Here is a 51,458-nt window from a genome sequence, read left to right on the forward strand (position 1 = left end):
TCAGCAGCGTCGACTTGCCGCAACCGGAGGCCCCGAGCAGGCACACGAACTCGCCCGGGGCCACGGTCAGGTCGATGCCGTCCAGGACCGGGGCGCCACCATCGCGGAACGTCTTGGTGACGCCCGCCAGACGCACCGCGGCGTCGGCACGGACGGTGGTGTCCCCCGGTTCGATCTCGATGGTGGCGGTCACGGTCCCTCCCCTTACTTCTTGCTCAGACCCGCGTCGGACACGGCCGGCTGGCCGTTCTTGGCGAGTTCGGCGTTGAGGATCGACAGGTCGAAGATCCCGTGCAGGTCGGTGTTCTTCAGCAGCCCGGTGGCCACGGCGTGGTCCAGCGAGGTCTGCAGGGTGGCGGCCAGCGGGTCGTCGGTCGCGGTCTGCTCGCCGAACGCACGCTTGATCGCCTCGGCGGTCAGCGCCTTGCCGGTGAGCTTCTTCAGCTGGTCGTTGACCAGCTGCTGGGCGTCGGCCGGGGAAGATGTGATCCACTGGTTGGCGGCGATCTGGCCGTCGATCAGAGCCCGGACGCTGTCCGGGTGCTTCTTCAAAAAGTCGGAGGAGACGACCAGCGTGGTGGTGGAGAACCGTCCGTTCGGCCACAGGTCCTTCTCATCGACCAGCACCTTGGCCCCGGCCTCCAGCACCAGGCGCGAGGCCCACGGCTCCGGAAGCCACGCGCCGTCGATGTGCCCGGCCTTGAACTGGTCCAGGGTGGTGGCGTTGTCCTGCGGGTCCACCGACACGTCGCCGGTGCCGTCGGCGTTCGCGGTCAGCCCCTGCTGCTTGAGCCAGAACCGCAACGCGACGTCCTGGGTGTTGCCCTTCTGCGGCGTGGCCAGGGTCTTGCCCTTCAGATCCGCCGCGGAGCCGATGCCCGGCTTCACCACCAGCTCGGCGCCGCCGGTGGTGGCTCCCGCGACGATCTTGAGCGCCTCGCCGTGTGACTGCACGAACGCCGACAGGGCCGCCGACGGGCCGACGTACGCGGCGTCCAGCTGGCCGCCCAGCAGCGCGGTCATCTCCGCGGGGCCGGCGTTGTAGATCTGCGTCGACAGCTTCGTCGTGCCCAGCGCCTTGGCGAAGTCCCCGTGCGCGACGCCGACCACCGGGGTGGCGTGGGTGACGTTGGCGAAGTAGCCGAGCCGCAGCTCCGAGGCCGCCGTCCCGCCGCCGGCCGAGGAAGTCGCCGCGGCGGGCTCGGCGTCGGTGCCCGCACTCTTCGTGCTCTTCGACGAACTGCACGCCGCGGCGGCTCCGGCAAGGCCGATGACGGCGCCGAAGGCCACGGCCGCACGAGCGGCAGACTTGATGCGTATCACGGGGAGGCTCCAGAAAAGGATCGCCGGACACACCGGCGAGCAGCGGCGAGGCCGCTGCGTGGTCAGGGAAGGAAGACGTCGAGGTGGGTCAGCGCGCCGACGGACAGCAGGCGCTGAAGACCCGTCCGAAGTCGACGTGCCGCCGACTGACGAGAGCTATTCCTTCGCGAGACATGAGGAGAGCGTGACACGAACGCGATTCCGCGTCTATTTCCCGTCCGATATATGGACTCTTCGAAAGCCTTCGTATTCCGCGAATTTCGGAGGCCATTCATATCGGCCTCCGAAACTTCCCCGGACCGAGGTGCCGGCTAGGCCGAACGCCTGCGCACCCGCACCAGCAGCAGGTACATCTCGCAGCCGAGGCAGAACCCGAACGCCGCGTTCAGGAAGGCCGCGGCGAGGGCCAGCGCGGTGGCCGCGACGCCGAGGGCGGGCACCCCGGCGAGGTAGCCGACGGCGCCGACCACGGCGAACAGCAGACCCACGCCCTGGGCGAAGCGCGGCGGCGCCTCGTCCTCGAAGGCGGTGGCCGGGCCGAGGCGGGGGCGGACCAGGCGCGCGAAGAGCAGACCATAGGGGGCACGGCGCAGACCGCCCGCAGCACCGGCGGCGAAGACGACCGCCTGGGCGGCGAGGAGCCACCCGCTGCCGGTGGCGAGCACCACGAGGAGCACGACGGTGGTCACCGTCGCTCCGAACCGCGGGCCGCGGACGTCCACACGCCCGGCGGGCGGCGTGACCTGGGTTTCCGTCATCGGGCCAGAGTAGGTCGCGGGATCCGCGGTGGATATCCGCGTCTCAAGCACCGGACATGATGTGGAATAACCAGTGAGACGGCTGCACTCTGTCCGACATGGATCTCACCGGTTTGCTGGCGGCCGCCGGCGTGCTGATCGCCGCCTCCGCCTTCGGCCTGTGGCGCCGGCGGACCGACGGCACCGTGCGCGCCACCGCTGCCGCCGCCACCCCCGACCGGCTGGCCGCGGCCGACCTCGGCATCGACCTCGACGCCCGCGCCACCCTGGTCCAGTTCTCCTCGAAGGTCTGCCGGTACTGCGCCCCGACCCGCCGTCTCCTCACCGAGATCGCCGACCGGCACGCGGTCTCCTACCTGGACATCGACGCCGAGGAGCGCCTCGACCTGACGCGCCGCCTGACCGTGCTCCGCACGCCGACGGTGCTGGTCCTGGACCCCGACGGGCACGTCACGCACCGGGTCTCGGGGCCGCCCCGCCGCGCCGAACTCACCGCGGCGGTCGGCCGGCTGGTCGGCGCCGACAATTGAGAATGCTTTTCGGGGGCCATGCGATTCGGCCCCCGAAATTTTCTCAGCCCGACACGCCGCGCGAAATCACACAGCCATTCGCCCCCGCAGTTCCCCGCACAATCCGACCAGCGCCCGGGCCCGCGCGAACTCCGTCGGCGTGAAGTCCAGCCCCTCCCGGCTCAGCATCAGCGTGCCGCCGCTCGGATCGGGCAGCGTCATCAACGTCCCCACGCACGACGCCTCCTCCGCCTCCCGCGGATCCCACGCCACCGCGCACTGCCCGAACAGATCATGCAGCGCCACGGGCAGACCCGCGTCCCCGGACGCCATCCGCGCCGCCAGCGCCAGAACCCGCGCCGGCGCGTCGGTCAGATCATCCCTGGCGGCCCGGTCCACGTGCGGCACCTCCGCACCGGCCGCGGCGACAGCGGCTCTGATGGCGTCCCCACCCACCTCCGGCGGCACGTCCACCAGGAACTCGTCCAGCACGCCCTCCCCGAGCGGATGCACCTGGAGCCCGACGATGTTCGCCCCGAGCCCCGCCAACCGCTCGCACACCGCCGCGAGGCTTCCGGGCCGATCCCGCACCACGGCGCGGATCCGCCACAGGTTCAGCGCCTCCTCGCGCCACTCCCCCAGGTCCTCCTCGAAGCCACCAGCCGGCCGCACCGAAGCGAAGGGCTTGTGCGCCCGTAACCGCCCCGGCCCGTGAGCCCGCCACCACCACTGCAACACCGATGCCGCCAACAACGCCGCCCCGAGCACGATCAGCAACATCCACCCGTAATGCCGCCGCCCCAGCATCTCGGTGAACAACCCCGCGGTCCCCACCGCGAGGAAGAGCACGGACAGTTCAACCAGCTCCCGCCGCCAGCTCCACTCGGAGCGGCGGCGCTCGCCACCGGATTCGCGCCGAAGAGTCTTCATGGACCCACTGTGGCCTGCGGTTGTTGCATGATCAGGTCCGCTTTGTCACCACCGTGTGAACCGGATCGCGACCGGGCGCTAACGATCAGGACACGGGCCCGCGGGCGCGACGATCACACCTCTAGGCTTGCCCGGACTTCACCCATCACTCAATGTCAGGACCGTGATGCTCGGGCTCGTCATCCGCAAACTCCCACCGCCGCTGCGCGCGCTGGTCCTCACCGCCCTCGGCGGCTATCTGCTCTGGGGCGGCATCCGCGCCTGGACCGGCCCTGCCGAGTGCAACGACCGGGAGATGCCCGCCGGGGCACTGTGCGTCCACTCCGACGGCTCGACCTCGACCGTCGCGGACATGCTGCACCAGCAGCACGTGCACGGCTGGGCCCCGTTCCTCACCGGCATGCTGTTCCTGGGCGTGGCCGTGTACACGATCCTGCGTCCGCGGCGGCTCCGGGGCTGACCGGGCAACAGATCACGGCGTCGGCGACGGAGCTCAGCACCGAGGACTGGCCGGCCGGGGACCTTCGGAACGGCGGCCTCGACGGCTGGGCCTGGTTCGCCGCCGCGGACGACCGGCGACACCGAGAAGCCCAGTAGCCCAGTAGCCCAGTAGCCCAGTAGCCCAGTAGCCCAGTAGGGCCTGCCAGGCCGAGCCCGGCCATGACGCGCCGAGCCCGGCCACGCCGCGTCGGGCCCGGCCACGACGCGCCGGGCCCCACCACGCCGCGCCGGGCCCGTCAGCCCCCCAACTCTCCAGCGAGCATCGCCTTCACCCGCCGCACCGTGACCTCCGCATCGGCGCCGCCCTCGATAGCCGCCATCGCCGCCGAGAGCAGCCCGCCGAGCAGACGAGCCGTCAGGTCCGGGTCCGGCACCCCGAGCTCGCGCACCGCCCGGGACAGCGGCTCGGTCGTCGCACGGTGCAGCTCCGCCAGCCGGCGCCGGACCTCCGGCGGCAGGTCCGCGTTCAGCAGCGCGCCCGCCGCCCGGTGGCGGCCCTCGGCCGTGAGGCGCAGCGTGGCCTCGACGTAGGCGTCGATCCGCGCGGCGGGTGCTTCGACCCCGTCGAGGGCGGCGGCCAGCGCGGTGTCCCACGGGGGGAACGCCTCCTCGATCACCGCCGCCACCAGCGCGGCCGTCGACGGGAAGTACTGATACACGCTGGAGCGTGCCAGTCCCGCGCGACGGCCCACCGCGGCCGGGGTGATCGCGGCCGCGCCGTCGGCGAGCAGCGTCTCCATCGCCGCGGCGACCAGCGCCCGGCGCTGGGCCGCCTGGTGCTCGGCGAGGGTGGCGGCCGCGATCTTGGGCATTCGGCGCTCCGGTCCTGGGGGTGCGTCAGGTCAGTCGGCCGTCCCGCAGTTCGTGGACGCGGTCGGCGTATCCCAGTATGTCGTGGTCGTGGGTGACGATCAGCGTGGCGCACCCCGCGGCCCGGGTCCGCGCGGCGATCAGCTCGGCGATCCGCACCGAACCGGCCCGGTCCAGCGCCGACGTCGGCTCGTCGACGAGCAGCACCGCCGGCCGGGCCATCAGCGCCCGGGCCAGGGCCGCACGCTGCCGTTCGCCGCCGGACAACTGGTGGGGGCGGTGCCCGGCACGGTGCTCCAGGCCGACGGCGGCGAGGAGTTCGTCGGCGCGGGTCCGGTCCTCCGCGCCGATCCGGCCGCTGACGTGGCGCGGGATCAGAAGCTGCTCGCGGACGGTGAGCGCGGCGAACAGGTTCGCCTGTTGGAACACGTAGCCGACGTGGTCACGGCGCACCGCGGTCAGAGCCCGGTCGGAGAGTGCCGACGTCACCAGGCCGTTGATGCGGACGGACCCCGAGGTCGGCCGGCGCAACGCCCCGGCCACCGCGAGCAGGCTCGACTTGCCCGACCCGCTCGGGCCGACGACGGCGACCGTCTCCCCCGGCGCGACGGCGAGGTCCACCTCGGCGATCGCGGTCACGGCCGTGTCACCGGCACCGAGCCTCAGTCCCACCTCGGCCAGCTGAAGGCTCATCGGTCGGCTCCCAACGCGGTGAGTGGATCGACGGACATGATGCGCCGAACAGCGACCGAAGCACCGATCAGCCCGAGCACGACCAGGGACAGAGCGGCCGTCGCGACCGGCGCGGGACGCAAGGAGAACGGCGCGGAGCCCATGAGCGTGCGGCCGACGGCCAATCCGATCGCGGTTCCCCCCGCCGTGGCCAGCAGCAGCACGGCCGCGGCCTGAGCCAGCGCATCGCGGACGACATAGCCCCCGGACGCGCCGATGGCCTTGAGCAACGCGATCTCAGGCTTGCGCTGCACGGTCCAGACCGTGAAGAAGGACCCGACCACGAGCGCCGAGATGACGTACAGGAACCAGCTGATCAGCTTCATCGTTCCGGACTCGGCGCTGTAGCCGGGAGACGCGGAGTACGACGCGGGCTTGGTCACCCAGTGCGTGCCGGCGGCATGGTCGGCCGCAGCGGCGTGGAAGCCGGCGCCGGTCTTGGCCGCGACGGCGGTCGCGACATCACGTGCGGCGGCGGGCAGTTCGCCGGGCAGCCCATAGTGGATCTTCTGCCATGTGGCCAGAGGCGCGTAGGCGACGGCGACGTGGCCGTAGGACTGGGTGTCGACCGTCCCGACGACCGTCAGCACGACACCGCTCCGATCGATGCCGAGGTGGTCACCGACGCGGACGCCCTCGTCGAGGACCTGCCGGCTGACGAGGACGCCGTCGGTCCCCGCGGGAAGTGTGGCCAGGGCGCGGCCGGAGGCGGGCGCCGGGTCGAGGAAGCTGCCCGGCACGACGCCGAACACGGCCACATCCACCTGCGTGCCGGGAACCGCTCCGGCGGTGACCGTCGCGTGCGCGAGCGCGTCACCGAACGGAGCGGCGTCCTGAACACCTGGTGAACGGCTCCACTGTTCCCACTGCGAGCGGGTCACCGTACTGCGGGAGAACAGCTCGCCGGAAGCGTCGGCGGAGAACGCGAACCCGTTGACAGGCAGGGCCCGGAGGCCGGAGACCCCCGAGTCCGTGAGGCCGGTCGACATCCCGGACAGGAGGACGCCGAGGAGTGCGATGAGCGCCACGACGGCGCCCATCAGGAGGAATCGACCGCGAGCGAAGCGCAGGTCGCGAAGAGCTAGGTACATGCCGGAGGACTCCCGAGGAGGGCGGACATCTTCCCGACACAGGCGTCGGGAACCTCCGGCAGCCTAGCGCACTTCCCGACAGCGGTGTCGGGAAGGGTGGAGGATGGGGAAAGCCGAGCTCAGAGCGCCCCGAGCCACTCCGCCAGCACCGCGAAGTCCGCGTCGGTGAGCCCCTTCGCCGGATCGACATGGTGGAACAGCATGGGCGCCTCACAGCGGGCCTCGGCGTACAGGCGGTCCGCGTCGGTGATGTCGTCGTCGATGAAGGCGAAGGGGCGGCCGGCCGCGTACTCCAGCAAGGTCGGCGTCTTCCAGCACAGATCGGCCGGCGCGTGGGCGTTGAGGTCCTCCGGCCAGCCCACCACCGGCAGTTCCGGCAGTCCGAGCCGCGGCGCTATCCAGGAGTTGGCGTCGTGTTCCCACGACGTGGCCCAGACCAGTTCGGCCGGGAGGGCCAGCAGGCGCGCGCCGTGGGCCGGGTTCAGGCACACGCGCAGCGGCTGGAGCATCGGATCCGCCCACAGATCGGGGCGCATCTCATGGACCTGATACTCCGCGGGAAGGGCCTCCAGGTGGATGGCGAAGGGGTTCAGCGGACCGTCGACATCCAGGAACAGCAACGGGCGGCATGCTGCGGAACTCGTCATACCTCCAGCGTAGGCCGGGTGCCGCCGGTGAGGACGACTCAGGCCAGGGCCCAGTCCAGGGCGGCCTTCACGTGGAGCAGCGTGGTGTCGTACACCGGCAGGGGGCAGTTGCCGGCGTCGAGGAGCATGCCGATCTCCGTGCAGCCCAGGATGACGGCTTGGGCGCCGGCGGTCCGCAGGTCCTCGACGACGGCCAGGAAGGCTCGGCGGGACTCCTCGCGCACCACGCCGAGGCACAGTTCGTCGTAGATGGTGTCGTGGACGGTGGTCCGGGCGGGTTCGGACGGCGTCAGGACCTTGAGACCACGGTCGCGGAGGACGGAGGTGTAGAAGTCCTGCTCCATGGTGTACCGGGTGCCGAGAAGACCGACGGTGTGGACGTGGTCGGCGAGGAGGGCGTCGGCGGTCGCGTCGGCGATGTGGAGCACGGGGACGGTCACCGCGTCGGCGATCGGGGCGATGACGCGGTGCATGGTGTTGGTGCACAGGAGCAGGGCCTCGGCGCCGCCGGCTTGGAGGCTGCGCGCCCAGGCCGCGAGATGGCTGCCGGCGTCGTCCCACCGATCGGCGGACTGCATGGCCTCGATGTCGGCGAAGTCCACGGAGGCCAGCAGCAGGCGTGCGGAGTGCAGGCCGCCGAGGCGTTCGCGGACACCGCGGTTGAGGTGCTGATAGTAGATCGCGGTGGACTCCCAGCTCATGCCACCCAGCAAACCCAGGGTCCGCATCATCGATCCTTTCGCGCGGTGAACCGGAACACCATCGCAGACCAGCCGTCGTCCGTCACGTCGTGGTCCAGCGCCCGGCCGATCGTGCGCTCCTCGTAGCCGAAGTGAGACTCCATGATCGCCGCCAGGCCGTCCAGTTCGGCGGCGATCAGGTCCAGCGTCCGGACCTCGGACCGGGCTCCGGCGGCTTCGTCGGCGAGTTCCGCCACCCGGGCCAGGATCGTGGCGATCAGGCCGTGGTCCTCGACGAGCTTGGCCACCGTCGGCGCGAGGTCGGGACGGGCCCGGACCAGTCGCGCGAACAGGGCCTCGTCCTCGCCCCGGTGATGCGTGGCCAGGGCGTCGCAGAAGGCGAGGCAGTGGGTGACGAGTGTGGCGTCTGTGGCGTTCTCGATGCGGCGGCGACCGAGATCGGCTCTGATCGCGGCGACCTGGCGGCGCAGCTCCTGGTGGGCCCGGGCGAGTTGGATGCTCAGCGCGGCGGTGCGGTCGTCGTTCGGCGAAGGCATGATGGCTCAGCCGATCACGCCGCTCGCCGCGGCGGCAAGCCCGGGCCGTTCAGATGGCTCAGCGGTCTGACCTCAGTGATGGTGTCCCCCACCCCCGCCACCGTCATGACTATGACTATGACTCGTCGCAGCGTCGACAGAAGCGCTGACCGCCGCGTCGATCGACGCACTGACCGCGGCGTCGATCGAGGCGTTGACCGCCGCGTCGATCGAAGCCGCGATCGCAGCATCCGTAGCCGCCTGGACCGACGCATCGATCGCCGCGGCTGTGGCGGCGTCGACCGAAGCCTGGATCGCCGCGTCGCCGGCGGCGGAGACCGCGGAGTCGGTCGAGGCCCGGATGGCGCCGTCGATCGCCGAACGGACCGGAGCCGTGGTGCGCTTCTTGGCGACCGCCTTCAGCCGCTCCCGCATCGGCTTGCCCGGGCGCCCCGGATACAGCACCGTGTGCAGTCCGACCGCGTAGACCAGCCCGCCGAGGGCCGCCTGCGCGGAGTCGACCGGCCCGCCGGAGAAGGCGATCGCGTCCAGCCGGGCCCGGACCTCGGCCTGCCGGGCCACGTCCAGGACCGTCCACCGGGTGATCGTGACCAGGCCCAGGAAGCCCCGGCTGCGGTCGGCGTGGATCACGCCGGCCGCCTCCATCTGGGCCCGGTACGCCTCGACGATGCGACGGCGCGGTGACCCGACCCAGGACTTCGCGCCGGGCGGACGGGGCTTGCCCACGATGCTGCCCAGCGCGGCGTCCAGATTCGGGTCGCCGGTCGGCGTCGGGTCCAGGACGTGGATCCGATCCTTGACGACGTCGACCCGGCGGCGGACCGCCAGGCGGACGAGCTCGGAGCCGGCCAGCGCGTAACCGAGGTCCGTGGAGACGAACCTGCCGTCCGGTTTGATCGCCAGCAATAGGATGTCTTCCCCCAGAGTATCCATGGGCAAGACGATACGCTGCAGCGTCCTTTCCACGCCGCGAACGGTTCACCACGGGAGGCGGAGCGTGCAGCGGACGCGACCGAGGTATGTGCGACCGGAGCGGATCGCAGACTATTGAGAGATGTCTCCGACGGCGGGACACATTCGGCGGCCGCCCCCGGCGTGATCTCTGTCAGCCGGCGGATCTAGGCTGGTGCGGCTGAAAGGAGCCGCCGCATGTCCGCATCTGCACCCGCACCCACCGTGCGCCTGTACCGCCCCGAAGATCGCGACGCGGTCTACGACATATGCATCCGCACCGGCAACGCCGGCGGCGACGCCCGCGGCGTGTACCGCGACCACGACCTGCTCCCCGACATGTTCGCGGGACCCTACACAGTGCTCGAACCGGACCTCGCCTTCGTCCTGGACGACGGCGGCCGCGCCGTCGGGTACGTCCTCGGCACCAGCGACACGCCGCGCTTCGTCCGCGACTTCCGCGAGAAGTGGCTCCCCACCGTCGCCGCACGCCACCCGAAGCCGGCCGGCGAGCCCACCACGCTCGAGGAGTCGATGGCGGCACTGCTGCACATGCCGGAGCACATGCTCGCGCCCGAAGCCACCGACTACCCGGCGCATCTGCACATCGACCTGCTGCCCGAGTACCAGGGCCGGGGTTTCGGCCGGATCCTGCTCACCACGCTGTTCGCCGCGCTCCACAAGGCCGGGGCCGAGCGGATCCACCTCGTGATGCCGACCCCGAACACCGGCGCCCGCGCCTTCTACGACCGGATGGGCTTCCACGAGATCCCGGTGGCCGACACCAGCGTGGTGACATATCTCGGGCGATCCACGCAGTGAAACGAGAACCCGTCCTAGTCTGTGCGCTGCTCCGGGAGCCGGCGGGCTAGGCGGCTTCCAGAACGAAGAACAGGAAGCTCAAGAACGTCCCCGTCGGCGAGTTGTCGATCTTTTCCATGACCTCGGGGAACATCTCGCGAGCCCCCGGCGCGGCAGGCGGCTCACTCACGACGGCGATCCGGAACCCCGCCTCGGTGAAGGCGGAGGTCATCGCGCTCAGCGGCCGGTGCCAGTACGTCAGGACAGCGGGCCGGCCGTCGAACGTGTAGTCCTCGGAGAACTCGGTGACCCCGAAGTAGTCGGCGTCGCGATACAACAGCTTGTAGACGAACGGATGGTAGACGACCACGATCAGCCGGCCTCCGGGCACCAGCACCCGCCGCAGCTCGGCGAGGGGCGCCCGCCAGTCCTCCAGGTAGTGCAGCACCAGGCACGCGACCACGTCGTCGAACGCGTCGTCGGGATACGGCAGCGGCCCGGCCAGGTCGGCGCGGACCAGGGGCACGCCGTCCCCCAGCCGCCGCGCGGCCAGTTCCAGCATCTTCGCGCTGGCGTCGAACCCGGACACGATCGCGCCGCGTTCACGCAGGGCTTCGAGCAGCGGACCGGCCCCGCAGCCCGCGTCGAGGATCCGCCGGCCGGCTACGTCCCCGGCCAGATCGAGAACCGCCGGCCGCGTGTAGTAGCCGTTGAGGAGGTTGGACTCGGTCTCCGCGGCGTACGCCTCGGCGAAGTCGTCGTAGTCGTTGGTGACGGTCGGAGCGGCGGGTTCCCCGGCTACTGAAGACATGCGCTCCATCTTGGCAGAACCCTGATCGCTGTTCCCGATCAGTGAACTGGGGGCCACGTGTACGGGTCCGCACATCCCCGGCCTCGCCCGGTTCCGAGGTATGGACACGGCCGCGAGCGTAGGCGAAACTCAGTTCCAAGTCGTGATCAGACTACTGACATGACGACATCCGGACATCCTGACAACCGAGGGCACAGCGCAGCGTGGCGCCGGTGTCGAACGGCGCCACGGAAATGGCAGCCACCGCCAACTCCTAGGAGCCGTACGTGCACAGACCGCTTTCTCCTCCCTTGGGACGGGTCGTCGCCTTCGCCGCCGCACTGGCGTTGACGACCGGGATCGGGATCGGCAACGCGACCGCCGGATCCGCCGCCACCGCCGAACCCGCCAAGGCCGCGATCCCCGCCGCCGCGCCTCACGCCGCGAGCGGCACCGGGGCCAAGCCCGACGCCCGCGCGGTGTGCCCGCCGGCCGCCAAGGGTGCCTTCACCTGCTTCGCGTTGCAGCGCACGGACATCGCCGGCTCCACCGGGCTGACGCGTGCCGCGGCCACACCCGCCGGCTTCGGGCCGGCCGACCTGCTCAGCGCCTACAACCTGCCGGCCGACGGCGGGGCGGGCGCGACGGTCGCGATCGTCGACGCCTACGACGATCCGAACGCCGAGGCCGACCTGGCGCTGTACCGGTCCCAGTTCGGGCTGCCGGCCTGCACCACGGCCGACGGCTGCTTCAAGAAGGTCGACCAGACCGGCGGCACCTCCTACCCGGCGCCCAACGCCGGCTGGGCCGGTGAGATATCGCTGGACCTGGACATGGTCAGCGCGGTCGCGCCGCGGGCGCACATCATCCTGGTCGAGGCCACCAGCGCGAACTTCACCGACCTCGGTGCGGCCGTGGACGAAGCCGTCGCGCTGGGTGCCGGATACGTTTCCAACTCCTACGGCACGGACTACACCTCGACCGCCGGCAGCGGCGAGGACCCGTCCGAGCTCACGGCGATGGACCCGTACTACAACCACCCGGGCGTGGCGGTCGTCGCCAGCTCCGGTGACGGCGACTACGGCGTCTCCTACCCGGCGGCCTCGCAGTACGTCACCTCGGTCGGCGGCACCGCGCTGGTGAAGGACACCAGCGCGCGCGGCTGGTCCGAGTCGGTGTGGTCGAACTCCTACGGCGGCCCGGGCTCCGGCTGCTCGCTGTACGAGCCCAAGCCGAGTTTCCAGACGGACACCGGCTGCGGCAAGCGCGCCGTCGCCGACGTGTCCGCCGTCGCCGACCCGGCCACCGGCGTGTCGGTCTACGACAGCTACCAGGCCAGCGGCTGGCAGGTCTACGGCGGCACCAGCGTCTCGGCACCGCTGGTCACCGGGGTCTACGCCGCCGCGGGCACCCCGGCGGCCGGGACCTACCCGAACGCGTACCCGTACGCCAAGCCCTCGGCGCTCAACGACGTGACGCAGGGTTCGAACGGCACCTGCTCTCCGGCGTACCTGTGCACCGCGACGACCGGCTACGACGGCCCGACCGGCCTGGGCACGCCCAACGGTCTGGCGGCGTTCACCAGCGGACCCCACGGCGTCGTGTCCGGCAAGGTCACCGACGGCACCAGCCCGGTGGCCGGCGCCAAGGTGTCGGCCGGGACCACGAGCGCGACGACCGCCGCGGACGGCAGCTACTCGCTGTCCGTGCTGCCCGGCACCTACACCGTCACCGCCAGCGCCTTCGGCTACGCCGACCAGACGGTCGACGGCGTCGTGGTCGCCGACGGCGCCACCGTCGCGGAGAACTTCGCCCTGGCCGCCGTGGCCCGCGTCGCGGTCACCGGCAAGGTGACCGACGGCTCCGGTCAGGGCTACCCGCTGTACGCCACGATCACGGTGGACGGCATGCCGGGCGGACCGGTGTACACGAACCCGAAGACCGGCGCCTACTCGATCCAGCTGCCGGTGAACAAGACCTACCAGCTGCACACCACGGCCGCCTACCCGGGGTATCAGACCACGGACACGTCGGTCCCGGTGGGCGTCACCACCGTGACCCAGCCGATCTCGGTCAAGGTGGACGCGGCGAACTGCACGGCCGCCGGGTACGCCCCCGGCCACGTCGGCCAGTACCAGACCTTCGACGGCACCTCGACGCCGGCCGGCTGGACGATCACGAACAACACCGCCTCCGGCGGCTGGGAGTTCGACGACCCGGGCGCGCGCGGGAACCGGACCACCGGCACCGGCGGGTTCGCGATCGTCGACAGCGACTTCCTGGGCACCGGCAAGTCGCAGGACACGTACCTGACCTCGCCGGTCGCGGACCTGTCCGCGGTCGCCGCGCCGGAGCTCGACTTCGCCACGTACTACAAGCCGTACGGCAGCTCCACGGCGACCGTCGAGGTCAGCGTGGACGGCGGCGCCACCTGGACGTCGGTCTGGGCCCAGACCTCGTCCCCGGTCGACGGCTCCAAGGTGCGGATCCCGCTGCCGCAGGCGGCGGGCAAGACGCAGGTGCAGGCCCGGTTCCACTACACCGGCACCTGGGCCTACTTCTGGCAGGTCGACGACGTCCTGCTGGGCGCGCCGACCTGTGACGTGGTGCCCGGCGGCCTGGTGATCGGCCAGGTCACCGACGCCAACACCAAGGGCCCGCTGGCCGGCGTGAGCGTGGCGGAGACCGCCGCGCCGACCGTCGGCGGCACCTCGGCGGCCACCTCGGACCCGGCGCTGAAGGGTGCGTTCTACTGGTTCTTCTCGCCGGCCACCGGCTCGGTGCCGCTGACCGCGACCAAGGCGCACTACACCACGGGCACCGCGACCCCGGCCGTGGCGGCGGGCAAGGTCGTCGAGGCGGACTTCGCGCTGAAGGCGGGGCGGCTGACCGTCGCGCCGGGCTCCGTCGCCAAGACCGTGGCGTGGGGCGGGACCGCGACGCAGACGGTCACCGTGAAGAACACCGGCACCGCCCCGGCGACGCTGAACGTCGGGGAGCAGCCGGGCGGGTTCGTGATGCAGAACGTGCCGGCGGCACCGACGCAGATCGTGCCGGCGAACGTGACCACCGGCAGCGCACTGCTGGCCTCGAAGAAGCTGGGCGCCGCGGCGGTGCGCCACACCGCCCCGACGGCCGGTGACAGCTGGCAGCCGATCGCGAACTTCCCGAGCCTGATCCAGGACGACATCGCCGACTTCGCCGGCGGGAAGCTCTACTCAGGGTTCGGGTTCGACGGCAGCAACGACTCGAACAAGCTGTACTCCTACGACCCGGCGGGCGGCTCCTGGACGGCGCTGGCCTCGGCGAGCGACACCCGCGAGTCGCCTGCGCACGGGTTCATCAACGGGAAGCTGTACGTCGTCGGCGGGTGGGCCACCTCCGGCGACACCGACTCGAAGATGGAGATCTACGACCCGGCGGCGAACTCCTGGAGCACCGGACCGGCGGCGCCGGTGGCGTACGCCGGCTCGGGCAGCGCGGTGATCGGCTCGAAGCTGTACATCGTGGGCGGCTGCACCAGCTCGTGCGGCACCACCGACGTGTACGTGTTCGACGCCGCGGCCGGGTCGTGGACCAAGCTGGCCGCGTACCCGGAGTCGACGTCCTGGCTGGCCTGCGCCGATGCGCAGAACAAGCTGGTCTGCGCCGGCGGCACCAGTGCCAGCGCGCCGAGTCAGAACACGTACGTCTACGACGCGACGGCCGACTCCTGGACCAAGGCCGCGTCCGCGCCGGCCGCGGTCTGGGCGGCGGGCGCCGCCGGCGCCAACGGCAAGCTGGTGGTGACCGGCGGCGTGGTCGACGGCGGCCTGACCAACCAGGCGTGGGCGTACGACCCGGCGGCCGACGCGTGGGCGACGCTGCCGAACTCCAACGTCAGCGCCTACCGCTTCGCCGGCGCACTGGGCTTCTACACGGTCGGCGGCGGCCAGGGGACACTGACCCCGCCGCTGGCGACCGCGCAGGTGCTGCCCGGCTACACCGGCGGGCCGTCGACCGACGTGCCGTGGCTGACCGAGAGTGCCACGACCCTGACGCTCGCCCCCGGGGCCTCCGGGACGTTCACCGTCACGGTGAACGCCGGTGACGCGACGGTGACCCAGCCGGGCGCGTACACGGCGAGCCTGGGCCTGAGCTCGGACACCCCGTACCCGCTGACCCCGGTCGGGGTGACGATGACGGTGAAGCCCCCGGCGACGTGGGGCAAGATCGCCGGCAGCGTCTCGTCCACCGACGCGAGCGGTGCCGGCGTTCCGTTGGCCGGCGCCACCGTCCAGATCGACACCTGGGCCACTCATTACACCCTGCACACCGACATCAACGGCAACTACGCCCTGTGGCTCGACTACCGCAACAACCCGTTGACGGTGATCGCGGCCAAGGACGGCTACCAGCCGCAGGTGAAGACCGTGAAGATCAAGAAGGGGGCGACCAGCACGGTGGTGTTCGTGCTGCTGAAGGACTGATCCGGTGACCCGGGTGAACTCCCCGCATGCCGTGGGAGTTCACCCGGATGACCCCGGCAGAGAGGACACGCCGGACCCGGTGATGAGTAGCTGGATCGGGGGTCCGCTAGACCTGAAGGAGGTCCAGGCGATGTCCAAGTCCGGAAAGAAGAACGAAACGGAAAGCACCCACGTCGCGAAGTCGGACGTGCGGCACAAGTTCCAGGTCGTCGAGCTCGACGACTTCACGCGGCGCGAGACCCGGCCCGATGGAACCGAGAAGATGATGCCGCGAATCGCGGTCCTGAACCCTGTCGGTGGTGGTAAACACGTGCGGGCCTACGTGCCCGGCAACCTGGACGGGCCGCTGGAGCCCGGCTCGGTGGTCATGTGCCGCCCGCACGACAAGCAGCAGGGCGACGGTCCTCCGGTGAAGTTCCGGATCACCAACGTCGTGGAGGGCCACGCGTCCGAGACGATGACGCCGACTCAGAACGCCGAGTTCGGTGAGCGTGCCGCCGCCCGCCCGCAGACGCAGGCGACGCAACGGCAGCAGCACGCGATGGAGCGGCAGCAGCAGCCGATGGACCGGCAGCAGCAGCACCAGCAGCCGATGGAGCGGCAGCAGGCCGCGGGCGTCGGCGCGGGTGCTCCCGCGAAGCCGAAGCCGAAGGCGAAGCAGCCGCGGCACGAGCGGCAGCAGGCCGGCGTGCAGAAGTGAGGTGATCCGCCCGTAGCCGCCGCGTGACGGCGGTCGACAGCGGGTGACCGCGGTCCGGAGCGTCTTCACGGCGCTTCGGACCGCACTCCTGTCTTGGCGCCCAGCCCCTCGATGAGGCGCAGTGCATCGTCGACGGACGCCGCCGGATCGGGCACGGGGTAGAGCGCGCCGCGGATGGTCCGGGCGGCGTCGACGATGAGCGTGGCGCGCTTGAGGCGGTCCGCGCCGGCCGCGCGGAAGGACGGCAGCCGCAGGGCGGTGGTGAGTTCCAGGGCCTGGTCGGAGAGCAGGGGGAAGGGCAGGTTCTCCGACGCCGCGAACTGGGCCAGCTGCTCGGGACGCTGCGTGCAGACGCCGATGACGGCGGCGCCGGCCCGCGTGAACTCGGGGAGGCGGTCACGGAAGGTGCGGGCTTCCAGGGTGCAGCCGGGGCCGCCGGGGACGGTGTCCCAGCCCGGTGCGAGGCCGGGCTCGACGGTGGGTGAACCGGGGAAGGTGTAGAGGACGGTCCAGGCCGCTTCGGCCGCTTCGGCCGCTTCGGCCGCTTCGGCCGCTTCGGCGCTGACAGAAGCGGCTTCGGCCACAGGGTCGGTGAGCCTCCCATCGGCGCCGGGCAGCATCAGATGCGGGATCCGGATGCCGATCAGCGCGTGGACGCGCCGGGCTTCGGCGGAGGCGGGTTCCGATGTGGCGGTCAGCGTGCCGTCGCCCATCACGTGGCGTGCGCCCCAGTTCTGGAGCGCCACCAGGACCGGGAGCAGCCCGCGTCCGGCGTCGGTGAGGTGGTACTCGAAGCGCGGGGGCCGGTCAGTGTACTGACGCCGTTCCAGTACCCCGCGTTCCACGAGCAGCGCGAGGCGCTCGGTCAGGATCCTGCGGCTGACGCCCAGTTCCGCGGCGAGGTCCGAGAAGCGGGTGGAGCCGCCGGCGATATCGCGGACGACCAGCAGGGTCCACCAGTCGCCGACCACGTCGAGCGCCTGCGCGATCGAGCAGTCGCTGTCGCCGATGCGGGTGTACTTCACGGGGCCAGTATAGTCAGTTCACAATGGGAACCGACTCATGGACCCGACTCGGGAGGACTCGACCTTGACCACCACCACGCCGAAGTCCGAAGCAGAGGTCGAAGGGCGGGCCGCACAGGCCCCTCCCGCCTCCGTCCACTCCTGGTTCTGGCGCTACTGGGCCGGCTCCTCGATCAGCCGTGTGGGGAGCGCCGTGACCACGGTCGCGCTTCCGCTCGCCGCCCTGGGGCTGGCTCACGCGTCGAGCTTCGCGGTGGGAGCGGTCACGGCGGCCTCGTTCGCGGCGTGGGCGCTGATCGGATTGCCGGCGGGGGTGCTGGTGGGACGGCTGCCGTTGCGGGAGACGCAGATCGCGATGGATCTGGTGCGGGCGGCGGCGCTGGCGTCGGTGCCGGTCGCGTGGTGGGTGGCGTCGGTGACGGTCACGCAGTTGGTCGTGGTGGCCCTGGTGGTGGGACTGGCGTCGGTGGTGTTCGACGTCGGCAACTCGACCATGCTGCCGTTCCTGGTCGGCAAGGAGGAACTGACGGCCCGGAACAGCCTCACGTCCGCGACCGAGGCGGTGACCACGCTCGCCGGGCCGTCGCTCGGCGGCGCGCTGGTGCAGGCGGTCGGGGCGGCGGTCAGCATCGTGGTGGACGTCTTCAGCTACCTGATATCAGCGTTCTTGCTGCGCGACGTGCCGCGGCCGCCGCGTGTCGCACCGGCGGACGGGCCGGACCGCCGCACCATCCGCGCCTCGATCCGCGAGGGGTGGCAGTACCTGATGCGGGAGCCGATCCAGCGGGCGAACCTCTGGTACGCGACCGCGATCAACTTCGTCTGCGGCGCCCTGACCGCCCTCACGCCGCTGTTCCTGGTGCGCACCCTGAGCCTGACCCCGGCCGCGGTGGGCGCGGTGATGGCCACCGAGGGCGTCGGCAGCCTGCTCGGCGCGTCCCTCACACCCCGCCTGACGCGCCGCGTCGGCACCGGCCGCGCCGTTGTCGGCGCCGCCCTCGCGCTGCCGCTGTCCTGCGCGCTGCTGCCGATCGCCGGCCACGGCTGGGGCGTTGCGGCGTTCATCCTCGGCAACGCGGCGTTCGCGGCCACGGTCGTCGTGGCGAGCATCGTGGCCCGCACCTACCGCCAGGTCGCCACCCCGACCGAACTGCTGCCGCGGGTCATGGCCACGGTGCGGTTCGTGTCGTGGGGCGTCATCCCGCTCGGCGCCCTCGCCGCCGGGGCGGTCGCGTCCTGGGACGGCCCGCGCGTCGCACTGTGGGGAAGCGCGGTCGCGGCGCTCGCCGTCCCCGTCGCGGTGCTCGCCAGCCCGATCCGGACGCGCCGGGACCTCGCCGAGGCCTGATTCCCGCCGCGGACGGTGCGACGGGTGCAGCGGGTACGACGAGTGGGACGACTCAGGGTTCTGACCGAAAAGGTCAGAACCCTGACAGCTCTTTCAGAGCGCGACTCCCAACAGCGCGTCCACGACCCGGCTGATCTGCCCCGGCGCCGCCGTGTTCCGTTCCACGGCCTCGCCGGCGGCCTCGTCCGCGGCCTCCTGCCGCGCCGCCCACGCGTCGATCACGGCCAGGGCGCCGGGCGTGTCGAGGTCCTCGGCCATCCGGGCGCGGACCGCGGCCAGCACGTCGTCGGCGGGGACGCCGTCCGGGCGGGAGACCGCGGCGCGCCAGCGGGCCAGGCGGGCCTGGGCGGACTCCAGGTCGGCGTCGGTCCACTCCCAGTCGGTGCGGTAGTGGTGGGCGAGCAGGGCCAGGCGGATGGCCATCGGGTCGACGCCGGCGTGGCGGAGCTTGGAGACCAGGACCAGGTTGCCCTTGGACTTCGACATCTTCTCGCCGTCCAGGCCGACCATGCCGGAGTGGACGTAGCTGCGGGCGTAGGGCCGCTCGCCGGTCACCACCTGGGCCTCGGAGGCGCCCATCTCGTGGTGCGGGAACACCAGGTCGCTGCCGCCGCCCTGCAGGTCCAGGCCCATGCCCAGGTGCTCCAGCGCGATCGCGGCGCACTCGATGTGCCAGCCGGGGCGGCCCGGGCGCAGGCCGGCCGCGCGGCCCGCCGCACCGGGGTCCCACGCCGGCTCGCCATCGCGCTCGGACTGCCACAGCAGGCAGTCCAGCTGGTGCTTCTTGCCCGGGCGCTCCGGGTCGCCCCCGCGCTCGGCGAAGGTGGTGAGCATCTCGGCCGGGTCCAGATGCGACACCGAGCCGAAGGCCGGGTCGGCGTGCACCGAGAAGTAGACGTCGCCGTCCACGTCGTAGGCCGCGCCCAGCGCCAGCAGCTTCACCACCAGGTCCACGACCAGCGGGATCGACTCCACGGCGCCGACATAGTGGGCCGGCGGCAGGATCCGCAGCGCGGTCATGTCCTCGCGGAACAGCGCCGTCTCCTGCTCGGCCAGCGCCTCCCAGTCCTGGCCGGTGGCCGCGGCGCGCTCCAGCAGTGGGTCGTCGACGTCGGTGACGTTCTGCACGTACCGCACCGGGTGCCCGGCGTCCCGCCACGCCCGCTGGACCAGATCGAACGCCAGGTACGTGTTGGCGTGCCCGAGATGCGTCGCGTCGTACGGCGTGATGCCGCACACGTAGATGCGGGCCGGCTCGCCGGGTCCGGCCGCCGGAGTGGGCACCAGGGCCCGCGCGGCGGAGTCGTGGAGCCGGACGGCGGGGCCGTGACCGGGCAGTTCGGGGACCTCGGGGGCGGGCCATGCGTGCATGCGGATGATCCTATCGGGGTCGGCCTGGACAGTGCCCGGGACGGGGTGGCGGAGGACGGCGCGGGGCCGCCGCCAGGCGCAACAGTGCCATGGGCCTGGTTTGTTCCGATGGCACGCGCCCCTCAGCCCACCGTGCCGCGCCCCCACACCGTCTGCAACGGCCGGTATCCGCACCGGCTCCAGAACGGCCCCGACAGCGGGTTCGCCGCGGTGTAGTGCAGCAGCGTCGCGCCGATCCCGGCGGCGTCCAGATCGGTGTGCACGCACCGCGCCAACGCCGCCCCGACCCCGGCGCCCCGCTCCCCCACCGCCACGACCCCGCACGTCAGATACGCCGCCGGCGCCACCCGGACGGTGTGCGCGGCCCAGTCCGAGTAGCCCGGCGGCTGCACCACGACCAAGCCCACGACCACGCCGTCCCGCTCGGCGACCCAGCCCCACTTCTCCTCGCCGGCCACGGCGAGCGCCACCTGCTCCTCGATCCGGGGACGGGTGGAGGGCCGGACCGCCGCGACCCCGAACCGGGCGTCCCACAGCACCTGCTCGATCCAGAGGTCGACGACGGCTTCGACATCCCGTTGCTCGAAACGGCGCACCGTCACCCCGGGGTCGTCGGCACCGGTCACGGGGCGCCCGGCGAGCCGCACCGCGAACACGGTCTGCGGCGCGAACCCGCGCTCCACCAGGGCGCGCGTCACCTCGGTGTCCCGGGACGGCCAGGTGATCGTGGCGACGCTGTCCGGCCCCGGCCGGTAGCACCGCTCGGCGGCCCACAGGTCCAGCAGCCGGGCGAACGCCTTCGGGCCTTCCACCTTCGGCGCCAGCCGCGATTCATACGCCGCGCCGAAGCTGAACAGGAACGCTTCCGGGTCGGTCTCGGTGTTGCGCACCAGCGCCACCCCGCCCGGGCAGGACAGCACCACGTCGGATGCCTGGGGCCCGGGCAGCGGCGCCGACGGTGCCAGCAGGCGGTCGCAGGCGTCGCGCCGGGCCTGATGGGCCGCGAGCAGCTCCGGACTCTGATCCATGACAGTGCCCCTCCCCATGGTGTTCGCGCCCGTCTTCAGGCACGGGAGCCGGAAACGGCGCGTCCTAGAACGGCGGCCACGGCACCGGCCGCCGGCGCCCCTCGGGCCCCGGGATCCGGTCGGTCCGCAACAGCTCCCTGATCCGCTCGCGCGTGGCCGCGACCTCCCCGGCGTCGAGCAGCTCGGCCAGGCGGCCGCCCAGCTCGCCGGAGGCGATGGCGCCGTCGAGGCGCTCCAGGACCTCGCGGACCTCGTCGCCCAGCGGCTCGTCGCTGAAGCCCCACAGCAGGGTCCGCAGTTTGTCGTCGACGTTGAAGGTCAGGCCGTGGTCGATCCCGTACACGTGGCCGGGGTCGGCGGTCCCGACCAGGAGGTGCCCGCCCTTGCGGTCGGCGTTGTTCACCACCGCGTCGAAGGCCGCGATCCGGCGGAGGCGCTCGTCGGCCTTGTGCGCCAGCACCGCCGGGCGGCCGTCGCCGAGCTCCACGGACAGCACCGGGCGCCAGCGCGCGGCGGCGTCGTCGGGGTCCTGGTCGAAGTCCTCCGGCAGCAGGGCCAGCAGCTCGTGGTCGTCGTCATCAGGGGTGTCGATCCACAACTGGCACATCCCCGGCCCCCAGGGCCCCTCCCGCATCACCGTCGGCGGCACGATCCGCCAGCCGGTGGCCTGGGACAGCTCGTAGGCGGCGACCTCGCGGGCGGCCAGCGTGCCGTTCGGGAAGTCCCACAGCGGCCGCTCCCCCGCGACCGGCTTGTGCACGCACTCCAGCGTCACGCCGTCCAGCGTCACCGTGCCGTAGAGGGTGGCGTTGGAGGCGTTGGTGAGCCGGCCGGTGATGGCCATCTCACCGGTCGTCAGCACCCGCGTGACGTGGGCCAAGTCCACCTCCTGCGCGACGGATTCCCCGGACTCCACGGGCTCGGCCCCGGGCGTGCTCAAGCCGCGCGCCGCCGGTAGCCGTTGGCCCGGGGGCAGACGTGTCCCTCGGGGTCCAGCGGCAGCGAGCAGAACGGGCACGGCGGCCGGCCGGCCGAGACCACGGCCTTGGCCCGCGTGGTGAACGCCCGGGCCTGGGCGCCGGTCAGCCGCACCACCATGGTCGGCGGCCCGTCGGCCTCCATGTCGCCCAGCGGCGGCTCGCCCCCGCCCTCCATCGGCGCCATCGCCTCGATCACCACGCGCTGGGTCTCGCCGTCCCAGGCCAGCGCCAGCGCCGCCACCCGGAACTCCTCGAACACCGGCTGCTCCAGCGGCTTGTCGTCGGCCAGTTCCAGCGGCGCGATGGCGGGCACCGGGGCCGCGCCTCCGGAGCGCCGCACCACCTCGTCGAGCAGGTCGTCCAGCCGTTCGGCCAGCGCCTCGACCTGCTCCTTCTCCAGCGCCACCGAGGTGATCCGGCCGCCGTCGGCCGCCTGCAGGTAGAAGGTGCGGTGCCCGGGGAGTCCGACGGTGCCGGCGACGAACCGCTCCGGGGGGTCGTAGACGAAGAGTTCCCGTGACACCGTATTCCTCCTACAAGCTCCGGTCAGGCCCTCGTGTGGGCCCCCGCAATCAAGCCTATGCGTTCACGTGTTGTCGGCGCCTGCGCCGCCCCCCACCGCGGCGTCGCCGTCCGCTGAGGGCGAACGCTCGGTGGCCGGCTTGTAGGGCGCCGGATCCCCGCCGACGTCGTTCAGGCGCAGCACGAACGGCCGCAGTTCGGTGTAGCGGACCGCGGTGACCGAGCACGGGTCGCAGGTGATGCGCTGGAACTGGTCCAGGTGCAGGCCCAGGGCGTCGGCGGCGAGCGCCTTGATGATGTCGCCGTGCGAGAACAGCGCCCACACCGCCTCCGGTCCGTGCTCGGCGGCTATCAGGGTGTTCCATTCCCGCACCGCGGCCACCGCACGCGCGGACATGTCGGCCATCGACTCGCCGTCGGGGCCGGGGAAGCGCGCGGCCGACGGGTGCGCCTGCACCGTGCGCCACAGCGGTTCCTGGGCCAGCTCGGCCAGCGTGCGCCCGGTCCAGTCGCCGTAGCGGCACTCGCCGATCCGCTCGTCGAGGTGCACCGGCAGGCCGTCGCGGCCGGCCAGCACGAGGTCGGCGGTCTGGCGGCAGCGTTCCAGCGGCGAGACGACGGCCGCGGCCAGCGGCACCTCGGCCAGCCGTTTGGCCAGCTCGCCGGCCTGCTGCTCGCCGCGCTCGTCCAGCCGCACGCCCGGAGTCCAGCCGGCCAGCACGCCGGAGCTGTTGGCCGTGCTGCGGCCGTGGCGGATCAGGAGTACCAGGGTCACAGGATCACCCTACGGCTTGTGCGCGGCCCGCGATGAACGCAGTGGCGCGGAGCACGGCGGTGACGGACCGCGCGCACCGCGTCGCGCCTCGGGATTCGGCCCTCGCGGGCACCTGCGGGATAATCGCACCCATGATCGTGAACTGCGCGACCTATCGGGGTGGCCGCCGCGTCTCGGCACCCGCCGACCTCTCGGACGCGCTGGATCAGGCGCGCAGTTGCGGGGACCCTTCGGCGTTCCTGTGGCTGGGCCTCTACGAACCCGAGCCGGACGAGCTGGACCTGGTGGCGAGCGAGTTCGGGTTGCACCCGCTGGCGGTGGAGGACGCGATGAGCGCCCACCAGCGGCCCAAGCTGGAGCACTACAAGGGATCGACGTTCCTGGTGTTCAAGACGCTGCTGGAGCACGACCCGCACCATCCGCTGCGACTCGGCGAGATCTCGGTGTTCCTCGGCGACAACTTCATCGTCACGGTGCGGCACGGCGACGCCAACCCGCTGTCGGGAGTGCGCAAGCGCATAGAGAACGAGCCGGAGCTGCTGGAGCACGGGCCCAGCGCGGTGCTGTACGCGGTCGCCGACCAGATCGTCGATTCCTACACCCGGTACGCCGGCCTGATGCAGGACTCCATCGACCAGTTGGAGACCGAGGTCTTCTCGCCCGTGCGCGGTGACTACGGTGGTCCGATCTACGCGCTCAAGCGCAACGCCATCGTGTTCGCGCGCGCGGTGATCCCGCTGGTGATGCCGGCGAAGGCGCTGGTCGAGGGGTTCGAGGAGCGGGTCGCGAAGGAGACGTACCCGTACTTCCGGGACGTGGCCGACCACGTCCTGCGCTCCACCGAGGCCGCGAGGGAGTGGAACGAGCTGCTGGACCACATGCTCGACGCCGACCGGTCGAGGGTGTCGGTGCAGCAGAACAACGACATGCGGCGGATCTCCGCGTGGGCGGCGATCCTGGCGGTGCCGACGGCGATCGCGGGGATCTACGGCATGAACTTCGACGACATGCCCGAGCTGCACTACCACTACTCGTACTACATCGTGCTCGGCGTCATGGCCGTGTCGTGCGTGTTCATCTACATCCTTCTGAAGCGGGCGAAGTGGCTCTGACCGGGGCGCCGCCCCTGCCCGGCGAGCTGGAGCTGACGCGGTTCCCGGAGGATCCGCGGGAGCGGCTGCGGGCCTGGGACGCCTCGGACGAGTACCTGCTGCGCCACCTGGAGGGCTTGTCCGGCTCCTCCGGCTCCTCCGGCCTGCCCGCCCCGTCCGGCCGCACGGTGGTCTTCGGCGACCGATGGGGTGCGCTGACGACCTCGCTCCTGGCCGCCGGGGCGGCGGTCACTCAGATCTCTGATTCGTTCCTCACTCAGCAGGCGACTCTCCTGAACGTCTCCAGAAACGGGATGACGGATCCCGACCTGGAACTGCTGTCGACGGTCGATGATTTCTCGGGACGCCCCGCCTCGCTCCTGGTGCGGGTGCCCAAGTCGTTGGCGCTGCTGGAGGACCGGCTTCGCCGGTTGCGTCCGTTTCTGGGGACGGGGACGAGGATCGTGGGCACCGGGATGGTGACCGAGATCCACACCTCGACGCTCCAGGCCTTCGAGCGGATCCTCGGCCCGACGCGGACGTCGCTGGCGGTGCGCAAGGCGCGGCTGATCTTCTGCGAGATCGATCCGGCGCTGGCGCCCGCCCCCAGCCCGTGGCCGCTGGCGTACCGGCTGCCGGAGGACGCCGGGCTCGTGGCCGGCCGCACCGTCGTGAACCACGCGGGCACGTTCTCCGCCGACCACCTGGACATCGGCACGCGGTTCTTCCTCCAGCACCTGCCGCGGCGCTCCGATGCCGCGCACATCGTGGACCTGGGCTGCGGCAACGGAGTCGTGGGGCTGGCGGCGGCGCTCGGGAGCCCGGAGGCGTCGGTGACGTTCGTCGACGAGTCGTACCAGGCGGTGGCCTCGGCGCGCGCCACGTTCGAGGCGACGTTCGCGGCGGGGACGCGGGACGCGGCGTTCCGGGTCGGGGACGGCCTGGCGGGGTTCGAGCGCGAGAGCGTGGACCTGGTGCTGAACAACCCGCCGTTCCACGCGCACCAGGCGACGACCGACGCGGTGGCGTGGCGGATGTTCACCGGTTCGCGGGCGGCGTTGCGGCCGGGCGGGGAGCTGTGGGTGGTGGGGAACCGGCACCTGGGATACCACGCGAAACTGAAGCGGCTGTTCGGGAACTGCGATGTGGTGGCCGGCAATCCGAAGTTCGTGGTGCTGCGCGCGAGACGGCGATCACGCCTCTGATAGCTTTCCTCCGTATGGTGGGGATTTTCGCGTATCCGGGGTATGCGCGGTTCTGGACGGCGGACGCGGTGTCGACGTTCGGAACCTACGTCACGACCGTGGCCCTGCCGACTCTGGCCGTGCTGACCCTGAAGGCCAGCGACGCGCAGGTGGGGCTGCTCAACGGGGCGCGGTGGACGCCGTATCTGCTGTTCGGGTTGCTGGCGGGCGTGATCGCCGACCGGTACCGGCGGCGTCCGATCCTGGTGGCGACGGATCTGGTGCGCGGCGGGCTGCTGATGCTCGTCGCGGGCCTGGCCGCCGCGAAGATGCTGACCGTCTACGAGCTGGCGGCGTTCGTCGCCGCGTTCGGTGCGCTGTCGCTGTTGTATGACGCGGCGCACCAGTCGTATCTGCCGCAGCTGATCCCGCCGTCCGGCCTGACGTCCGCGAACGCGCGGTTGCAGCAGACGTCGGCGATGGCGCAGTCGACGGGGCCGTTCCTCGGCGGGTCGCTGGTCGCGCTCGTCGGGGCGCCGGTGTCGATGGTGGTGGACGCGGTGTCGTACCTGGCGTCGGGAGCGGTGCTGGCGACGATCCGGCGTCCGGAGCCGGCGCCGGACCACGAGACCCGCGATCTGCGGGCGGAACTGCGGGAGGGCGTGCGGTTCGTCTACCGGCACCCGGTCCTGAAGAGCACGGCGCTGACGCTGCACGCCCGGTTCCTGTTCGCGAGTGTGATCTCGACCGTGTTCCCGCTGTTCGTCCTGCACGGCCTGGGTCACGACGCCGAGCGCGCGCCGTTCGGCCTGGGCCTGGTGATGGCCGCCGGCGGGCTCGGGGCGCTGGTCGGCAACACGCTGTCCGGCCGCCTGGGCCGTTTCGGCGCCGGCCGTGTGGTGGTCGGCGAGCGGCTGGCCGAACCGTGCGCGTGGGCGCTGGCGGCCCTCGCGGCCGCCGGCACCGCGGGCTGGGTGATGGCCGCCGGGGCGCAGTTCCTGGTGTGGGTGGCGCTGGGCGTCAGCGGCCCGAGCGAGATGGCCTACCGCCAGTCGGTGACGCCGGACCGCCTCCAGGGCCGCACCAACGCCACGATCCGTTCGCTGAACTGGGGCATGTTCACGATCGGCGCCCCGGTCGGCGGCCTGCTGGCCACCCACTTCGGCTACCGCGCAGCCATGTGGGTCGCGATCGCCGGGATGGCGGTCGCGGCCGTGGTGGCGGCGCTGTCGCCGGCGCGGACGGCGCGGATAGCGGAGGACGGGCCGGCTGCGGAAGGTGGGCCGGTTGCGGCAGCCGCGGCTATCGGGTGAGCGGGAGCCGACGCCCATCCGCTCAGTCCGGCGACCGGTCAGTCCACCAGCACCATCTGCTCGGCCTCGGCGATGATCTCCTCCGGAGCCGGCGGGCGCAGCAGCAGGTCGGCGATGCGCAGGCGGCCCGGGTCACCGGCGGCTTCGATGGCCGCGACCGATTCGCGGACGTCGTACCGGGTGTGGCGGAGTCGGACGTCGGGGCCGAGCAGGGCCCAGTAGGCCACGCCCGGGTCGCCGCCGTGGTACGGGAGGCCGACGCTGCCGGGGTTGACGCTGCGGATGCCGGCGACGCGGCGGTCGAACTGGAGGTGGGTGTGCCCGGTGACCAGGACTTGTTCGGTGATGCCGGCGGTGAGTTCCCGGAAGCGTTCCTCGGAGGTGCTGGGCGTCACCGCCTCGTTGTCGCTGCGGGGTGAGCCGTGGCAGAAGCGGACCTCGCCCAGGCCCTTGACGTCCACCACGACGCTGAAGGGGAACGAGCCGACGAAGGCCAGGGCGCCGGTGCCGTGGCGGGCCGGGACCCATTGCTGGCGCGGGTTGGCCGGGGTGTAGGCGCCGGTGGCGATGTGCCGGACGAAGCGCTCGCTGTTGCCGCGCACGCACACCGCGCGCAGCCCCAGGCCCTGCACGATCCGCACCGTCTGGTCCGGGTCCACGCCCCACGTCAGGTCGCCGTTGAAGACCACCAGGTCGGCGGCGGCCACCTCGGGCTCGGCCAGCACCGCACGCAGCGCCGGCACGTTGGCGTGCACGTCCGACAGCACCGCCACGCTGGCCACCGGCCCGTAATGCTTGGCCGGACCCTCCCACGGCGCGGGACCGAAGTACTGGGCGCTCATCGCGGACCTCCCCGGGACGGCGAATCGTCGGTTTCCGGGATTGAAGCCTAATCGCGTCCCTGATGGTGGGCGAGGTGTGACCGAGCACTGAGACCCGGTGTGCTCACAAGGCTGGTCAGCTCAGTGAACGAGCCGATCTCCGGACCGCCCCAGTCCTCCTCGCGATCGTGGGCGCTGTTGCTGTGCCAGTCCTGCGCCCGCAACAGCAACGCCGTCATCCCGACCCCGGCGGCGCCGGTCAGCTCGTGCGAACCGCCGTCGCCCACGTACAGGCAGTCGGCGGGCCGCACGCCGAGCCGCTCGCAGACCAGATGGAAGAACGCCGGATCGGGCTTCTTGATCCCTTCCACGCACGAGAAGACCGCCGTGTCGAAGTACGGTGCGACCTCCAGGTCCGGCCAGGCGGCCGGCAGTTCCGGCGTGCAGTCGCTGAGCAGACCCAGCCGGAACCCACGACCGGACAACGTCTCCAGCGCCCCGCGCGCGTCCGGCCGGAACCGGAACAGCGCGTTCTGCGCCCGCACCCGGGCCGAGCACGCTTCGGCGAGGGCCTCCTCCGACGGCGAGACGCCGCACCGCCGCGCCAGTTCGCGGAACGTCTCCGTCAGGTCGCCGAGGGCGCCGGTCGCCCGCTCGACGAACGAAGCGTCCAGCGCCTCGCGCCAGCGGTCGGTCGAGAGCCCGAGCGGCGCGGCGCTGGCGGCCGCGGCCTCCGTCCAGGCGTCGTTCGGGGTGCTGAGGGTCAGAGTGCCGTAGAAGTCGATGACGACGGCGGTGACGGCACTCACGATTCCAGCACCGCTGCGGGAACGAGGGGCGAGTCGTTCTCTTCGGCGTCCCCGGATTCGGGCACGGGCGTTTCCCGGCGCGGCATGAGCGGCGCCACCAGCAGCGGCAGCCCCAGCGAGACGACGATCCACATCGGCACCAGCATCCGGGCCCAGTCGCCCGGATGCAACAGGAGCGAGGCCGGGCCGACCGCCGCCACCCCCAGGAACACCGCGGCGGCCCATCCGCGCACCCAGCGCGCCACGCCCCACAGCCCGAGCGCGGCCAGCACGACCAGGTAGGCGCCGCCGGCGATCAAAGGCAGGAACGCCCGCCAGAACCGGAATTCGGCGTGCAGGAAGCGGATGTACATGTCGGGCTTCACCGGCTGGGTGAAGTGGTCGGTCATGGTGTCCGTGATCCCCTGGTTGATCGTCGGCCACGCCAGGGCGGCGCTGATCGCGACCATGACCGCGAGCGAGGCTCCGGACAGCACGGCCAGCCGGACCGCCCACGGCCGCCGCGGCTTGCGGAGCGCGAGCGCGCCGACGCCGACCGCCAGCAGGAACGACGCGGCCATGGCCGCGTCGGCCGCCCGCACCGCGAACAGCCACGCGAACGCCGCCGCCGCGACGGAGACCGCCATGGTGCGCCGGCGGTCCTGGACGATCAGCGCCGCGGCGTACAGCAGCGCGACCAGGCCCACCGAACTCGCCGCCTCGGACAGCACCCGCGTGCCGACGAAGCCGGACGGCAGCACGAAGTACGCCACCTCGGCCGCCAGGGGCCACAGCCCTGGAAGCCCGACCGCGCGGGCCGCCAGCACCAGCAGCACGCCGGTCGCGATCTGCAGGAACAGGACCGTCAGATAGATCCCCTGGTCACCGAACACCCGGATGAACAGCGACATCAAAGCCGGGAACCCGGGACGCGCGCGGAATATCTCCTGGTAGGGCTTCGGGAAGCTGAGCACGCCGGTGGTGTTCCATACGCAGTCGCCGCGCTTGATGTCCGTGTAGTCGACCTCGTCGTCGCACACGAAATCGACCGCCTTGTCGGTGGCGGTCTTGTCGTCGTACCCGGCGAACTCGTAGGCACGCTGCGCGTAGTGCACGGTGTCGGTCTCGGCGCGGCCGACGCCCTGGGTCGGGCCGGCCCAGAGCATCAGGACCCCGATCAGACCCACGATCCCCGCGATCACCACAAGCAGGCGCTGCGAACGCACTCGTCCCCCATGTCGGTCGTCGGCCGCTGCGTCCCAGCCCCCTGTGCAGCAGACCGCAAAACCATATACCGACGAGAATCACCGGGTTATAGAGGCATCCTCAGAATCCGAGATCTGATCAGAGGTCTCATTCGCCGGCTCAGTAGGGCCGCTGCGGCCACGGCGCGTCGGCCGGCCGCAGATCCGCCAAGGCGTTGGTGGTGATGGCCGTGGTCAGGGCCAGCACCCCGGCGACGGCCAGCGGGTTGTGCAGCTCCCCGGCCAGGATCAGCCGCGTCACCTCGGCGCGGTCGGCCCACACCACGGGCATGTCGGCCTCCTCGTGCTCGCGGGCGAACTGCTCGCCCTCGGCCTCGCTCACGCCGCGCGCCAGGTAGACGCGGATCGCCTCGTCGGAGCCGCCGGGCGTGGTGAACAGGTCGATCAGCACCCGCCAGTCGGCGGCCTGCTGGTGCGCCTCCTCGTAGAGCTCGCGCTTGGCCGCCTCCAGCGGGTTCTCGCCGGGGTGGTCCAGGAGCCCGGCGGGCAGCTCCCACAGCCGCCAGCCCACCGGGTGCCGGTACTGCCGCACCAGCAGGATCCGGTCGGCCTCGTCCAGGGCCACCACGCCGACCGCACCGGGGTGCACGACATAGTCGCGTTCGGCGACCTTCCCGTCGACCATGCGCACGGTATCGGTCCGGATCGAGATCACGTGCCCGCGGAACTTCTCCTCCGAGGCCAGGACCGGCCACTTCTCCGGTTCGTCGCGGATCTCCATCACGCTCCCGTGGACGCAGTTCATACCGATGATCGAAGCCTACAGGGCGGATACGGCGAGCGCCCCGGCACGGGGCCGGGGCGCTCGGAGGTCGCGGGGGACGCGGGACGGATCAGGACCCGGAGGCGCCGGCCTCGGCGAGGGTGTCCGTACCGGTACCGGCGGCCGGCACGCCCTGCGAACGCGCCACGGCGGCGGCGATCAGCCCGGCGAACAGCGGGTGCGGCCGGGTCGGACGCGAACGCAGCTCGGGGTGGGCCTGGGTGCCGACCAGGAAGGGGTGCGTCTCGCGCGGCAGCTCGACGAACTCCACCAGGCGCCCGTCCGGCGAGGTGCCGGAGAACACCAGGCCGGCCTCCTCCAGGCGCGGCCGGTAGGCGTTGTTCACCTCGTAGCGGTGGCGGTGCCGCTCCTCGATGTACGGCGCGCCGGCGTAGAGCTCGCGCACGAGCGTGCCCTCGCCGAGCTTGGCCGGGTACAGCCCCAGGCGCATGGTGCCGCCCAGGTCGCCCTGGCCGGCCACGATGTCGCGCTGGTCGGCCATCGTGGAGATCACCGGGTCCGGGGTGGCCTCGTCGAACTCCGCGGAGTTCGCCGCGCCGATGCCGGCCAGGTGGCGCGCGCCCTCGATCACGATGCACTGCAGGCCCAGGCACAGCCCGAGCAGCGGGATGCCGTTCTCGCGGGCGAACTTGACGGTGTTGACCTTGCCCTCGATGCCGCGCACGCCGAAGCCGCCGGGGATGCAGACCGCGTCCACGTCGGACAGGTTCTTGGCGGCGCCCTCGTCGGTCGCGCACTCGTCGGAGGGCACCCAGCGGATGTTGACGCGGGCGGAGTTGGCGAACCCGCCGGCGCGCAGCGCCTCGGTGACCGACAGGTAGGCGTCGGGCAGGTCGATGTACTTGCCGACCAGGGCCACGGTGACGTCGTGGTCCGGCTCGTGGACCCGGCGCAGCAGGTCGTCCCACTGGGTCCAGTCCACGTCGCGGAACGGCAGGCCCAGGCGGCGCACCACGTAGGCGTCCAGTCCCTCGGTGTGCAGGACCTTGGGGATGTCGTAGATGGACGGCGCGTCCACGGCCGCGATCACGGCCTCCTCGTCCACGTCGCACATCAGCGAGATCTTGCGCTTGATGGCCTGGCTGATCGGCCGGTCGGCGCGGCAGACGATGGCGTCCGGCTGGATGCCGATGCTGCGCAGGCTGGCCACCGAGTGCTGGGTGGGCTTGGTCTTCATCTCGCCGGAGGGGCCGATGTAGGGCACCAGGGAGACGTGCAGGAAGAAGACGTTGTCCCGGCCGACCTCGTGGCGCACCTGGCGGGCGGCCTCCAGGAACGGCAGCGACTCGATGTCGCCGACGGTGCCGCCGACCTCGGTGATGACGATGTCGACGTCGTCGCCGCCCATCCGGCGGATGCGGGCCTTGATCTCGTTGGTGATGTGCGGGATCACCTGGACGGTGTCGCCCAGGTACTCGCCGCGCCGCTCCTTGGCGATCACCGCGGAGTAGACCTGGCCGGTGGTGACGTTCGCCGAGCCGTGCAGGTCGGTGTCCAGGAACCGCTCGTAGTGGCCGACGTCCAGGTCGGTCTCGGCGCCGTCGTCGGTGACGAACACCTCGCCGTGCTGGAACGGGTTCATGGTGCCGGGGTCGACGTTCAGGTACGGGTCCAGCTTCTGCATGGTGACCCGCAGCCCCCGGGCCTTGAGCAGGGCGCCGAGCGAGGAGGCGGTGAGGCCTTTGCCGAGGGAGGAGGCGACGCCCCCGGTTACGAACAGGTGTTTCGTCTGGTGTGCCAAAGGGGGCTCCCGCGGATCGCTGTGGACTAACTGATGGGGCGCTGCTCGTGGAGGAGGCGAGCGGTGGGCGATGCGGTGCCGGAGGGGGCGTGATCCGTGTCGGGGCGGCCTGGCCGGAACCTGTCATCCACGGGAGACCAGGATATCAGCAGTTGCCGGGCCCGGCGGCACCGGCCGATCATGCCCGTCGGACGGCGGTCAGACAGCAGTCGGATGCCCGCAACGCCCCGTTCATGATCGTTTCGCCCGGCCCACTTCGGCCGCGGACGTCCGGCGAGCGGCCGGCGTTCACCCCGAATACGCGTCCAGGGCGGCCTTCAGCTCGTCGTCGGGGCCGGGCCACAGCGAGTCCCAGTCGGGGAGGCCGTCGGCGAGCGGGCCGAAGCGCACACCCGGCGGCGTCGTCGCGGCCCAGGTCTCGACGAGCGACCGGGACAGGGCCTCGGGGTCGCCCGGCGGGATCAGCGGGAAGTAGCCGGCGGTGACCTCGGCCACGCCGCCGACGTCGGTGGCGACGATGCGGTCCATCCCCGCTCGCAGGGCTTCCTGCAGGGCGAGGGGCCGCGCCTCCCATGTGCTGCACATGACGAACACGTCGGCGGCACGCAGCAGGTCGGCGATGTCGGTGCGGTGGCCGAGAAGCGTGACCGGGAGCTGATGGCGATCGATGACGGCCTGGAGCGCGGCACGCTGCGGGCCTTCGCCGGCTATCGCCACCGGTGGGACGTTCTCGGCACCGTGGCGGTCCTGGATCAGTACCAACGCCTTGAGAAGGGTGGCGTAGTCCTTCTGCGGGGCGAGACGGCCGACGGCCAGGACGACGCGCCGCGCGTCGTCGGGCGCCAGTCCCAGTTCGCTTCTCAGCCCTGTTCTCAGCTCTTGGAAGGAACGCGTCGGCGCGGGGAGGCGAGGTGCGACCACGGGCGCGAAGCGGACATCCCGAGCCCCGTATCCAGCTGCGGTGTCGACCAGGTCGTGGGAGGCGCCGAGGACGACGTCGGCCCGCTGGGCGACGAGCCGCAGCAGCAGTTCGCCGGCCCGGTTCGAGGGCGCGTTGTGGAGGGTGACGACGGTGCGTTTGCGGACCGCCAGACAGGCCGCCGCTCCGGCCCGCAGGCCGTGGGCGTGGACGACGTCGGCGGCGGCCCGGCGCGCGGCGTGGCGGATGGCCGGGATGGCACCCTTGCCGGTGGCGACGAGCGGGTGGACGTCGTGGCCGTTCTCGCGCAGGCCGCGGGTGAGGTTGTCGACGTGGACGCCGATGCCGCCGGTGCTCTCGGCCCGGACCAGAAGGACTCTCATGGTGTGCGTCCGCCTCTCATCGTCCCGGCTCTCATCGGCTCGGCTCTCATCGGCTCGGCTCTCATCGCCCCGGCCGGCGCCGCCGGCTGTCGACGGTGGCGCGCAGCCACTTGCCGCACTCGGTGTCCGGCAGCAGGCGCTTGGCGGCGGCCACGGCGGCGAGGGTGAACAGGGCGATCGTCGCGAGCGCGGTCGCGGCCCCGATGACGGCGGCCTGGAACGGGCCGGTCGCGCCGACGAGGGCGGCGGCGGCCATGCCGGTGGGGGTGGCGATCCCGGCCGCGACGCCGGCGACGGCGGCAGCCCGGCCGACCCCGGCGAGGGCGTCGCGCCCGGCGGCGCGGCGGACCGGCGTCAGCAGCGCGGCACCGGCGACCGACATGCCCAAGGCGTTGCCCAGGCCGAGCGCGACGACCGCGTCCTGGCCGGGCAGCAGGGTCACCAGGGCGAGGTCGGCGACCAGCACCGTGAGCCAGCCCGCGCAGACCGAGGTGGCGGCGGCGCGGCCGCGGCCGGCGGCGTAGAGGGCCCGGCTCAGGTGCGCGAGCAGGCCGTAGCCGATCAGCCCGGGAGCGAAGGCGGCCAGGCCCTGGCCCATCATCGCGACGGTGACGCCGCCGCCGGAGCCGTGGCGGGCGGTGAGGAACAGCCGCGCGGTCGGCCACGCGGCGGCGGCCAGGACCGACGCCCCGGCCGCGGAGAAGATCAGCACCGCCTGGGTGGTCACCGCGACGCCGCGGGCGTAGCCGGCGCGGTCCGCGGCCGCCCACTTCGCCGACAGGTCGGTGAACGCGCTCGTCGCGACCGGGACGGCCAGGACGGCGTAGGGCAGCGAGTAGACGGCCCAGACCAGGTTGAAGACGGTGAGGGTGCCGGTGGAGGCGTGCCCGGCGTTGGCCAGCAGGACGATGGTCAGCACCGCGAACTGCTGCGCGACCAGGGTCGCGACGCCGGCGACGCCGAGCGAGCGGGCGCGGCGCGCGACCCCGTCGGGGAAGCGGAAGGTGGGGTGCAGCGTGAGCTTGGCGCGGCGGACGGCGGGCAGCAGCGACAGGACCAGGATCAGGACGCCCGCCGAGGTGCCGAGGGCCAGCACGAGCTCGGGGGCATAGCGGAGGTCGGCCAGATGGGCGCCGCGTCCGCGGTCGAGGACGGCGAAGACGGTGTACGAGGCGATGACGACCAGGCTGGACAGCAGCGGTGCGAGCGCCGGGGCGAGGAAGCGGCGGTCGGCCTGGAGCGTCGCACCGAGCACGACCGCGGCCCCGTAGAGCGGGATCTGCGGCAGGAAGAAGACCAGGAAGCGGCTGATCTGCTCGGGATAGCCGGCACCATGGCCGCTGCCGAGGATGTGCCCTATCGGCCCGGCGAGCGCGATGCCGGAGGCGGACAGCGGGAGCAGGGCCGCGAGCGTCCAGGTGAGCAGCGCCGAGACGATCCGCGACGCCCGCTCCCGGTCCGCGGGGCCCTCTCCGCCGCCGGTGAGCGGCCCGGCGAGGAGCGGGACGGCGACCCCGGCCAGGGCACCGCCCGCGGTGATCTCGAAGACGATGTTCGGGAGCTGGTTCGCGGAGTTGTAGGCGTCGGCGAGCGAGCCCGCCCCGACGGTGTGGGAGAAGACGAGCCAGCGCCCGAAGCCGACGACGCGCGACGCGACGGTCGCGACCGCGATGAGGATGGCGGCACCGGCGAGAGTGGAGGCGGTGGGGCGGGGGCGGCGCTGGTGACGGGACGGGGTGGAGGTCTCGTCGGTCGGCGGCGGGGTCGACGTCGAGGCGGTTGGCTGAGCTGAGGCTAGAAGGGCCGCTTCAGCAGAAGGCTGGGCGGAGTTCGGAGCAGGCGCCTGGTGGGGCACGGCGGCACGGCCGGAGCTGAGGTCGGCGCTGAGGTCAGCGGCGCGGCCCGCGCTGAGGTCGGCGCCGAGGTCAGCGGCGCGGCCGGAGCGGTCGGCGCTGAGATCGGCCCCATGGTTCGCATCGGTGCGGAGATCAGCCATGCGGAAGCTCGTCCTGCGGCGGTGCGGCGGCGCGGTCGGCGCGTGACTCCGGGGCCCGTTGCCCGGAACCGGTGCTGGAACCGGAGCTGGACCCGGGGACAAGGTTCTGATCCGGGCCGATACGGCCCAGTTCGTCAAGGAACCGCAACGGCGGCGTCGCGGCGATGACCTTGGTGAAGCTGATCTTCTCGCTGGCGGCCGTCAACGCCGCCAGAGTCGCGGCGACCGCGACGAGGCGGCCGCGAGAGGCGGAGGCGGCGGTGGCGACGCCGAGGGCCGCGCCCAGGGCGTTGGCTCCGGCGTCGCCGAGCATGGCGCGTTCGCCGAGGTCCTCCGGAAGCAGGGCGGCGGCGGCGCCGAGGGCCGCCGCTCCGAACACGGTGCCGCGCCTGAGCCCGGCCGCGCCGCCGATGAGCGCCGCCTTCGTCGCCCGGCCGGGACGCAGGTCGAAGAGGTTGATGACGTTGGCCGCCCCGGCGACGACGACTCCGGCCAGCACCCGGTCGACCGGATCGCGGCGCAGGGCAGCCCCGGCCGCCAGGCCGGTGGCGCCGATGCCGAGGATCTTCACCGCACCGGTGGTGACCTCACCCCGGGCGAGCGCGGTGAGGTGGCCGCGGAAGCCCTTGGACGTGCCACGCTCGTTGAGATCGTCGTGAAGCCCGACGGCTCCGGCGCCCAGCGCCGCGCCGCACCCGGCGACGCGCACCCGTGCCGGGATCCCCGGTGCCACGAGGGCGGCCGCCGCGATCCCGACGGAGACCGCCGGCCCTTCGAGCAACGTGACGTCACGCCCCCGATTGTTCGCCCGTGTCCACCGCCCGGCGCCGCCTGGAGTCCGCACGCTCAGCAGCCGATAGGCGCCCCGCGCCGCGACGGCGCCGACCACCGCGGCCGCCGCCGTCCGCCTCATGCCCAGCATCACGCCGACCTACCCTCCGTGCGCCGGCTGATGCACCAAGCCGCCTCGCACCACTCTCGCGCCACCACGGCGCCGGTTCCGTACCGGTTCGATCGCCGGGCCCGTCCAGGGGTGCCGCCGACCGCTCCGAACACTGCTGACGGTGCGTCATCGAACCACGCCCGTGCCCTGTCAGCCGTGCCTGCGGCCGATACCGAGAGCCTCGCGGCTTCCTGCTCCGGTGCGCAAGAGCAGTCCACCCGAACCCCACGCACCCGCAACATTCCCCTTACGCCTTCGTAACCTCGGATCCGCACCCCGGCGCCGTCGCCGCTCGCCATGTCCACAGCCGCACGCGGTCAGTGCAGATCCGGCAGCGGGCCGTCGGCCGTGCCGGTGAGGCCGTAGTGCCCGGTCTTGCCCATGGTCTCCTCGGCGAGGGCGAACACCGTGATGATGCGGCCGGAGGCCTGGTCGGCGGAATCGGCGGTGGAAATGTTCTTCGACACCCAGCCGTCCTTCACCGCCGCGGCGATCAGGCCGGGGGACACCGCCGCGGAGGCCGGGCCGGCCAGGACCGCGCCCTCGGAACGTCCGCCGCCGGTCAGGGCCTTCAGGAAGCCCAGGTACAGCGTGTTCGCCGTATCGGCGGCCGGACCCGCGGTCGGCGCCGAGGGGGCCATGACCACGACGAGGTCGGCCGGGGTGGTGGTCGGCGCCTTCACATCCGCGAACCCGGCCGCGCTGTACGCGCTGAACACGTGCGCGGAAGCGTCGTCGGTGATGCGCTGCTCCCCCACGCCGGAGGCGTTGGCCGGTATGCGGTGCACGACCGCGCCGGCGAGGTCGGCGAGCGCCGCGGCGGCCGGGGCGGTCTTGTCCGGAGTCGCCGACGAGCTCGCGGCCGGCAGCTGCGCGCCGCCGCGCTCGGTGGGCAGCAGCTTGGCCGCGACCTGCGCCAGCTTGCCGGCCTGCGCCGGGTCCACCAGCGAGGACTTCAGCGTGACCTCGCCGGTCACCGTGGCGCCCGCCTTGTGCAGCAGGTCCGCCATGGCGTCCCCGCTGGAGCCGTCGGCCCCGGGCAGCAGCACGACCGCCACCGCGCGGCCGCTGAGCTTGCCGGAGACGGCGTCCGGCCCGAGGGCGGCGATGAGCGAGTCGCGGTCGCGGACCTGGGTCGAGAGCTGGTCCTGCGCGCCGTGCAGGGTCTGGTTCTCGCTGCGCAGGCCCGACAGCTGGTGGTTCAGCGTGTCGTAGGCGACCTTGCTCAGGTAGGAGGAGCCGATGACGAGTCCGACGGTGAGCGCGAGGAAGACCGCCACTATGGACACGACGTGGTAGCGGAAGTCGATCAAGTGCGCGGTCCCCGCTGCCGGAGGCCGGGACGGCGCCGCCCCGGGCTCGTGTGACCAGTCGTGTGACCCGTCATGTGAACCAGCCCCGCCCAGAAGAAGGATCGGCATTGTCCCTCAGCGGGAGCTAGGCCGACGCCTGCCGGGCGCGCGAGGGCCGCCACCGACAGAGGATCATTCCATGAGCGCCCTTCGGGCCGTCGTTGCCGCACGTATCTCCCAGCTCACAGACGAATCGGTCTCGATCCAACGACAGGTCAAGTCAGGTGAAGCCTACGCGCTCGCCCGGCAGTGGCCAGTAGTCGGCTACGTCCGTGATGAAGATGTATCAGCTCCCAAGGTCGCGCCGTTCGACCGGCCGGACGTGAATACCGCGTGCTGGCTATGACCGACCGGGCCCCGGGCGGAACGCTGACCTTCAGCGACGGCAGCACCGTCGAGGTCAGCGGCATCCCGAACGACGGAGGCCCCCACGCGGCCAGCTTCACTCCCAAGCCCGGCATCACCTCGGTGGGATTCCAGGTCGCCGGCGGGTCCGGCACCAACGTCGGACTCCAGGAGATGGAGGTCTACGGCCGCTGACCGCCACCACTCAGTCGGCCGGGGCGCTGCAGCCAGCGCCCCGGCCGACTGCCATCGCCACGTCAGCCATGAAGGTTGCCGCCTCCTCGACAAACAGCGTGGTCCCTGGTCGCGTGGTGCTGGTCGGGCCCGGCACGCCTCACCCGAATGGCTCAGGAGTGTCGTCGGCCGCGCACGCGGCGGTGGCTGTACGCCAGCAACCCCAACACCACCAGCCCCGACACGATGATCGAGACGCCGGCCTGCCAGCCGCTGAAGGGCAGGCCCGGGACCAGGGCCAACGCCACCCCCACGCCGATCATCAGCACGCCCAGGACCACCGACCCCGCCAGCCGCCAGCCCGAGGAGACGCTGTCCTCGGCGGCTTTGAGCGCCTGGCGGCGCACGGCTTGGACGTGGCGGTCCAGTCTTGGGAAGACCGCGGCCAGGGTCACCAGGCCGGCCAGGACGACGAGGAGACCCGGGCCGGGGAGCACCAGCAGGGCCAATCCGATGAGCACCAGGACTGCGCCGGCAGTGGTGAAGGCGACGTGCTTGAGGTGCTTCACGGATGCTCCTGTCGGCGCGGGTCGGAGGTGTGGCTTTGCGGCCTGCGCGGTGCTTCCATCATGCCAATTCGGCGCCGTCTGGGGCGAGCATGTCGCGGTTCACCGTGGGACCGGTAACGCCGGTGACCTGCCGGTCGCACCGAAGCGTCGGCCTGGGAGGCGGTACGCGGGCCGTCCGCGCGCAAGGCGATGAAACTCGCCGCCGCGCCTGGCATCGCTACTGCGCAGCCCGCCGTTCGGTGTCGCTGCCGCCGTCCTCCGCCGGGTGTTCGTGCGGGGCGCCGAGAACGGCTCCGGCGTGCGCTCGGGCGCTGGGGTCCTCACGCGACTTGAGCAGGCTCGCGACGGTCGTGACGGCGAGGATCGTCCCGATGACCGCCAGCGAGAGTCCGGTGGAGATCTCGGGCACGCTGTGCCAGACGCCGTGCGCCCAGTGCAGGATCAGCTTGACACCGATGAAGGCCAGCACCAGGGCCAGGCCGGTCGACAGATAGACCAGTCGCGACAGCAGGCCGGTCACCAGGAAGAACAGTGCGCGCAGGCCCAGCAGCGCGAAGGCGTTGGCCGTGAAGACGATGTATGCCTCACGCGTGACTCCGAACACCGCCGGGATGGAGTCGAGCGCGAACAAGATATCGGTAGCACCGATGGCGACGAACACGATGAAGGCCGGTGTCACCATCCGCCGACCGCCTTCCCGGACGGTCAGCTTCCCGCCGACGTAGTGATCCGTCACCGGGAAGAGCCGCCGGGCGGCCCGGACCACGGCGCTGTCGCCGACGTCGGGGTCCTCGTCGCGATGGCGGTAGAGCTGGGCGGCGGTCCACATGAGGAGCAACCCGAAGACCAGGAACATGAAGGAGAGCAGGGACAGCAGCGTCGCGCCGAGAACGATGAACACCGCGCGCAGTGCCAGTGCGGCGACGATGCCGAAGGCCAGGACCCGCTGCTGGTGTTCGCGCGGCACGGCGAAGGTCGACATGATGATGGCGAAGACGAACAAGTTGTCGACCGACAGGCTTTTCTCGACCAGGTAGCCGGCAAAGTACTGCGAGCCGAAGTCCCAGCCTTGCCAGGCCCCCAAGAGAACGCCGAACAAGAGCGCGACGCCGATGTAGAACGCCGACCACGCCGCAGCTTCGCGGAACCCGACAGCGTGCGGCCGGACCGAGCCGATCAGCAGGTCGATCGCCAGCAGCGCCAGGACCACGGCGACCGTCAGCACCCAGGCGAGCGGGCCGATGTCCACGAAGCCCTCCGAATCCCGTGTCGACGGCGCAGCCCGGGGAGCCTCCGGCCGGCCCCGACCTGGGTCCATCGTGCTCGAGGCTGGGACCGGGCGCATCCCGGGGCAGCAGCCCCACGTTGAGGGAACCATCTTGACAGGCCCCTGCAACGCCCCGTCTTCGCGGCTTCGGCATACGACTGGGTGACGGCCAAACAGGTGACTGTCGAGTCAACCACAGCTGGTCTGACCAGGTCTTCCGCGCCTCCCGCTCGGCGAGCGGGAGCTCAAGGCGATTTCGTCTTCCGCATAGGGTGTGTGTGACGTGTGTCACTACCATCGAGACGGAGCGTTCCATGACGCGTGTGGTGTTTCAGCAATTGATTGAGTCGCAGGACGAGCTTGTCAGCAAGTGGCCGAGGCTGGAGACCGTGGTGACACCCGAGCAGGTAAGCCTCGGCATGGACTCGCTCCGCCGTCGGGTGGCCGACGGGACCGTCGATCTTCAGGCGGAGGAGGCGACCGCGAGGGAGGCAGTAGACCTCTACAACAGCGTCATCTCCGACGGCCGCTTTGTCGGCTTGCTGGTAAGTGATCCGCAGGAGGCAGCTTCCCGCCTCGGGCTGACAGTATCTCCCGAAGCGGCCGACCTCCTGCGTCAGGCGGTCAGCCTGGATCCCACGTTCGCGGAGCAACAGGGAGCTGCGCTCAGCCCGGTCGGAGAGGTGTTCATCATCGTCTTCATCGCGATCGTGGTCGCCGCGCGCGAGCCGGAGGAGATGGTGGTTGACGAGTCGGGCCTGGTGAAGTTCTAGACCTCGCCAGGAAGCCGGATCGTGGAAAGTTCCCCTGTAACGTCCGCGCGCGCAGGCCGCCCAGCGAAAGCATCGGTCGTGCTGGTCAGCATGCCGTGGCACCCGCCCGCGGAACCGTCGCTCGGCCTCGCCATCCTCAAGTCGTGCCTGACCCGGGCCGGCGTCACGTCCTGGGTCCACCACGCCAGCTCCGCACTGCTGGAGTTCTTGACCGTCGACACGCACATCTTCCTGGCCCGATGCCTGGGCATCAACGAGTTCCTGTTCACGGCCAACCTCGATCCGGTCATGGACGATGGCCAGCTGAAGGAACTCGTGCACCAGGCCACCGCCAACCTCGTGGCCGGGGGTCCCCAGCATCCGCGCTATCGCAGCGTGCCAGCGATCTGCGACTTGGTACTGACCCTCCGAGAGGAGGTCATCCCGGCCTTCCTGCAGCGCACCGCCGAACGGGTGCTCGCACGCGAACCCGACTTGGTCGGGCTGACCTGCATGTTCGATCAGACGGTCGCGTCCGTGGCCCTGGCACGAACCCTCAAGGACCTGGACCCCGGCCTGTCAGTCGTCCTTGGCGGCTATGCATTGGAGGGACCGCCTGGTGACGCGGTTGCCGCCGCGTTCCCGTTCGTCGACTGGGTGGTACGCGGCGACGGCGAGGACGCAATCGTGACGCTGGCTGAAGCCGCCGTCGGACGTGACCCGCGGGCGACACGACCGCCGCACGGCGTCATTCGCAGCCCGAAGGTGAATCTGACGACGTCGCCGACCCCTGACTATGACGACTGGTTCGCCGGTCTGGACGTGCTACACAATGAGCACAAGGTCCGAGTGAAGACCTCCTCCCTGCTTGTCGAGAGTTCGCGCGGATGCTGGTGGGGAGCCACGAAGCATTGTGTGTTCTGCGGGATCGATGAGGAGACTCTCCGCTACAGGCAGAAGCCACCCGAGCAGATCCTCGGGATGCTGCGGGAGCTACGTGGGCGGTACGGGCAAGACATGGTCTTGCGATTTTCGGACTACATCTTCCCCAAGGCCAACTACGAAACGTTGTTGCCAGCGCTCGCCGAGGAGTCCCCGAACTTCAAACTTTGGGGAGAGATCAAGGCCAACCAGCCGCTCGAGCGGGTGGAAGCGTTTGCCAGGGCTGGCTTCGCCGGGATGCAGCCGGGGATCGAGTCCTTCTCCTCAGCCGTGCTCAGGTCGATGGACAAGGGCGTCCGAGCCATCGACAATGTCGCGCTCCTCGTCCACGGGTACGAGAACCGCATCATCATCGAATACAACTTCCTCTATGGGCTGCCGGACGACCAGCCCCATGACTACCAGGACATGATCGACCGGATCCCGCTGCTGTATCACCTGACGCCGCCCGTGAGCCGGACCGAAACGATCATCACGCGCTTCGCCCCTCTCCAGGCCGACCCGGAACGCTTTCTCATTCCCGCCAGGCCGCGCCATTACCGCAGCTACGACCTCATCTTCTCGCAAAAGTTCCTCGAGTCCGTCGGTCTAGACATGGACGACTACTGCTACTACTTCGAGCGCAACTTCGAGTACAAACCGGGCCTCCATCCGCTCTACCGTCTCGTAGTCGACATCATCAACTGCTGGAAGCGGCAACATCAGGAGCGGGACGTCTGGCTGTCCTATCAGCTCGGCTCCAAGGGCACTGTACGTATCAGCGACGCCCGTTACGGCGAAGCCGACGAGTACGACTTGTCGCCGCAGGCAGGCGCATTGCTCGTTGCCGCCCTGCCGCGGCCGTTGAACATGGGCAGATACGCAGAGCAGAACCGCGACGGGACTAGCGCCGCTCTGAAAGAGCTGAGGGAGCGGCGGCTCATCTGGGAGGAAAAAGATCTCATCGTCGGGTTACCGACGAGTCGCCACGCTGCCGAGGAGCGAATGGGCAGCGGCTGGGTACGAGAATGGGAAGGGATCTACACCTGACGTTGTGGATGCTCGGGCGTTGTTGGCGGCGTCGCTGGGCATGCTGCCGCGCGGGACGCTGCGTCGGCTTCAGCTGGTCATCACAGTCCGGACACCGTCTTACGCTGGCACCGCGACCTGCTGAACCGGCGTCATGCTGCTCACATCAGACCCAAGCGTGCCGGGCGTCCGCGGACTGTGGCCTCGATCCGGCGGCTGGCGCTGCGGCCGGCGCGTGAGAACGGCACCTGCCGCGGCGTACCGCTGCTCCCACACCTCCGCCGGGTCCGCGCGCTTGGACACAACCGCGTTCAGCACGGCGTACACTCGCACCTCAAAGTGGTATTAGAATGAAACCATCATCAACAATAGGCCTCAATCTGCAACTACTTGAATACGTAGAGGAAGTCGCTATGGGTGCGAAGCAGGTCGATTCGGTGTGTCCGATCGCCCGCGCCGTCGACATCATCGGAGACAAGTGGTCGCTGCTGATCATCCGGGACGCGTTCGACGGCATCCGGCGCTTCAGCCAGTTCCAGCGCAACCTCGGGATCGCGAAGAACATCCTCACCACACGCCTGCGGGACCTGGTCGACGCCGGGATCCTGAGTATCGAGGCGGATTCCGCCGGTGGCGCCTATCGGGAGTACGCGCTGACCGACAAGGGTTTGGACTTGTTCGACCTCATGACCAGCCTTCGCCAGTGGGGCCTGGATCACGCCTTCGCCCCCGGAGAGCCGCACGCGACGCTCGTCGATGCGACCACGGGTGAACCCATTCCACGGATGACCTACACCACCCCCGGCGGCGGAGTGGTCGAGCCTGCGCGGACCCGTGTTCGCCGACCGACTGACTGACTGACATCAGCCGGCGCCGGCCCGCGAAGCCAGAGCGGCCGCGCGAACGGAGTGGTTGCAAAACAGAACCAGATCCTCCTAGGCTAAGCCCGCCCGCACGGGACCGCCACCGGCCTGGGGCGCGTCCGTGCCGGCCGAAGCCTGCCCTGATGAGCGCCGCTCGGCGCCACAGCCCCCTGGAGTCGCAGCTGATGATCCCCGCAGACGAGACCTTTGACGGGACCTTCCCTTTCACGCCGCATTTCAGCTCGGCGCCCGGGTTCCGCATGCACTACGTGGACCAGGGCGTCGGGCCTGTGCTGCTGTTCCTGCACGGGGAACCCACCTGGAGCTACCTGTTCCGGCACGCCATCGACGACCTGTCCGGCACGCACCGGGTGGTCGCGCCCGACCACATGGGCTTCGGCAAGAGCGAGACCCCTGCCGATCGCAGCTACCGACTCCAGGACCACATAGACAACCTGGAGGCGCTGGTCCTGGACCTCGACCTGCGCGATATCACTCTTGTAATGCACGACTTCGGCGGGCCGGTGGGCATGGGCCTGATCGCACGCCATCCCCACCGGGTCTCCCGCGTTGTCAGCGTCAACGCCCCGACCCCGTTCGGCCAACCCGGCCTGCCGGCAGCGCTGGCTGCCGCCGCGTCCGAAGCTCCGTGGTTCCAGTGGATCGTGCAGGCTCACAAGGAGGGCACCCTCGACGATGTCCTTGGGGAACTCGGATACAACATTCTCAGCACTCTGAAGCTCAACGGCTTCCAGGACACTACGGTCATCACCCCGATCTGGATCCGCGCGTACGCCTCCGCGTTCCCGACCCGGGCGAGCACCCTCGGAGCGCTCGGCTGGGCCGAGGGTTTCGCCACCGGCGCCCACACCTTCGAGCCGCCGACAGCCGAGGCCCGGAACCTGCTGCCGTCGATGCCCGCGCTGGCCGTTTGGGGCATGGAGGACCGGACGCTCGATGCCGCCCAGTTCCTCCCGCTGTTCCGCGAGATCTTTCCGCACGGCCATGTCAGTGAACTTCCGGGCGTGGGCCACTACGCCTTCGAAGATGCTCCGCGCAGCATTTCGGCACTGCTGAAGCTGTTCCTCCAGATGAGCCCCTGAGCTTTACGGACATCATCGAGGTCGGGCCTCGCCGCCGTCACGATGAGAGCCCGAAATAGATCCTGAAGGCCAGATCCGAGAGCAACGCGACGACGAACACACCGGGAATCATCGCGAAGGTGATGATGAACACTCGCATACCAGGGCCCACACTGTGCGGGCCACCGCGCACCGCCAGGACCAACACGGTGAGCACGGTCGCCTCGAAGACCGCGACAAGGAATGCGAGGATGGTCCAAGCGGCCATGCTCGCAGCTGCATCCCCGTTGTCGACGGTTTCCACCTCGTGGTCGACGATGCGCGCACGGGTAGGGACACCAGTCGCCAGGTCGTAGGTGCTCTGCGCTCGCGTCGAAGGAAGGTGCGTTGACGGGCTGTCGAAGGTACCGTCGCATACGAAGTACTGCCCCGGGTTGCCCTCGTTGCTCGGGTAGATGTGAAGACAGGTTGTAGCCGTGAAGAAGCCTTGATCGCCAGTCAGGCCGCGGGCGAATTCGGCCGAATGCCAACCGTGGCGGACCATGGCGGCCGGCGCCGGCCACCCGACGAGGACGCCGATCACGACGATGGTCCGGACGGCCGCGCCCTGCCGACGCCACCAGGGGACGATCCGGCGTACGTCGAGCCAACGGCCCAGCCACCGCAGCAGACGCCGACGCAGATACGGACGCACAGGCGGCGGAGCGCCATCCGGGGCCGGCGGCGGCGCCTCGTCCCGCTGGGACGTCTCGAGCGTGGTGGCCATGTACTCAATCTAACGAGTATCAGTGTTCTTCGAAAGAGTGCCACTTGCCGCCGCGCGTTGACAGCGCAGCACCCGAGGCCGAGGTGGCGACCGTGAAAAGCCAAGCACGACCGGCCGGCGCAACCACCGGCATGAGGATCCCCAGGACCCGAATGCCCATTGCGATCGCGATGACCGAAGAGTGCGCGCTCATCTTCTGCGGACCTGCCGGCGAGGGGTTCGGCGACGGGAATTGCGTGACCTCCGCGAGCCGCATGGCCTGGAGCGCGGCGGCGGCAGGAGCAGCGGGGGCGGTCATGGACGCCACGCTGCGCCCCTGTCCCTGTGGCGGTCACGCAGGTTGACGGATTCCAGCAACGCCCAGGCTCGCATCGGCGACAGCAACGAGGATGGAACCATTTCCTCGCGCACCGACGACGCCGAACTCCCGTTCAAGCAGTGATGTTCGTGCCTCCCCCGCGGGGCTACGACTGGACCGGACCGGAGACAGCCAGAGCCCAGCATCAGCCGCCGAAAGAGCGCGGCGAAGACGATCAAGACGGGATCGGCCATGGTTCGGACACCTGGTCCGGATTTGCCGGCCTCGAAGCCGGTGAACCGCCGGCGGCCCTAGGCCAGGGAGAGAAAGAGCTTCTCCATCTTGGCCAGGTCCGCGGTCCGCTCCTCACCCTCGCCGGACATGCACTGCTCCAGGCCACTGGCGATGATCTTGAAACCGGCCCTGTCCAGGGCGCGGGAGACCGCGGCAAGCTGCGTGACCACGTCCGCGCACTCCCGGCCGGCTTCGAGCATGGCGATCACTCCGCGGATCTGCCCCTCGGCCCGGCGCAGCCGGTTCACCACATCGCCGACGACGTCTTCCTGTACCCGCATGGCCACCTCTCCGATCGATTCCCCGATCACAAATATACACCGGGGGGTATATGCCCAGGTCGGCCGGACGTTTGACAACAGGGCCGGTTCATCGGTTACGGTGAAGGTCACGATACCCCCAGGGGTATAAGAAGCCACGGTGGAAGGCTGTCGCCGGATGAACGAGATCGACCTGGAATCCTTCGCCGCCGAGCACGCGGCCGGCGCCTTCGTCGTCGACGTCCGCGAGTCCTGGGAGTACGCCGCCGGGCATGTGCCCGGCGCCCGGCTCATCCCGCTGACCCAGCTCCCCTCAGCCCTGGCCGAGCTGCCTCGCACCGAGCCGGTCTACGTCATCTGCGCGTCGGGCAACCGCAGCAAGGCCGCAGCCGGATTCCTGAACGCCGCCGGATTGCAGGCGTTCTCCGTGTCCGATGGCACCGGCGGGTGGGCGCGCGCCGGACGTCCGGTCGTCGTGGGCGCCCGTGAGCGCTGAGCGCGCGTGAAAGGAGAAGCGCTGATGCCGACCGTCCATCCCACCATCGTCCCGATCGACACCCCAACGCTGGGAGATCGCAGCTATCTGGCTCATGACGGCCGCGTGGCGCTGGTGGTGGATCCCCAGCGCGACATCGACCGCGTCTTGGCCGTCGCTTACGCCGCCGGAGTGCGCATCACGCATGTCTTCGAGACTCACATCCACAATGACTACCTGACCGGGGGATACGCGCTGGCCGAAGTGACCGGTGCGGCCTACCACGTCAACGCCGACGACCCGGTCGCCTTCGACCGGGTCCCGGTCCGGGACGGCGACCTCATCGCGGTCGGCCCGGACATGCGTGTCAGGGTGCTGGCCACGCCCGGCCACACCTTCACCCACTTGTCCTACGTCCTGGAACACAAGACCGACGGGGTATGGATCACTGTCGGGGTCTTCACCGGCGGATCACTGCTGCACGGCGCCGTCGGCCGTCCCGACCTGCTGGGGGCGCGGCACGCCCGGGCGCTGGCGGCGCATCAGCACGCCTCCGCGCACCGCCTCGCGAGGCTGCCGGACGCGGCGCGCGTGCTGCCGACGCACGGATTCGGCAGCTTCTGCGCGGCCACCCAGAGCGCGGCCGACGCTTCCACCATCGGTGCCGAACGCATCACCAACCCGGCTCTGACCACCGTCGACACCGAGACGTTCATCGCCGAGCTGCTGGCCGGTCTGGATGCCTGGCCCGCCTACTACGCCCGCATGGCCCCGGCCAACACAGACGGCCCCGGACCGAGCGAACTCGCCATGCCGCGCCGGGCCGACGCCGCCGCCATCCGGCAGGCGGTGGACGCCGGCGAATGGGTGATCGACCTGCGGCACCGCGTCGCGTTCGCCGCCGGGCACGTGGCGGGAACGATCAACGTGGGGCTCGACGGCAGCTTCGCCACCTACCTGGGGTGGATCGTCCCGGCGGACGCGACGCTGACCTTGCTGGCCGAGACCCCGGCGCAGATCCTGGAGGCGCGCCGTGAACTGTCGCGCATCGGCGTCGACCCGGCCGCCCAGGCCACCGGCGGCATCGAAGCGTTGGCCGGGAACCGGCCGCTGCGAAGCCATCCGCGGGCCGGGTTCGCCGACCTGGCCCAGGTGAGCCACCATCGGCCGGTCGTCGTCCTCGATGTGCGGCGCGACCTCGAGTACGCCGCCGGGCATCTGTCCGGCGCCGTCCACATCCCCGTGCACGAGCTGCGGGATCGACTCGCCGAGGTTCCGGACGGCGAGGTGTGGGTGCACTGTGCCGCCGGTTATCGCGCCTCCATAGCGGCTTCGATGCTTGCCGCCGCCGGCCGGCGTGTCGTCCACGTCGATGACGACTTCGAGAACGCGGTGCACCAGCCCGACGGGAGCGTCTTCGAGCCCGCCGTCGTCGAGGTGGCGGGGATGGCGGGAACCGGTGAGGCGATTCGCTGATGCTGTTCGCGACCATCGCACTGGGTCTGCTCATCGGGCTGGCGCTGGGCGCCCTGGGCGGCGGCGGCTCCATCTTGACCGTCCCAGCGTTGGTTTACGTGCTCGGCGAACCCGTCCGCACGGCGACCACGGAAAGCCTGGTCATAGTAGGGGTCGCCGCGGTGGCCGGGACCGTGGCGCACTCCCGCGCCGGACATGTCCGCTGGGGGCCGGGCGTGGCCTTCGGTCTAGCGGGCGTCGCAGCCTCCTATGCCGGGACGGCGGTCAACGGCCGGGTCGACGCGAACCTCTTGCTGCTCGCTTTCGCGGGGTTGATGGCCGCAGCCGGTGTCGCGATGGCCGTTCGGCGCTCTGGATCACCTGCCCAAGCGCCGGAAGTGTATCCGCCGCGAGACGCCGACACCGCGAACCTGCGCCTGCATTCAGCGCCTGCTAGGGCGTCCGCCGCGGTCGCGACGGTCGAGCGCACGCTGTCACGGGCTTCTGAGGCCACCGTCGCCGAGAATGGACACCCCACCGCCCGCCGCCCAGCCGACGGGATGGTGATGATTCTGTCGGCCGGAGTGGCGGTCGGTTTCCTGACCGGGTTCTTCGGGGTCGGCGGGGGCTTCGTCATCGTCCCGGCCCTGGTCATGGCGCTGAGATACCGGATGCCCGCGGCTGTGGGAACCTCGCTGCTGATCATCGCCGTCAACTCGGCGGCCGCGCTGTCAGCCCGCATCGGACATGTGACGTTCCACTGGTCACTGCTCATCCCGTTCGCCCTGGCCGCGCTGGCCGGTTCGCTGACCGGTCGGCGAGTCGCCGACGCGGTCCCCGCCGCGACACTGTCCAGAGCATTCACGGTGATGCTATTCGCCGTCGCGGGCTACATGGCTCTACGGTCCGGCCTGGCACTCACCGGCTGAGCAGACCCGGCCGTCAAGACGTCCCGGGAGCCCTCGGGAGCACCGCCCAACAATGAAAAAGGCTGAGAAGGAGATCCTCATGTGTCAGCGCGTCAACTGCAAGAACTGCGGCAAGGCAACCTACCGCGGTTGTGGAATGCACGTGGAGCAAGTGCTGTCCGGCGTGCCCACGTCACAGCGCTGCGACTGCGCTCACAGCAAGGGCAGCACCGGCGGCGGGCTGATCGCCCGGCTCCTGGGCTCCCGCAAGAGCTGACCGGCGAAGTCCCGGGCCCGATCCGGGGCGACCGCCCGGTGGCTCAGACGAAGTCGATGTCCACCTGCGGCGGCTGGTGCAGGCTGTTGTGGACCGTGCACTTGGACACGACCGCGTGCAGCGCCGCACGCCGCTCGACCGGCAGACCCGGTGCGGTGAGCCTGAGCAGTACAGAGCCGACGCGGGCCGGGCGCCCGGTCGCCATGGCGAACTCGGCGGTCACCCGCAGTCCGGTGCGGTCCAGGTGGTGCCGGTCCAGGAACCGCCCGGCATAGAAGGCGACGCAGGACGCCAGGGACGCGACGAACAACGCTGTCGGGGTGGGCGCGGTGTCGTCCCCGCCGGCCCCGGCCGGCTGGTCCACGAGCACGGCATGGCCACGCACCTGCGATCCAACCCCATTGGGCGGGCCGTCACGGCAAGCGGACGTAGCCGTGGCGGCTCTTCCACAGGTAGTACTTCTCGAACGCCAGCTTCATGGCGTGCACCTGCGGGCCGGGGATCATGACCGCGGCCTTGCGCGGCGGGAGCATGTGGTCGGCCAGGATCAGCACGCCGTTGTTGCCAGCGTCCATCATGCACACGGCCGCCATCTCGCCGAACTCCTTGTGCGCCACCGGCGCCTCGCCTCTGATCGCCGCCGCGACGTTGCGGGCCGCGACCTTGGCCATGGACTCGGTCGGGAAGCCGGTCTTGGGGATGCCGATCGGCACCGAGGTCTGCCACGGCACCGGCACCTGCGCGGCGATGCCGGCCGCGTAGATCTCCGGATACGCCTTCGACTGATATGTGTCCTCGACCGGGATGTAGCCCTTGCCGTCCGTCAGCCCCGGCACGGCGCGCACGACGTCCTGGCCGACGAACGGCGGCACCACCATCGCGTAGGCGAACGGGACCTTCGAGCCGTCGGTCAGCTTCACATAGTCGCCGCCGACTTCCTCGAACGCGACCCCGGTCCGCACGGTGATGCCTTCCTTCTTCAGGAACATCTTCAGCAGCTTCTCACCGCCCGGCAGCCCGCCGATGCCGAAGTGCCCGACGAACGGCTCGGCGGTGAGGAACGTCAGCGACGTGTGCTGCTTCAGCTTCGCCTTACGCAGCTGGTAGGCCATGTTGAACAGGAACTCGTAGGCCGCTCCGAAGCAGCTCGCGCCCTGTGTCGCCCCGATCACCACGGGGCCGGGGTCGTCGAGGAAGTCGCGCCAGGCGGCTCCGGCGCGCTCGGCGTCGGGGAGCGTGGTGATGGCCTGCGCGAAGCCGTCGGGGCCCAGACCGGGCACCACGTCGAAGTCGTTGCGGTAGCCGGTGGCGACGATCAGGTAGTCGTACGCGAACTGTGCTCCCCCGGCGATCGTCACCATGCGCGCCGTGGGGTCGATCGCCGTCGCCTCGGCGTGCACGAACTCCACGCCGTGCGCGTCGAACGTCGGCGCCAGCGGGAAGGTGATGTCCGGCGCCTTGCGCTTGCCGAACGGCAGCCAGATCAGGGACGGGTTGAACAGGAACCGGTCCGAGGCCGACACCACCGTCACCGCGACATCGTCCCCGAGCTCCTGCTTGAGCTCCAGGGCCGCGGCCAGACCACCGAAGTTCCCGCCGACGACCACCACACGCTTGACACTCACCGCGACCACCGCTTTCCGCCGATGTGAATTCGTCCTCTGCCATGTCAGCAGGTGGCAGCCGCCGCGGACAGGGCCGTAAGCCCTGGACGAGGCGGGACCTTCGCATGCCGGGCGATACCCCGCCCGGTATTTGTCATACCCAGTGGGGTATGCATAGGATGAATCCACGGGATACCCATGGGGGTATCCAGGAGGGAACGGTGACGGTGATGACGGTCGT

At 71.1% G+C, this 51,458-nt stretch carries 53 protein-coding genes; 19 read left to right on the top strand and 34 right to left on the bottom strand.

The features are described from left to right. The 3 genes from ABD466_RS38650 to ABD466_RS38660 all read right to left on the bottom strand — a co-directional run. Window positions 1-193 (bottom strand): ATP-binding cassette domain-containing protein (locus ABD466_RS38650; RefSeq protein ID WP_344662255.1); only part of this gene is annotated, 193 nt, incomplete at its 3' end. Between the two features lie 11 nt (window positions 194-204). Beyond that, window positions 205-1,314 (bottom strand): ABC transporter substrate-binding protein, encoded by a 1,110-nt coding sequence (locus ABD466_RS38655; RefSeq protein WP_425558850.1) that lies wholly within the window; start codon window positions 1,312-1,314, stop codon window positions 205-207. 320 nt (window positions 1,315-1,634) lie between these two features. Continuing rightward, the gene (locus ABD466_RS38660) at window positions 1,635-2,081 is read right to left on the bottom strand and encodes a DUF4395 domain-containing protein (protein WP_344662257.1); all 447 of its coding nucleotides are present in this window, start codon (window positions 2,079-2,081) and stop codon (window positions 1,635-1,637) included. A 98-nt stretch (window positions 2,082-2,179) separates the two neighbouring features. Between ABD466_RS38660 and ABD466_RS38665 the strand changes: the two genes are divergently transcribed. Further along, complete coding sequence (locus ABD466_RS38665) at window positions 2,180-2,611, top strand: TlpA family protein disulfide reductase (RefSeq protein WP_344662258.1); 432 nt, start codon at window positions 2,180-2,182, stop codon at window positions 2,609-2,611. 66 nt (window positions 2,612-2,677) lie between these two features. On the opposite strand, the gene ABD466_RS38670 is transcribed toward ABD466_RS38665, so the two are convergent. Next, window positions 2,678-3,520 (bottom strand): ACT domain-containing protein, encoded by an 843-nt coding sequence (locus ABD466_RS38670; protein ID WP_344662259.1) that lies wholly within the window; start codon window positions 3,518-3,520, stop codon window positions 2,678-2,680. Between the two features lie 166 nt (window positions 3,521-3,686). Between ABD466_RS38670 and ABD466_RS38675 the strand changes: the two genes are divergently transcribed. Beyond that, window positions 3,687-3,980 (top strand): hypothetical protein, encoded by a 294-nt coding sequence (locus tag ABD466_RS38675; protein WP_344662260.1) that lies wholly within the window; start codon window positions 3,687-3,689, stop codon window positions 3,978-3,980. Between the two features lie 277 nt (window positions 3,981-4,257). Here ABD466_RS38675 and ABD466_RS38680 read toward each other — a convergent pair whose 3' ends face one another. The 7 genes from ABD466_RS38680 to ABD466_RS38710 form a co-directional block, all read right to left on the bottom strand. Continuing rightward, window positions 4,258-4,833, bottom strand: a complete 576-nt coding sequence (locus ABD466_RS38680) for a TetR/AcrR family transcriptional regulator (RefSeq protein WP_344662261.1) — start codon at window positions 4,831-4,833, stop codon at window positions 4,258-4,260. A gap of 25 nt (window positions 4,834-4,858) precedes the next feature. Then, a complete protein-coding gene (locus tag ABD466_RS38685) occupies window positions 4,859-5,524 on the bottom strand; it encodes an ABC transporter ATP-binding protein (protein ID WP_344662262.1) in 666 nt (221 codons plus the stop codon). After that, a complete protein-coding gene (locus ABD466_RS38690; protein WP_344662263.1) occupies window positions 5,521-6,654 on the bottom strand; it encodes an FtsX-like permease family protein in 1,134 nt (377 codons plus the stop codon). The genes ABD466_RS38685 and ABD466_RS38690 overlap by 4 nt, the downstream gene beginning before the upstream one ends. 119 nt (window positions 6,655-6,773) lie before the next feature. After that, window positions 6,774-7,301, bottom strand: coding sequence for an HAD domain-containing protein (locus ABD466_RS38695; protein ID WP_344662264.1), 528 nt, complete (start codon window positions 7,299-7,301; stop codon window positions 6,774-6,776). 38 nt (window positions 7,302-7,339) lie between these two features. Then, window positions 7,340-8,029, bottom strand: a complete 690-nt coding sequence (locus tag ABD466_RS38700) for an aspartate/glutamate racemase family protein (RefSeq protein ID WP_344662265.1) — start codon at window positions 8,027-8,029, stop codon at window positions 7,340-7,342. Beyond that, a complete protein-coding gene (locus ABD466_RS38705; protein ID WP_344662266.1) occupies window positions 8,029-8,538 on the bottom strand; it encodes a hemerythrin domain-containing protein in 510 nt (169 codons plus the stop codon). Before ABD466_RS38705 ends, ABD466_RS38700 begins: the two co-directional genes overlap by 1 nt. A gap of 72 nt (window positions 8,539-8,610) precedes the next feature. Continuing rightward, on the bottom strand, window positions 8,611-9,471 hold the full coding sequence (locus ABD466_RS38710; protein ID WP_344662267.1) for a GOLPH3/VPS74 family protein: 861 nt from the start codon (window positions 9,469-9,471) through the stop codon (window positions 8,611-8,613). Window positions 9,472-9,687: 216 nt separating this feature from the next. Between ABD466_RS38710 and ABD466_RS38715 the strand changes: the two genes are divergently transcribed. Then, window positions 9,688-10,311 (top strand): GNAT family N-acetyltransferase, encoded by a 624-nt coding sequence (locus ABD466_RS38715; RefSeq protein WP_344662268.1) that lies wholly within the window; start codon window positions 9,688-9,690, stop codon window positions 10,309-10,311. 46 nt (window positions 10,312-10,357) lie between these two features. Here the strand turns inward: ABD466_RS38715 and ABD466_RS38720 are convergent, their stop codons facing one another. Continuing rightward, complete coding sequence (locus ABD466_RS38720) at window positions 10,358-11,101, bottom strand: class I SAM-dependent methyltransferase (RefSeq protein ID WP_344662269.1); 744 nt, start codon at window positions 11,099-11,101, stop codon at window positions 10,358-10,360. A 266-nt stretch (window positions 11,102-11,367) separates the two neighbouring features. Between ABD466_RS38720 and ABD466_RS38725 the strand changes: the two genes are divergently transcribed. Together ABD466_RS38725 and ABD466_RS38730 are read left to right on the top strand one after the other, a co-directional pair. After that, window positions 11,368-15,549 (top strand): Kelch repeat-containing protein, encoded by a 4,182-nt coding sequence (locus ABD466_RS38725; RefSeq protein WP_344662270.1) that lies wholly within the window; start codon window positions 11,368-11,370, stop codon window positions 15,547-15,549. A 130-nt stretch (window positions 15,550-15,679) separates the two neighbouring features. Continuing rightward, entirely contained in the window at window positions 15,680-16,249 is a 570-nt protein-coding gene (locus ABD466_RS38730) for a hypothetical protein (protein WP_344662271.1), read from the top strand. Window positions 16,250-16,314: 65 nt separating this feature from the next. Here the strand turns inward: ABD466_RS38730 and ABD466_RS38735 are convergent, their stop codons facing one another. Beyond that, window positions 16,315-17,274, bottom strand: coding sequence for a winged helix-turn-helix transcriptional regulator (locus ABD466_RS38735; RefSeq protein WP_344662272.1), 960 nt, complete (start codon window positions 17,272-17,274; stop codon window positions 16,315-16,317). 64 nt (window positions 17,275-17,338) lie between these two features. Here ABD466_RS38735 and ABD466_RS38740 point away from each other — a divergent pair, with 64 nt between their 5' ends. Next, the gene (locus ABD466_RS38740; RefSeq protein ID WP_344662273.1) at window positions 17,339-18,622 is read left to right on the top strand and encodes an MFS transporter; all 1,284 of its coding nucleotides are present in this window, start codon (window positions 17,339-17,341) and stop codon (window positions 18,620-18,622) included. Between the two features lie 93 nt (window positions 18,623-18,715). Here ABD466_RS38740 and mshC read toward each other — a convergent pair whose 3' ends face one another. The 5 genes from mshC to ABD466_RS38765 all read right to left on the bottom strand — a co-directional run bounded on the left by mshC (window position 18,716) and on the right by ABD466_RS38765 (window position 23,298). After that, a complete protein-coding gene (mshC, locus tag ABD466_RS38745; protein WP_344662274.1) occupies window positions 18,716-19,993 on the bottom strand; it encodes a cysteine--1-D-myo-inosityl 2-amino-2-deoxy-alpha-D-glucopyranoside ligase in 1,278 nt (425 codons plus the stop codon). Window positions 19,994-20,115: 122 nt separating this feature from the next. Then, entirely contained in the window at window positions 20,116-21,021 is a 906-nt protein-coding gene (locus ABD466_RS38750) for a GNAT family N-acetyltransferase (protein WP_344662275.1), read from the bottom strand. A 64-nt stretch (window positions 21,022-21,085) separates the two neighbouring features. Next, window positions 21,086-21,937, bottom strand: coding sequence for an SCO1664 family protein (locus ABD466_RS38755; protein WP_344662304.1), 852 nt, complete (start codon window positions 21,935-21,937; stop codon window positions 21,086-21,088). 20 nt (window positions 21,938-21,957) lie between these two features. Continuing rightward, window positions 21,958-22,524 (bottom strand): DUF3090 domain-containing protein, encoded by a 567-nt coding sequence (locus tag ABD466_RS38760; RefSeq protein ID WP_344662276.1) that lies wholly within the window; start codon window positions 22,522-22,524, stop codon window positions 21,958-21,960. A 63-nt stretch (window positions 22,525-22,587) separates the two neighbouring features. Continuing rightward, entirely contained in the window at window positions 22,588-23,298 is a 711-nt protein-coding gene (locus ABD466_RS38765; protein WP_344662277.1) for a histidine phosphatase family protein, read from the bottom strand. A gap of 131 nt (window positions 23,299-23,429) precedes the next feature. Here ABD466_RS38765 and ABD466_RS38770 point away from each other — a divergent pair, with 131 nt between their 5' ends. The 3 genes from ABD466_RS38770 to ABD466_RS38780 are packed head-to-tail and all read left to right on the top strand — an operon-like array spanning window position 23,430 to window position 26,886. Continuing rightward, window positions 23,430-24,410: a magnesium and cobalt transport protein CorA gene (locus tag ABD466_RS38770; RefSeq protein WP_344662278.1), complete on the top strand. Its 981-nt coding sequence runs from the start codon at window positions 23,430-23,432 to the stop codon at window positions 24,408-24,410. Next, window positions 24,401-25,594: a methyltransferase gene (locus ABD466_RS38775; RefSeq protein WP_344662279.1), complete on the top strand. Its 1,194-nt coding sequence runs from the start codon at window positions 24,401-24,403 to the stop codon at window positions 25,592-25,594. Before ABD466_RS38770 ends, ABD466_RS38775 begins: the two co-directional genes overlap by 10 nt. A gap of 14 nt (window positions 25,595-25,608) precedes the next feature. Then, complete coding sequence (locus tag ABD466_RS38780) at window positions 25,609-26,886, top strand: MFS transporter (protein ID WP_344662280.1); 1,278 nt, start codon at window positions 25,609-25,611, stop codon at window positions 26,884-26,886. Window positions 26,887-26,924: 38 nt separating this feature from the next. Here ABD466_RS38780 and ABD466_RS38785 read toward each other — a convergent pair whose 3' ends face one another. From ABD466_RS38785 to ABD466_RS38825, 9 genes are all read right to left on the bottom strand, one after another. Then, complete coding sequence (locus ABD466_RS38785; protein ID WP_344662281.1) at window positions 26,925-27,728, bottom strand: metallophosphoesterase family protein; 804 nt, start codon at window positions 27,726-27,728, stop codon at window positions 26,925-26,927. Between the two features lie 47 nt (window positions 27,729-27,775). Further along, the gene (locus tag ABD466_RS38790) at window positions 27,776-28,516 is read right to left on the bottom strand and encodes an HAD family hydrolase (RefSeq protein WP_344662282.1); all 741 of its coding nucleotides are present in this window, start codon (window positions 28,514-28,516) and stop codon (window positions 27,776-27,778) included. Next, on the bottom strand, window positions 28,513-29,721 hold the full coding sequence (locus tag ABD466_RS38795; protein WP_344662283.1) for a hypothetical protein: 1,209 nt from the start codon (window positions 29,719-29,721) through the stop codon (window positions 28,513-28,515). The genes ABD466_RS38790 and ABD466_RS38795 overlap by 4 nt, the downstream gene beginning before the upstream one ends. A 139-nt stretch (window positions 29,722-29,860) precedes the next feature. After that, window positions 29,861-30,481: an NUDIX domain-containing protein gene (locus tag ABD466_RS38800; protein ID WP_344662305.1), complete on the bottom strand. Its 621-nt coding sequence runs from the start codon at window positions 30,479-30,481 to the stop codon at window positions 29,861-29,863. A gap of 112 nt (window positions 30,482-30,593) precedes the next feature. Next, entirely contained in the window at window positions 30,594-32,285 is a 1,692-nt protein-coding gene (pyrG, locus tag ABD466_RS38805) for a CTP synthase (RefSeq protein ID WP_344662284.1), read from the bottom strand. 288 nt (window positions 32,286-32,573) lie between these two features. Continuing rightward, window positions 32,574-33,587 carry a glycosyltransferase family 4 protein gene (locus ABD466_RS38810; RefSeq protein ID WP_344662285.1) on the bottom strand — a complete coding sequence of 338 codons (1,014 nt, stop codon included), beginning with the start codon at window positions 33,585-33,587 and terminating at the stop codon, window positions 32,574-32,576. Window positions 33,588-33,648: 61 nt separating this feature from the next. Beyond that, window positions 33,649-35,583: a murein biosynthesis integral membrane protein MurJ gene (gene murJ, locus ABD466_RS38815; RefSeq protein ID WP_344662286.1), complete on the bottom strand. Its 1,935-nt coding sequence runs from the start codon at window positions 35,581-35,583 to the stop codon at window positions 33,649-33,651. Then, window positions 35,576-36,505: a hypothetical protein gene (locus tag ABD466_RS38820; protein ID WP_344662287.1), complete on the bottom strand. Its 930-nt coding sequence runs from the start codon at window positions 36,503-36,505 to the stop codon at window positions 35,576-35,578. The genes murJ and ABD466_RS38820 overlap by 8 nt, the downstream gene beginning before the upstream one ends. Window positions 36,506-36,843: 338 nt before the next feature. Then, a complete protein-coding gene (locus ABD466_RS38825; RefSeq protein ID WP_344662288.1) occupies window positions 36,844-37,839 on the bottom strand; it encodes a copper transporter in 996 nt (331 codons plus the stop codon). A 178-nt stretch (window positions 37,840-38,017) separates the two neighbouring features. On the opposite strand from ABD466_RS38825, the gene ABD466_RS38830 reads away from it, so the two are divergent. Continuing rightward, window positions 38,018-38,224, top strand: coding sequence for a recombinase family protein (locus ABD466_RS38830; protein ID WP_344662289.1), 207 nt, complete (start codon window positions 38,018-38,020; stop codon window positions 38,222-38,224). Next, window positions 38,221-38,418 (top strand): DUF7402 domain-containing protein, encoded by a 198-nt coding sequence (locus ABD466_RS38835; protein ID WP_344662290.1) that lies wholly within the window; start codon window positions 38,221-38,223, stop codon window positions 38,416-38,418. Before ABD466_RS38830 ends, ABD466_RS38835 begins: the two co-directional genes overlap by 4 nt. A 152-nt stretch (window positions 38,419-38,570) precedes the next feature. On the opposite strand, the gene ABD466_RS38840 is transcribed toward ABD466_RS38835, so the two are convergent. Together ABD466_RS38840 and ABD466_RS38845 are read right to left on the bottom strand one after the other, a co-directional pair. Further along, window positions 38,571-38,966 (bottom strand): PGPGW domain-containing protein, encoded by a 396-nt coding sequence (locus tag ABD466_RS38840; protein ID WP_344662291.1) that lies wholly within the window; start codon window positions 38,964-38,966, stop codon window positions 38,571-38,573. A 217-nt stretch (window positions 38,967-39,183) separates the two neighbouring features. Beyond that, a complete protein-coding gene (locus ABD466_RS38845; RefSeq protein WP_344662292.1) occupies window positions 39,184-40,215 on the bottom strand; it encodes a TerC family protein in 1,032 nt (343 codons plus the stop codon). A gap of 332 nt (window positions 40,216-40,547) precedes the next feature. Here ABD466_RS38845 and ABD466_RS38850 point away from each other — a divergent pair, with 332 nt between their 5' ends. The 4 genes from ABD466_RS38850 (at window position 40,548) to ABD466_RS38865 (ending at window position 44,901) form a co-directional block, all read left to right on the top strand. Next, window positions 40,548-41,006, top strand: a complete 459-nt coding sequence (locus tag ABD466_RS38850; protein WP_344662293.1) for a hypothetical protein — start codon at window positions 40,548-40,550, stop codon at window positions 41,004-41,006. A gap of 78 nt (window positions 41,007-41,084) precedes the next feature. Beyond that, entirely contained in the window at window positions 41,085-42,956 is a 1,872-nt protein-coding gene (locus ABD466_RS38855) for a RiPP maturation radical SAM C-methyltransferase (RefSeq protein WP_344662294.1), read from the top strand. Between the two features lie 392 nt (window positions 42,957-43,348). Further along, window positions 43,349-43,792 (top strand): winged helix-turn-helix transcriptional regulator, encoded by a 444-nt coding sequence (locus ABD466_RS38860; RefSeq protein WP_344662306.1) that lies wholly within the window; start codon window positions 43,349-43,351, stop codon window positions 43,790-43,792. A gap of 191 nt (window positions 43,793-43,983) precedes the next feature. Next, window positions 43,984-44,901, top strand: a complete 918-nt coding sequence (locus tag ABD466_RS38865) for an alpha/beta fold hydrolase (RefSeq protein WP_344662307.1) — start codon at window positions 43,984-43,986, stop codon at window positions 44,899-44,901. A 37-nt stretch (window positions 44,902-44,938) separates the two neighbouring features. Here ABD466_RS38865 and ABD466_RS38870 read toward each other — a convergent pair whose 3' ends face one another. The 3 genes from ABD466_RS38870 to ABD466_RS38880 all read right to left on the bottom strand — a co-directional run bounded on the left by ABD466_RS38870 (window position 44,939) and on the right by ABD466_RS38880 (window position 46,519). Then, window positions 44,939-45,646 carry a hypothetical protein gene (locus ABD466_RS38870; RefSeq protein ID WP_344662295.1) on the bottom strand — a complete coding sequence of 236 codons (708 nt, stop codon included), beginning with the start codon at window positions 45,644-45,646 and terminating at the stop codon, window positions 44,939-44,941. Between the two features lie 19 nt (window positions 45,647-45,665). Further along, on the bottom strand, window positions 45,666-45,944 hold the full coding sequence (locus ABD466_RS38875; RefSeq protein WP_344662296.1) for a hypothetical protein: 279 nt from the start codon (window positions 45,942-45,944) through the stop codon (window positions 45,666-45,668). Window positions 45,945-46,255: 311 nt separating this feature from the next. Next, the gene (locus ABD466_RS38880; RefSeq protein ID WP_344662297.1) at window positions 46,256-46,519 is read right to left on the bottom strand and encodes a metal-sensitive transcriptional regulator; all 264 of its coding nucleotides are present in this window, start codon (window positions 46,517-46,519) and stop codon (window positions 46,256-46,258) included. A 157-nt stretch (window positions 46,520-46,676) separates the two neighbouring features. Between ABD466_RS38880 and ABD466_RS38885 the strand changes: the two genes are divergently transcribed. The 4 genes from ABD466_RS38885 (at window position 46,677) to ABD466_RS38900 (ending at window position 49,613) form a co-directional block, all read left to right on the top strand. Further along, window positions 46,677-46,994 carry a rhodanese-like domain-containing protein gene (locus tag ABD466_RS38885; RefSeq protein ID WP_344662298.1) on the top strand — a complete coding sequence of 106 codons (318 nt, stop codon included), beginning with the start codon at window positions 46,677-46,679 and terminating at the stop codon, window positions 46,992-46,994. Window positions 46,995-47,018: 24 nt separating this feature from the next. Continuing rightward, complete coding sequence (locus ABD466_RS38890) at window positions 47,019-48,449, top strand: rhodanese-like domain-containing protein (RefSeq protein ID WP_344662299.1); 1,431 nt, start codon at window positions 47,019-47,021, stop codon at window positions 48,447-48,449. Next, a complete protein-coding gene (locus ABD466_RS38895; protein ID WP_344662300.1) occupies window positions 48,449-49,357 on the top strand; it encodes a sulfite exporter TauE/SafE family protein in 909 nt (302 codons plus the stop codon). The genes ABD466_RS38890 and ABD466_RS38895 overlap by 1 nt, the downstream gene beginning before the upstream one ends. 79 nt (window positions 49,358-49,436) lie before the next feature. Beyond that, on the top strand, window positions 49,437-49,613 hold the full coding sequence (locus tag ABD466_RS38900) for a hypothetical protein (protein ID WP_344662301.1): 177 nt from the start codon (window positions 49,437-49,439) through the stop codon (window positions 49,611-49,613). Window positions 49,614-49,656: 43 nt separating this feature from the next. Here ABD466_RS38900 and ABD466_RS38905 read toward each other — a convergent pair whose 3' ends face one another. Both ABD466_RS38905 and ABD466_RS38910 read right to left on the bottom strand, forming a co-directional pair. After that, a complete protein-coding gene (locus ABD466_RS38905) occupies window positions 49,657-49,998 on the bottom strand; it encodes an OsmC family protein (protein WP_344662302.1) in 342 nt (113 codons plus the stop codon). Window positions 49,999-50,026: 28 nt separating this feature from the next. Further along, window positions 50,027-51,238, bottom strand: a complete 1,212-nt coding sequence (locus ABD466_RS38910) for an NAD(P)/FAD-dependent oxidoreductase (RefSeq protein ID WP_344662303.1) — start codon at window positions 51,236-51,238, stop codon at window positions 50,027-50,029. Window positions 51,239-51,458 lie beyond the last annotated feature (220 nt).

Origin of the sequence: Catenulispora subtropica (assembly GCF_039531675.1) — a bacterium.
In the GTDB taxonomy this organism is placed as follows: Bacteria; Actinomycetota; Actinomycetes; order Streptomycetales; family Catenulisporaceae; genus Catenulispora; species Catenulispora subtropica.

Excerpts from the sequence above, each read along its gene's own strand:
- ABD466_RS38660 (WP_344662257.1), bottom strand. The coding sequence starts at position 2,081 with ATGACGGAAACCCAGGTCACGCCGCCCGCCGGGCGTGTGGACGTCCGC.
- ABD466_RS38665 (WP_344662258.1), top strand. The coding sequence starts at position 2,180 with ATGGATCTCACCGGTTTGCTGGCGGCCGCCGGCGTGCTGATCGCCGCC.
- ABD466_RS38670 (WP_344662259.1), bottom strand. The coding sequence starts at position 3,520 with ATGAAGACTCTTCGGCGCGAATCCGGTGGCGAGCGCCGCCGCTCCGAG.
- ABD466_RS38675 (WP_344662260.1), top strand. The coding sequence starts at position 3,687 with ATGCTCGGGCTCGTCATCCGCAAACTCCCACCGCCGCTGCGCGCGCTG.
- ABD466_RS38680 (WP_344662261.1), bottom strand. The coding sequence starts at position 4,833 with ATGCCCAAGATCGCGGCCGCCACCCTCGCCGAGCACCAGGCGGCCCAG.
- ABD466_RS38685 (WP_344662262.1), bottom strand. The coding sequence starts at position 5,524 with ATGAGCCTTCAGCTGGCCGAGGTGGGACTGAGGCTCGGTGCCGGTGAC.
- ABD466_RS38690 (WP_344662263.1), bottom strand. The coding sequence starts at position 6,654 with ATGTACCTAGCTCTTCGCGACCTGCGCTTCGCTCGCGGTCGATTCCTC.
- ABD466_RS38695 (WP_344662264.1), bottom strand. The coding sequence starts at position 7,301 with ATGACGAGTTCCGCAGCATGCCGCCCGTTGCTGTTCCTGGATGTCGAC.
- ABD466_RS38700 (WP_344662265.1), bottom strand. The coding sequence starts at position 8,029 with ATGCGGACCCTGGGTTTGCTGGGTGGCATGAGCTGGGAGTCCACCGCG.
- ABD466_RS38705 (WP_344662266.1), bottom strand. The coding sequence starts at position 8,538 with ATGCCTTCGCCGAACGACGACCGCACCGCCGCGCTGAGCATCCAACTC.
- ABD466_RS38710 (WP_344662267.1), bottom strand. The coding sequence starts at position 9,471 with ATGGATACTCTGGGGGAAGACATCCTATTGCTGGCGATCAAACCGGAC.
- ABD466_RS38715 (WP_344662268.1), top strand. The coding sequence starts at position 9,688 with ATGTCCGCATCTGCACCCGCACCCACCGTGCGCCTGTACCGCCCCGAA.
- ABD466_RS38720 (WP_344662269.1), bottom strand. The coding sequence starts at position 11,101 with ATGTCTTCAGTAGCCGGGGAACCCGCCGCTCCGACCGTCACCAACGAC.
- ABD466_RS38730 (WP_344662271.1), top strand. The coding sequence starts at position 15,680 with ATGTCCAAGTCCGGAAAGAAGAACGAAACGGAAAGCACCCACGTCGCG.
- mshC (WP_344662274.1), bottom strand. The coding sequence starts at position 19,993 with ATGCACGCATGGCCCGCCCCCGAGGTCCCCGAACTGCCCGGTCACGGC.
- ABD466_RS38750 (WP_344662275.1), bottom strand. The coding sequence starts at position 21,021 with ATGGATCAGAGTCCGGAGCTGCTCGCGGCCCATCAGGCCCGGCGCGAC.
- ABD466_RS38770 (WP_344662278.1), top strand. The coding sequence starts at position 23,430 with ATGATCGTGAACTGCGCGACCTATCGGGGTGGCCGCCGCGTCTCGGCA.
- ABD466_RS38780 (WP_344662280.1), top strand. The coding sequence starts at position 25,609 with ATGGTGGGGATTTTCGCGTATCCGGGGTATGCGCGGTTCTGGACGGCG.
- ABD466_RS38785 (WP_344662281.1), bottom strand. The coding sequence starts at position 27,728 with ATGAGCGCCCAGTACTTCGGTCCCGCGCCGTGGGAGGGTCCGGCCAAG.
- ABD466_RS38800 (WP_344662305.1), bottom strand. The coding sequence starts at position 30,481 with ATGGAGATCCGCGACGAACCGGAGAAGTGGCCGGTCCTGGCCTCGGAG.
- ABD466_RS38810 (WP_344662285.1), bottom strand. The coding sequence starts at position 33,587 with ATGAGAGTCCTTCTGGTCCGGGCCGAGAGCACCGGCGGCATCGGCGTC.
- murJ (WP_344662286.1), bottom strand. The coding sequence starts at position 35,583 with ATGGCTGATCTCCGCACCGATGCGAACCATGGGGCCGATCTCAGCGCC.
- ABD466_RS38820 (WP_344662287.1), bottom strand. The coding sequence starts at position 36,505 with ATGCTGGGCATGAGGCGGACGGCGGCGGCCGCGGTGGTCGGCGCCGTC.
- ABD466_RS38830 (WP_344662289.1), top strand. The coding sequence starts at position 38,018 with ATGAGCGCCCTTCGGGCCGTCGTTGCCGCACGTATCTCCCAGCTCACA.
- ABD466_RS38835 (WP_344662290.1), top strand. The coding sequence starts at position 38,221 with ATGACCGACCGGGCCCCGGGCGGAACGCTGACCTTCAGCGACGGCAGC.
- ABD466_RS38850 (WP_344662293.1), top strand. The coding sequence starts at position 40,548 with ATGACGCGTGTGGTGTTTCAGCAATTGATTGAGTCGCAGGACGAGCTT.
- ABD466_RS38860 (WP_344662306.1), top strand. The coding sequence starts at position 43,349 with ATGGGTGCGAAGCAGGTCGATTCGGTGTGTCCGATCGCCCGCGCCGTC.
- ABD466_RS38865 (WP_344662307.1), top strand. The coding sequence starts at position 43,984 with ATGATCCCCGCAGACGAGACCTTTGACGGGACCTTCCCTTTCACGCCG.
- ABD466_RS38870 (WP_344662295.1), bottom strand. The coding sequence starts at position 45,646 with ATGGCCACCACGCTCGAGACGTCCCAGCGGGACGAGGCGCCGCCGCCG.
- ABD466_RS38875 (WP_344662296.1), bottom strand. The coding sequence starts at position 45,944 with ATGACCGCCCCCGCTGCTCCTGCCGCCGCCGCGCTCCAGGCCATGCGG.
- ABD466_RS38880 (WP_344662297.1), bottom strand. The coding sequence starts at position 46,519 with ATGCGGGTACAGGAAGACGTCGTCGGCGATGTGGTGAACCGGCTGCGC.
- ABD466_RS38885 (WP_344662298.1), top strand. The coding sequence starts at position 46,677 with ATGAACGAGATCGACCTGGAATCCTTCGCCGCCGAGCACGCGGCCGGC.
- ABD466_RS38890 (WP_344662299.1), top strand. The coding sequence starts at position 47,019 with ATGCCGACCGTCCATCCCACCATCGTCCCGATCGACACCCCAACGCTG.
- ABD466_RS38895 (WP_344662300.1), top strand. The coding sequence starts at position 48,449 with ATGCTGTTCGCGACCATCGCACTGGGTCTGCTCATCGGGCTGGCGCTG.
- ABD466_RS38900 (WP_344662301.1), top strand. The coding sequence starts at position 49,437 with ATGTGTCAGCGCGTCAACTGCAAGAACTGCGGCAAGGCAACCTACCGC.